51 protein-coding genes and 3 tRNA genes (1 of these 54 running past the window's edge) are annotated in these 57671 nt (G+C 43.3%); 24 read left to right on the top strand and 30 right to left on the bottom strand.

The features are described from left to right. From INT03_RS09250 to INT03_RS09235, 4 genes are all read left to right on the top strand, one after another. Positions 1-194 carry the end of an AAA family ATPase gene (locus INT03_RS09250; RefSeq protein ID WP_193008722.1) on the top strand. 1732 nt of this gene lie to the left of the window's left edge, so the window shows 194 of its 1926 coding nt (coding positions 1733-1926); its start codon lies beyond the left edge, outside the window; its stop codon occupies positions 192-194. Positions 195-369: 175 nt separating this feature from the next. Then, entirely contained in the window at positions 370-1560 is a 1191-nt protein-coding gene (locus INT03_RS09245; RefSeq protein WP_226950219.1) for a type I glyceraldehyde-3-phosphate dehydrogenase, read from the top strand. Between the two features lie 162 nt (positions 1561-1722). Continuing rightward, positions 1723-1813, top strand: a tRNA-Ser gene (locus INT03_RS09240). Positions 1814-1897: 84 nt separating this feature from the next. Continuing rightward, positions 1898-1988, top strand: a tRNA-Ser gene (locus tag INT03_RS09235). 91 nt (positions 1989-2079) lie between these two features. Here INT03_RS09235 and INT03_RS09230 read toward each other — a convergent pair. The 3 genes from INT03_RS09230 to INT03_RS09220 form a co-directional block, all read right to left on the bottom strand. After that, positions 2080-2814, bottom strand: a complete 735-nt coding sequence (locus tag INT03_RS09230; RefSeq protein WP_193008721.1) for a hypothetical protein — start codon at positions 2812-2814, stop codon at positions 2080-2082. A gap of 326 nt (positions 2815-3140) precedes the next feature. Then, entirely contained in the window at positions 3141-3482 is a 342-nt protein-coding gene (locus tag INT03_RS09225; RefSeq protein WP_045447190.1) for a hypothetical protein, read from the bottom strand. 374 nt (positions 3483-3856) lie between these two features. Beyond that, positions 3857-3932 (bottom strand) — tRNA-Asn (locus tag INT03_RS09220). 496 nt (positions 3933-4428) lie between these two features. On the opposite strand from INT03_RS09220, the gene INT03_RS09215 reads away from it, so the two are divergent. From INT03_RS09215 to INT03_RS09150, 14 genes are all read left to right on the top strand, one after another. Beyond that, complete coding sequence (locus INT03_RS09215; RefSeq protein WP_055125113.1) at positions 4429-4773, top strand: DMT family transporter; 345 nt, start codon at positions 4429-4431, stop codon at positions 4771-4773. A 1-nt stretch (position 4774) separates the two neighbouring features. Further along, positions 4775-5347: a TetR/AcrR family transcriptional regulator gene (locus INT03_RS09210; RefSeq protein ID WP_055125112.1), complete on the top strand. Its 573-nt coding sequence runs from the start codon at positions 4775-4777 to the stop codon at positions 5345-5347. 171 nt (positions 5348-5518) lie between these two features. Then, positions 5519-7033 (top strand): betaine-aldehyde dehydrogenase, encoded by a 1515-nt coding sequence (gene betB, locus INT03_RS09205; protein ID WP_193008720.1) that lies wholly within the window; start codon positions 5519-5521, stop codon positions 7031-7033. Positions 7034-7150: 117 nt separating this feature from the next. Further along, positions 7151-8851 carry a choline dehydrogenase gene (gene betA, locus INT03_RS09200; protein WP_193008719.1) on the top strand — a complete coding sequence of 567 codons (1701 nt, stop codon included), beginning with the start codon at positions 7151-7153 and terminating at the stop codon, positions 8849-8851. A 257-nt stretch (positions 8852-9108) separates the two neighbouring features. Next, the gene (gene betT, locus INT03_RS09195) at positions 9109-11154 is read left to right on the top strand and encodes a choline BCCT transporter BetT (protein WP_193008718.1); all 2046 of its coding nucleotides are present in this window, start codon (positions 9109-9111) and stop codon (positions 11152-11154) included. Between the two features lie 190 nt (positions 11155-11344). Beyond that, positions 11345-11836, top strand: coding sequence for a M48 family metallopeptidase (locus tag INT03_RS09190; RefSeq protein WP_045447188.1), 492 nt, complete (start codon positions 11345-11347; stop codon positions 11834-11836). Positions 11837-11999: 163 nt separating this feature from the next. Further along, positions 12000-12485, top strand: a complete 486-nt coding sequence (locus tag INT03_RS09185) for a hypothetical protein (RefSeq protein WP_193008717.1) — start codon at positions 12000-12002, stop codon at positions 12483-12485. A 200-nt stretch (positions 12486-12685) separates the two neighbouring features. Then, complete coding sequence (locus INT03_RS09180; RefSeq protein ID WP_055125108.1) at positions 12686-13108, top strand: hypothetical protein; 423 nt, start codon at positions 12686-12688, stop codon at positions 13106-13108. Positions 13109-13150: 42 nt separating this feature from the next. After that, positions 13151-14347, top strand: a complete 1197-nt coding sequence (locus INT03_RS09175; RefSeq protein WP_193008716.1) for a flavin monoamine oxidase family protein — start codon at positions 13151-13153, stop codon at positions 14345-14347. After that, positions 14340-15281: a DMT family transporter gene (locus INT03_RS09170; RefSeq protein WP_193008715.1), complete on the top strand. Its 942-nt coding sequence runs from the start codon at positions 14340-14342 to the stop codon at positions 15279-15281. The genes INT03_RS09175 and INT03_RS09170 overlap by 8 nt, the downstream gene beginning before the upstream one ends. Positions 15282-15638: 357 nt before the next feature. Beyond that, complete coding sequence (locus INT03_RS09165; RefSeq protein ID WP_193008714.1) at positions 15639-17399, top strand: TrkH family potassium uptake protein; 1761 nt, start codon at positions 15639-15641, stop codon at positions 17397-17399. 57 nt (positions 17400-17456) lie between these two features. Continuing rightward, positions 17457-18158, top strand: coding sequence for a potassium channel family protein (locus INT03_RS09160; protein ID WP_045447178.1), 702 nt, complete (start codon positions 17457-17459; stop codon positions 18156-18158). A 43-nt stretch (positions 18159-18201) separates the two neighbouring features. Further along, positions 18202-18744: a DUF3124 domain-containing protein gene (locus tag INT03_RS09155; RefSeq protein WP_193008713.1), complete on the top strand. Its 543-nt coding sequence runs from the start codon at positions 18202-18204 to the stop codon at positions 18742-18744. A 29-nt stretch (positions 18745-18773) separates the two neighbouring features. Further along, complete coding sequence (locus INT03_RS09150; protein WP_193008712.1) at positions 18774-19187, top strand: PaaI family thioesterase; 414 nt, start codon at positions 18774-18776, stop codon at positions 19185-19187. Positions 19188-19278: 91 nt separating this feature from the next. On the opposite strand, the gene INT03_RS09145 is transcribed toward INT03_RS09150, so the two are convergent. From INT03_RS09145 to INT03_RS09115, 7 genes are all read right to left on the bottom strand, one after another. Next, positions 19279-19923 (bottom strand): YceI family protein, encoded by a 645-nt coding sequence (locus tag INT03_RS09145; protein ID WP_193008711.1) that lies wholly within the window; start codon positions 19921-19923, stop codon positions 19279-19281. 174 nt (positions 19924-20097) lie between these two features. Further along, positions 20098-20889, bottom strand: coding sequence for a PAP2 family lipid A phosphatase (locus INT03_RS09140; protein WP_226950220.1), 792 nt, complete (start codon positions 20887-20889; stop codon positions 20098-20100). Then, positions 20886-21359, bottom strand: coding sequence for a diacylglycerol kinase (locus INT03_RS09135; protein WP_193008710.1), 474 nt, complete (start codon positions 21357-21359; stop codon positions 20886-20888). The genes INT03_RS09140 and INT03_RS09135 overlap by 4 nt, the downstream gene beginning before the upstream one ends. Positions 21360-21500: 141 nt before the next feature. After that, entirely contained in the window at positions 21501-22847 is a 1347-nt protein-coding gene (locus INT03_RS09130) for a sensor histidine kinase (protein ID WP_193008709.1), read from the bottom strand. Positions 22848-22919: 72 nt separating this feature from the next. After that, a complete protein-coding gene (locus tag INT03_RS09125) occupies positions 22920-23606 on the bottom strand; it encodes a response regulator transcription factor (protein WP_193008708.1) in 687 nt (228 codons plus the stop codon). Positions 23607-23646: 40 nt separating this feature from the next. Next, positions 23647-25386: a phosphoethanolamine transferase gene (locus INT03_RS09120; RefSeq protein ID WP_193008707.1), complete on the bottom strand. Its 1740-nt coding sequence runs from the start codon at positions 25384-25386 to the stop codon at positions 23647-23649. Positions 25387-25517: 131 nt separating this feature from the next. Then, complete coding sequence (locus INT03_RS09115) at positions 25518-25958, bottom strand: CopD family protein (RefSeq protein ID WP_045455109.1); 441 nt, start codon at positions 25956-25958, stop codon at positions 25518-25520. Between the two features lie 63 nt (positions 25959-26021). Here INT03_RS09115 and INT03_RS09110 point away from each other — a divergent pair, with 63 nt between their 5' ends. Further along, on the top strand, positions 26022-26501 hold the full coding sequence (locus INT03_RS09110) for a hemerythrin domain-containing protein (RefSeq protein WP_193008706.1): 480 nt from the start codon (positions 26022-26024) through the stop codon (positions 26499-26501). A gap of 23 nt (positions 26502-26524) precedes the next feature. Here the strand turns inward: INT03_RS09110 and modA are convergent, their stop codons facing one another. From modA to INT03_RS09040, 14 genes are all read right to left on the bottom strand, one after another. After that, on the bottom strand, positions 26525-27370 hold the full coding sequence (gene modA / locus INT03_RS09105; protein ID WP_193008705.1) for a molybdate ABC transporter substrate-binding protein: 846 nt from the start codon (positions 27368-27370) through the stop codon (positions 26525-26527). Positions 27371-27464: 94 nt separating this feature from the next. Next, positions 27465-27956, bottom strand: coding sequence for a molybdenum cofactor biosynthesis protein MoaE (locus tag INT03_RS09100; RefSeq protein WP_193008704.1), 492 nt, complete (start codon positions 27954-27956; stop codon positions 27465-27467). 59 nt (positions 27957-28015) lie between these two features. After that, on the bottom strand, positions 28016-28306 hold the full coding sequence (locus tag INT03_RS09095; RefSeq protein WP_193008703.1) for a MoaD/ThiS family protein: 291 nt from the start codon (positions 28304-28306) through the stop codon (positions 28016-28018). Between the two features lie 52 nt (positions 28307-28358). Continuing rightward, a complete protein-coding gene (moaC, locus tag INT03_RS09090) occupies positions 28359-28877 on the bottom strand; it encodes a cyclic pyranopterin monophosphate synthase MoaC (protein WP_193008702.1) in 519 nt (172 codons plus the stop codon). 59 nt (positions 28878-28936) lie between these two features. Continuing rightward, positions 28937-29722, bottom strand: coding sequence for a molybdenum cofactor guanylyltransferase (locus INT03_RS09085; protein ID WP_193008701.1), 786 nt, complete (start codon positions 29720-29722; stop codon positions 28937-28939). A gap of 3 nt (positions 29723-29725) precedes the next feature. Next, positions 29726-30256 (bottom strand): molybdenum cofactor biosynthesis protein B, encoded by a 531-nt coding sequence (gene moaB, locus INT03_RS09080; RefSeq protein ID WP_045447155.1) that lies wholly within the window; start codon positions 30254-30256, stop codon positions 29726-29728. A gap of 67 nt (positions 30257-30323) precedes the next feature. Continuing rightward, entirely contained in the window at positions 30324-31439 is a 1116-nt protein-coding gene (gene moaA / locus INT03_RS09075; RefSeq protein ID WP_193008700.1) for a GTP 3',8-cyclase MoaA, read from the bottom strand. A 334-nt stretch (positions 31440-31773) separates the two neighbouring features. Beyond that, entirely contained in the window at positions 31774-33069 is a 1296-nt protein-coding gene (gene glp, locus INT03_RS09070; RefSeq protein WP_193008699.1) for a gephyrin-like molybdotransferase Glp, read from the bottom strand. A gap of 144 nt (positions 33070-33213) precedes the next feature. Beyond that, positions 33214-34113 (bottom strand): peptidylprolyl isomerase, encoded by a 900-nt coding sequence (locus INT03_RS09065; protein WP_413469113.1) that lies wholly within the window; start codon positions 34111-34113, stop codon positions 33214-33216. A gap of 302 nt (positions 34114-34415) precedes the next feature. Next, the gene (narI, locus tag INT03_RS09060) at positions 34416-35141 is read right to left on the bottom strand and encodes a respiratory nitrate reductase subunit gamma (RefSeq protein WP_193008697.1); all 726 of its coding nucleotides are present in this window, start codon (positions 35139-35141) and stop codon (positions 34416-34418) included. Between the two features lie 14 nt (positions 35142-35155). Beyond that, positions 35156-36010, bottom strand: a complete 855-nt coding sequence (gene narJ, locus INT03_RS09055; protein WP_193008696.1) for a nitrate reductase molybdenum cofactor assembly chaperone — start codon at positions 36008-36010, stop codon at positions 35156-35158. 1 nt (position 36011) lies between these two features. After that, entirely contained in the window at positions 36012-37550 is a 1539-nt protein-coding gene (gene narH, locus INT03_RS09050) for a nitrate reductase subunit beta (RefSeq protein ID WP_055125087.1), read from the bottom strand. Between the two features lie 92 nt (positions 37551-37642). Continuing rightward, entirely contained in the window at positions 37643-41401 is a 3759-nt protein-coding gene (locus INT03_RS09045) for a nitrate reductase subunit alpha (protein WP_193008695.1), read from the bottom strand. A gap of 409 nt (positions 41402-41810) precedes the next feature. Continuing rightward, positions 41811-43190, bottom strand: a complete 1380-nt coding sequence (locus INT03_RS09040; protein ID WP_193008694.1) for a NarK family nitrate/nitrite MFS transporter — start codon at positions 43188-43190, stop codon at positions 41811-41813. 437 nt (positions 43191-43627) lie between these two features. On the opposite strand from INT03_RS09040, the gene INT03_RS09035 reads away from it, so the two are divergent. Both INT03_RS09035 and INT03_RS09030 read left to right on the top strand, forming a co-directional pair. After that, positions 43628-45661 (top strand): histidine kinase, encoded by a 2034-nt coding sequence (locus INT03_RS09035; protein WP_226950221.1) that lies wholly within the window; start codon positions 43628-43630, stop codon positions 45659-45661. Positions 45662-45735: 74 nt separating this feature from the next. Beyond that, on the top strand, positions 45736-46395 hold the full coding sequence (locus INT03_RS09030) for a response regulator (RefSeq protein ID WP_193008692.1): 660 nt from the start codon (positions 45736-45738) through the stop codon (positions 46393-46395). A 212-nt stretch (positions 46396-46607) separates the two neighbouring features. Here INT03_RS09030 and INT03_RS09025 read toward each other — a convergent pair whose 3' ends face one another. Beyond that, positions 46608-48086: an MFS transporter gene (locus tag INT03_RS09025; protein WP_045455078.1), complete on the bottom strand. Its 1479-nt coding sequence runs from the start codon at positions 48084-48086 to the stop codon at positions 46608-46610. A 325-nt stretch (positions 48087-48411) separates the two neighbouring features. On the opposite strand from INT03_RS09025, the gene INT03_RS09020 reads away from it, so the two are divergent. Beyond that, positions 48412-48813, top strand: a complete 402-nt coding sequence (locus tag INT03_RS09020; protein WP_193008691.1) for a DUF1971 domain-containing protein — start codon at positions 48412-48414, stop codon at positions 48811-48813. Between the two features lie 78 nt (positions 48814-48891). Here the strand turns inward: INT03_RS09020 and INT03_RS09015 are convergent, their stop codons facing one another. Further along, on the bottom strand, positions 48892-50019 hold the full coding sequence (locus INT03_RS09015; protein ID WP_265089718.1) for an alkene reductase: 1128 nt from the start codon (positions 50017-50019) through the stop codon (positions 48892-48894). Positions 50020-50197: 178 nt separating this feature from the next. Here INT03_RS09015 and INT03_RS09010 point away from each other — a divergent pair, with 178 nt between their 5' ends. Then, on the top strand, positions 50198-51094 hold the full coding sequence (locus tag INT03_RS09010; RefSeq protein WP_193008689.1) for a LysR family transcriptional regulator: 897 nt from the start codon (positions 50198-50200) through the stop codon (positions 51092-51094). A gap of 139 nt (positions 51095-51233) precedes the next feature. On the opposite strand, the gene INT03_RS09005 is transcribed toward INT03_RS09010, so the two are convergent. After that, positions 51234-53168 (bottom strand): oleate hydratase, encoded by a 1935-nt coding sequence (locus tag INT03_RS09005; RefSeq protein WP_193008688.1) that lies wholly within the window; start codon positions 53166-53168, stop codon positions 51234-51236. 205 nt (positions 53169-53373) lie between these two features. After that, on the bottom strand, positions 53374-53850 hold the full coding sequence (locus INT03_RS09000) for a hypothetical protein (RefSeq protein ID WP_087814501.1): 477 nt from the start codon (positions 53848-53850) through the stop codon (positions 53374-53376). 629 nt (positions 53851-54479) lie between these two features. On the opposite strand from INT03_RS09000, the gene INT03_RS08995 reads away from it, so the two are divergent. Further along, positions 54480-55340, top strand: a complete 861-nt coding sequence (locus INT03_RS08995; RefSeq protein WP_226951676.1) for a cache domain-containing protein — start codon at positions 54480-54482, stop codon at positions 55338-55340. A gap of 111 nt (positions 55341-55451) precedes the next feature. On the opposite strand, the gene INT03_RS08990 is transcribed toward INT03_RS08995, so the two are convergent. Further along, positions 55452-56504, bottom strand: coding sequence for a pyridoxal phosphate-dependent aminotransferase (locus INT03_RS08990; protein WP_193008687.1), 1053 nt, complete (start codon positions 56502-56504; stop codon positions 55452-55454). Between the two features lie 247 nt (positions 56505-56751). Further along, on the bottom strand, positions 56752-57561 hold the full coding sequence (locus tag INT03_RS08985) for an AbiH family protein (protein WP_193008686.1): 810 nt from the start codon (positions 57559-57561) through the stop codon (positions 56752-56754). Positions 57562-57671: the final 110 nt, after the last annotated feature.

Genomic DNA, 57671 nt, shown 5'->3' with positions numbered 1-57671 from the left:
CTTGTGATCATTTGCGGCCAGAGGATGAGGTGATGACGGCGGTTGGCAATGCCTACGTCGCGATTAAAGTTGCCAATAATCCAAATGATTTCAATGATGATGGCAGTATTAAATTGCGTCCAATATTCGATCATCTTAAGCAAAGTATTGATTACAATACCATTCGTTTGGCACTGATTTTTATAACGCCCTAATACTGAATGGCGTTTTGATACTGAGTATGGCAACTCAGGGTTCAAGCATTCACCAAAGCTATTTAGCTTTTATATAACAATCCTTAGAGCCGATTGACAACTTGTTGGTTTTGTCTCATTGTAGCGCTGACTTTATAGCGCTCAATTTTTTATCCCTTTATAGCGATATCCTTTTATGCCTGATTTTTCGAGCGCCACTTATCAATTAACGTCTGACCCATTAGCAGCAGCGGCGTTTCATGCATCTAGTGAGCACACACAGCCACTGAGGATTGCTATCAATGGTTTTGGACGTATAGGGCGCAATGTGTTGCGGGCATTGCTAGAGCGCTTTGAGGTATTAGGCCGTGCGATCCATGTCGTGGCAATCAATGATTTAGCACCAGCGGATATTTTGCTGCATTTATTAAAGTTTGACAGCACGCATGGTCGCCTAAGTCGCCTTGGGGTTAGTGCTGATATTGTGGCAAGTAGCAACGATGAAGCGAGCGATGACGGTAACAATAATAGCGCCACACAGCTTTGTCTGACAAAAAACAATTATACCTATTGTATCAATTTATTTTCAGAACCTAACCCTGCGCAGTTGCCTTGGCAGGCGCTGGGTGTCGATGTGGTACTAGAATGTACCGGACATTTTCGCTCTTATGAGCAAGCACAACTGCACATAGAGGCTGGCGCGCAGCAGGTGATTATCGGTGCTGCACCATTCGATGATGTCGATGCTTGTATCGTTATGGGCGTTAATACTGATGAGCTAACACGGGAGCTGCCGATTATATCGAGCGTTTCTTGTACCACGCAGGCATTGGTTCCTTTGATTGCGACGCTTGATACCGCATTTGGGGTAAAGTCAGCGATGATGACGGAGATTCATGCGGTTACCGCTGATCAGACAGTGCTCGATCAAGCGCACCGTGACCCAAGACGCGCACGAGCTTCTGGTTATAATATTATCCCAACCACCTCTAGCAGTATCGCGGCGACAGAGCGTGTGCTACCTGCTATGGTAGGCAAGATAAATGGGCATTCGATACGCGTACCTACCATTGATGTCGCAGCGATTGATGTGACTTTTGTTTTTGATACGCCCGATGTGTCTGTCGAGGCAGTCCGCGAGGCACTCAAATCTGCCAGTCAGGCACATTTGCGTGACATCATGGCTTATACGGATGAGCCACTGGTCTCTAGCGATTTTATCCATCAGACTGAGTCTTTGATCATTGATGGTCAGCAGCTCATGCAAGTGGGTAGCCAGTACAAGGTTTTTGCATGGTATGACAACGAATGGGGTTATGCCAATAGACTGCTAGATATGTGTCTACATCTGGCTTCTCATAAAAAACCTATCGTCAATCCTCTATAATAGAGTGACCGCGCTAACCTCGCTGCAAGTATCATATATACATCTGCACGCAGTTGCTTTGACTCTCTTTTAAACTGAATCAACGATAGCATCAAAATAATTTAAATTCGTGCAATTAATTGCTTGCATTCTCATGTTATATCGCTATAATAACGCACAAATGGAGACGTGGCAGAGTGGTTGAATGCACCGGTCTTGAAAACCGACAAGGGTTTGTAGCCCTTCGAGAGTTCGAATCTCTCCGTCTCCTCCAAACTCGAAAGCCGCAATCATTATTAATGATTGCGGCTTTTTTTTGTTGCATTTTTATTTTATATCGTTATAATAATGCACAAATGGAGACGTGGCAGAGTGGTTGAATGCACCGGTCTTGAAAACCGACAAGGGTTTGTAGCCCTTCGAGAGTTCGAATCTCTCCGTCTCCTCCAAATTCGAAAAAAGCCCTAATCAGTGATGATTGGGGCTTTTTTTATGCTGGATATTTATCCTATAGTTTTATAAATACTCTGCAGCACTTTTTTATTTCATTAGCGACTCATCAAACTTAATTTCCTGCCCATTCTCCAATATCAATGTGCCTTTACTGATCATGATGGTCAAGTCTTTGGTGTTTTTAATAGCACGCATAACGTTGATGTCTTCAATACTGCTCTCGATGATGATCTTGCCAGACTGCTCTGGTTTAATAGGCGGGTCAAACTGTGTTAGTGGTACGTTAAAGCTTTTGCCCTGCGCCAAGTTAGCATCTTGCATGGTCAGTGTGCCCTCAAAGCTTTGCATGGCGACCTTGCCATGATTAGAGAGCATAAACTGCAGTTTTACTTGATTTAAGCTGTCACTATCGCTGGTTTTGACTGGTAGTAGAGCGACAGGGTAGTTCTGCGCATTGGCACTATAAGCTGGCTGGCTGCTGACGATGGGGCTTTTTTTACCTGTTGGATTGTTTGGATGTAGTCGTTCGTATTCACGCTGTTGCACAAGGGCTTGCTTGATAGTGGTACGCGGCATCGCCCCCGACTCATAGGCACCGCTGAGTTTCATTCGCAACATGTAGCGGCTGAGTAATTGCTGCTCAGATTCAGGTAACTGCTCAAAAGTGGTGCCGAGTTTTTTCTGCCACTGGTCAGAGTTGGTCGGTATGGTTTTTTTGGTTGGGTCAGCGGCTGGCTGTGAGCAACCAGAAACGATTGGTAGTATCGCTAAGGCAATCGTCAATAACAAAGCTTTATTCAAGCGTTGATGTAAACTCGCCATGGTACACCTCCTTAGAACTCTTTATGGATAATAAAGAATGACAACAAAATAATGAGCGTTTTCTTAATATACCTCGTTTGATGAGAGGTTGTGTTTAATTATCGCTAAATGCTGTATCGCAAGCAAAATAGGCATATTTTTGTTATATGACAGCAAAAAGGGGTAGGAGACGTACTATTTATAATAAGTTTTGACAAGCAATCATGATCGTTATTTTTAGTCACAATAGCTATTTTTATTACGCCCACAAAAAAAGACTGAGTGCCGTTAAGCAAACTCAGTCTTTTTTTATTAACAGCAGTAACACCTAATGACTGTTTGAATGGTTAGTCATGAGTCTGGTCATTTTCTTGCAGCTCAGATAGTGAGTGAGTAATATTATTATTGTGGGTCACAACAATAGCCTCATCAATAATACGCTGGCTGACCCCGCGTTTACGCAGGCTTTCGATGAACACCTCATCATGGGCTAGGGTGTAGTCTTGATGATCGCGGTCAAGCCCTTGGCGAATATATAAACGAATAAGCCCTTGGATGCGTTTAAACCCCAACTCTTTTGAAGTGGCTTCTAATAGCGAAATCATCTCTTCAGACAAACGAATACTGATCGGGCGCATGATTTTTTGCGGATGATCAGAAAACTTATTTTTCACACGTACAGGTATCATAATAAACCATTATTTTTAGTGAGTAAGAGTGAAGCACTCAGACAAAAACTAACCCAATCAAAACTATCCTTACCATACAACAAAAACGCCTAAAAGAACACCGTAGCCATGCCAATCGCACTAGGTCATGTCCTCAATTCAATCTATTAACCTCTAAATGGACTAAAAATGGCTAAATTTTGCCAAACATCGTCAAATAGCTTATTAATATCTCGACATTATTTGTGCTACTGTCCTTGTTTGACGGCAATTTATCTCATTTTTGTCACCACTTTTAAAATGAGGACACGCCCTAAGATTGCGACTATCTTCTTAATTGAAAACGGCAACCATAAAAAAACCTTCATCAAATAATGATGAAGGTTTTTAGTATATGGCTCTCCAACCTGGGCTCGAACCAGGGACACACGGATTAACAGTCCGTTGCTCTACCAACTGAGCTATTGGAGAATAAGTTGGTATAACGATAAGTTAGATAAGCGCTATTGCTTGTCTTGTTTGCGTTATGTGGGGCACATTTTAGCCAAGTTGTTATAGGCTGTCAACCTTATTATGCCATTAATTATAAATATTGTTGTTATCTGTCAAAAATAACCAGTAATCCCTTATAAAGCGGGCTGTTTTGGCAAATTTTGACCGTTAAAATATTATTTTTTGACTAGGGCGTGTCTTCAATTCAATCGATAAATCTCTAAATGGGCTAAAAATGGCTAAAAGTGGTCAAAACCCTTATTTATGTAGGTTGGATATAAAACCTAGCGGTAATTTGATTCGACAAGGCGCCTATCTTTTTGAATAGTAAAACAATCTGTACCTCCCTCGAAACAAAAAAATCAGAAACAGCCCTTCACATTGCTAGAATATTTCTATAGAATACCGACCGTATGGTTTCTTTAATGTATATACATTATTAATATGTGATCAATCTGAGACAGGTAACCTAATTATGAGTCCCACCACTATTGCTTACGGTTATCTAGCCATCGCCATCATTTGCGAAGTGGTTGGCACGACCTTTTTAGTCAAGTCAGAGCAGTTTACGCGTTTGGTACCGACCCTGATTATGGGTGTGCTTTATGCCATCTCATTTTACTTATTAACTCAAACCATCAAAACCATACCGCTTGGTATTGCTTATGCACTGTGGGGCGGGTTGGGGATTGTGCTGACATCGCTCGTTGGCTTGATGTTTTTTAAGCAAAGTCTTGATACGGCAGCTGTGGTTGGTATCGCTATGATTGTGGGCGGTGTCGTGGTGATGAACTTATTCTCTAATTCTGTGGTGCACTAATATGGAAATGGAAAACGCTTACAAACGTAAAAAACAGCCCGAAGTTGTCCGTCGTGCGCTACTAGATCAGGCAGCGCGAATCACGTTAGAGCAGGGCTTATCAAAAGTGACCTTTCAGGCGGTCGCTGATGCGGTCGGGGTGACCAAAGGCGGGGTGATGCATCATTTCACCACTAAAAATGCACTCATCCTTGAAGTGTTTCATGATGCGATGGCTAGGTTTGAGGCAGAAGTTAATCAAGCCATGGCAGAAGACCCTGTGCGTTATGGCTCTTTTACTCGTGCCTATATCAATGCCACGATTAGCTTAGGCGAAAAAGGGCAGGAAGAGCTCGATAGTCAAGCAACCTTATATGCATTGATGCTAGGCGATAGCGAGTTACGTGAGTTGTGGGCCAAGTGGGCAAATGCACAATTAAAGAAACATCAAGCAACCGACAATACCGAAACATTATGTATGGTGCGTCTGGTGGCTGATGGTATTTGGCTCTCTGATTTTTCAGGGATTAGTATCTCAGATAAGACCTCTATTCATAAGCGTTTGATAAAAATGACGCAACCTGAGAATGAATAAAACACTGTTCTTAAATGATTGATCAAAGCAGCTTTTTTATTAAAAAAGCATTGAAAGACAGGCTTGTAGCAATAGGCTATATAAATTTATTTTAAACATTTAACCCATGACGACATCATTTAGCATTAGCTTGTTTATAGGGCTTTTGCCAGTCGTTAATAGGAGCACCGCATGACAGATTCAAAAACAGACCTCAACAACTTAACAGACATCATTGATTTAGAGAAGGTTCAAACCGCTTATATTAATGGCTGTTATTTGGCTGTCGATGACTCATTAACCACCTTTGAAGACATCAATCCAGCCACGGGTGAAGTGTTAACTACCGTTCAGCAAACGACCAGTGAACAGATTAACGAAGCCATAAAAGCGGCACAAAAAGGTCAAAAGGTTTGGGCGGCAATGACGGCGGTTGAGCGCAGTCGTATTTTGCTAAAGGCGGTTGCGATATTACGTGAGCGCAACGATGTACTCGCGTTACTTGAAACCAAAGACACGGGTAAAGCACTTTCTGAAACCAAATATGTCGATATCGTGACTGGTGCTGATGTCGTTGAGTATTATGCAGGGCTTGCGCCGATGATAGAAGGTCGTCAGATTCCATTGCGTGATACTAGCTTTGTCTATACTCGCCGCGAGCCACTTGGCGTCGTCGCAGGTATCGGTGCGTGGAACTATCCTATTCAAATCGCGATGTGGAAAGCAGCACCAGCGTTAGCCGCTGGCAATGCGATGATTTTTAAACCTTCTGAAGTCACGCCTTTAACGGCGCTAAAACTGGCAGAAATATTGACAGAAGCGGGCTTACCATACGGCGTGTTCAACGTCGTGCAAGGGGATTATAAAGTCGGCGAAGCATTAACCCAGCATCCTGATATCGCCAAAGTATCGTTTACTGGTGGCGTACCGACGGGTAAAAAAGTCATGTCGAGTGCGGCATCATCGTCGCTGAAAGACGTGACATTAGAGCTTGGTGGTAAATCGCCATTGATCATCTTTGATGATGCGGACATCGACACGGCTGCGGACATCGCGATGATGGCGAACTTCTATAGCAGTGGTCAAGTCTGTACCAATGGCACGCGCGTGTTCATCCCTAAAGCCTTACAAGCCAAGTTTGAAGAAGCCATATTATTGCGTGTCGAGCGTATTAAATTGGGCGATCCGATGGACGAAAATATTAATATGGGTCCATTGGTCAGCTTCCCACATATGGAAAGAGTGCTTAGTTATATTAAGCAAGGAAAAGCGAGTGGTGCGCGTCTGCTAACAGGTGGTGAACGTGTTACGACTAAAGGGCTTGCTAACGGTGCATTCGTCGCACCGACGGTATTCACTGATTGCAGCGACGATATGACCATCGTGCGCGAAGAAATCTTTGGCCCAGTGATGTCAATATTGACTTATGAGACTGAAGAAGAAGTGATTCGCCGTGCCAATGATACCGAGTATGGTTTGGCAGCTGGGGTCGTGACTGCTGACTTGACCCGCGCTCATCGCGTGATTGCACAGATTGAAGCGGGTATTTGCTGGTTAAATACGTGGGGCGAGTCGGCTGCACAAATGCCAGTGGGTGGTTATAAGCACTCAGGTATCGGCCGCGAAAACGGCATTGAAGCCCTTGAGCATTATACGCAGACCAAATCTATCCAAGTAGAATTGGGTAAGTTTGAATCGGTATTTTAATCACTTGTGCTGTGAAATTTTTAAAACGGTAAGGCTGAATTATTAGGACTAATTTGTCCTTTTGGCACCGCCTTACTGATATGAAATGATGGATTTTTTAATATTATGGAGCGTTTTATGACATCAACCACACCTGAATATGACTACATCATCGTCGGCGCAGGCTCAGCAGGCAATGTGCTGGCCACCCGTTTGACCGAAGATGCCAACATTAAGGTGTTGCTGTTAGAAGCGGGTCGTCCAGACCATCGCTTAGACTTTCGCACGCAGATGCCAGCAGCGCTCGCGATGCCGTTGCAAGGTACTACTTATAACTGGGGTTATAAGACCGATCCTGAGCCTTATATGAATAACCGCGTCATGGATTGCGGTCGCGGTAAAGGACTGGGCGGCTCGTCTCTGATTAATGGGATGTGTTATATCCGTGGTAATGCCTTGGATTTTGACGATTGGTCTCAAATTAAAGGTTTAGAAGATTGGACCTATTTGGACTGCTTGCCGTATTTCAAAAAATTAGAGAATCGCGATGCTGGCGAGAACGACTATCATGGCGTCGATGGTCCCGTCGAGATGACCACTTCAAAGCCAGGGGTCAATCCGCTGTTCCAAGCGATGATCGAAGCAGGCGTGCAAGCAGGCTATCCAAGCACGGATGATTTAAACGGCTATCAACAAGAAGGCTTTGGGCCGATGGATCGCTTTGTGACGCCTAATGGTCGCCGCGCATCAACAGCTCGCGGTTATCTTGACCGCGCCAAACCGCGTAGCAATATCACCATTTTGACGGGTGCATTGACTGACGTGATTTTGTTCGATGGCAAACGTGCTGTCGGCGTTAAAGTCGCCCATCAAGGTCAAACCAAGAATTTTTACGCGTCTCGTGAGGTGATTGTTTCATCAGGTGCGATTGCCTCGCCGCAATTATTGCAGCGCTCTGGTATTGGTCCTGGTCAATGGCTTAAAGATTTGGGTGTCAATGAGATTTTAGATTTACCGGGTGTTGGTAATAATCTACAAGACCATTTAGAGCTGTATATGCAGTACGAATGTAAGTTGCCAGTGTCGATTGCTCCTGCCAATAAATGGTGGAATAAGCCAGCCATTGGTGCCGAATGGTTGTTCAATGGCACAGGGCTGGGCGCCTCAAATCAGTTTGAAGGTGGCGGCTTTATTCGTACCGACGAGAAGTTTACCCATCCTAATATTCAGTACCACTTCTTGCCATTAGCAGTGCGCTACGATGGTCGTAGTGCAGTGAAGTCGCACAGTTTCCAAGCGCATGTGGGCTCATTGCGTTCGCCAAGTCGTGGTCGCGTCAAGCTGACCTCAAAAGACCCAAGCGCGCATCCGAGCATCTTGTTTAACTATATGTCTCACGACCAAGACTGGCACGAGTTCCGTGCGGCAATGCGTATCACCCGTGAGATTATGAATCAGCCAGCACTTGATCCTTATCGTGGTCGCGCCATTGCACCAACCGATGACTTGGTGACTGATGCGCAGCTAGACGAATATGTCCGTAATCATAGCGAAACGGCTTACCATCCGTCGTGTACCTGTGCGATGGGTGAAGGTAATGATTCGGTGGTCAATGGCGAAGGACTCGTACACGGCATCGATGGCTTGCGCGTCGTTGATGCGTCGATTATGCCAAATATCATCAGTGGTAATCTAAACGCCACTACCATTATGCTGGCAGAAAAAATCGTCGATAAGATGCGCGGTAAGCAGCTACCACGTTCGACGGTAGATTATTACGTTGCCAATGGTGCACCGCTTAGAACTGAGCCGATGCGCGCTTACCGCTCTACTGTATAAAGAACTATATGAGCTAATAGGCAATGAAATATATAAGCAATTCCAATAAGAAGACCTTTCCACGCAAAGGTCTTTTTCATCAGCGCTAACGTATTAAGTATTTTTAATACTGTTGTGGCTGCCTTTAATTGTCATTTAAATTTTTATTTACATCGCAATTTTCATTTATTGGTACTGCTTTGTGCGTCATACAGTCATCAAGTTATGACGGACAAATCAATATCAGACCCTGTTTAATTTACCTATTGAGGTCTTTTATGTACAGCTCGCCATCAAAAGATGCGACGAAACCCCTGACTCTAAACAAGACGGTTTTTTTAGGTTCAGCTATTATTTCTATTTTATTAATTATCTGGACGATTGCGTTTCCAGATTATAGTGAGACATTGTTAAGCTCAAGCATGTCATGGGTATCAGAGAGTTTTGGCTGGTATTACATGCTGGTGGTTGCCGCTTATAGTATATTTGCACTATTTGTTGGTTTTTCTAAATACGGCGATATCAAGCTTGGGCAAGATCACGAAAAAGCCCAGTTTCCTTTCCTAGCATGGGCCGCGATGCTGTTCTCTGCGGGTATTGGTATTGATTTATTGTTTTTTGGTGCCTCTGAGCCATTGATGCATTATTTAACGCCACATACGGGGCTGGAGCCTGCCAGTGCAGAAGCGATGCGCGAAGCACTTGCGCAAACCTTTTTACATTGGGGGCTACATGGTTGGGGTATTTATGCACTAATCGGTATGGCATTGGCATATTTTGCGTATCGTAAAAACATGCCATTGGCACTGCGTTCACCACTGACGCCTATCTTTGGCGAGCGCTTGATCAAAGGCTGGCTTGGCGATGGCATTGATACCTTTGGCGTCGTTTGTACCTTGATGGGTATTGCGACCAGCTTAGGTATTGGAGTATTGCAGGCCAATGCTGGATTGACCCATGTTTTTGGTATTGAATCTAGTAAAACAGTGCAGACGCTTATTATTGTAGGTGTCGTTGCTGCTGCGGCTATTTCGGCGATGACAGGTGTGGAAAAGGGCGTCCGCCGTTTATCTGAATTTAATATGCTATCGTCGATATTATTATTAATCGCCATATTGGTGATGGGTAATACGGTGTATTTGCTGAATACTTTTACCCAAAATATTGGTCAATACTTTCAAACCATTCTCTTTAAAACTTTTGATGTATATGCCTATGACGGTACTGCTGGTGCTGATTGGAAATCAGGCTGGACGATATTTTTCTGGGCATGGTGGGTCGCTTGGGCACCATTTGTTGGTCTATTTATCGCGCGTATTAGCCGTGGTCGTACCTTACGTGAGTTTGTCTTTGGCGTGATGTTTATTCCGCTGGGTTTCATTTTTGCCTGGTTCTCTATCTTTGGTAATTCAGCGATAGACTTGGTTGCTAATGGAGCAACTGAGCTTGGTGAAATCGCTGTTAATGACGCCGCCATGGGTATGTTTGCCTTGTTTGAGTATTTTCCTTACAGTGACGTTTTATCATTTGCTGGTGTGGTCATTGGTTTAGTATTCTTTGTGACTTCAGCTGACTCAGGTGCGTTAGTATTAGCGAATTTGAGCTCGCGCGGCATGACCAATGACACCGATGCCCCGGTTTGGTTGCGTCTGTTTTGGGCAGCAGCAACAGGTCTTATCACTTTAGGATTATTGTTTGCTGGCGGCTTTGCGTCATTGCAGTCAGTATCTGTCATTGCAGGTTTGCCATTCTCGCTCATTCTTGTACTTTATATGATGTCAATGTGGAAGTCGCTAAAAGAGGAAGGTAATAAACGTAAGGCAAGTACGATTGGTACGGCTAATGTGCTGGATAGTGGTAAGAGCTGGAAAGCACGCTTGCAACGTATCGTCAGTTTCCCTAGACATGCTCAAGTTGAACGCTTTTTACAAAATGTGGTTAGACCTGCCATGACGGAAGTTGAAAAAGAATTTGCGGCAGGCGGTCTAAAAACCTCTTTGGACATCCGTAACCCTGAACATATCGGACAAGATATAGATGAAGGCATGGATGAGAGTAGCGGTCAAATAGATGGTCTAAAATTACGGGTTGGACATGGCGATGAAGATGACTTTATTTATGAAGTAAATTTGATTAAAGCTGAGCGTCCTAACTTTACATTGAGCACCTCAACTAAGAATGCAGAGTACTATTACCGTGCGGAAGTGTTCTTAAGTGAAGGCTCACAAGAGTATGACTTGGTTGGTTACTCCAAAGAGCAAGTATTGGTCGATATATTAAATCAGTACGAGCGCCATTTGCAGTATCTACATTTAGAGCGTTAATTGATTTATCAACACGCCCTGAATATTTAAGTAAAAACACTTAAGTAAAAACATCGTAACAAACAACCCCATAAGTTGAATACAGCTTATGGGGTTGTTTTATGAAAAATAAAATAGGTAGATATAGGGTAAAATATATAAAGATACGTTTCGAGTTATCAGTTTCGAAATATTAGCAAAGGATAAGTTTGTGACCACATTAAAGTATATCGCTCATTATTCTGAGCAAGTTCAGACCCAAGCGGCATTGCTGATTAGCGATGGTAAATTGGGCGCATATCTAGAAAAAAAGTATCCCACTCAGCACCAAATAAAAAGTGATAAGGCGCTTTATCAGTATATCAATGAGATAAAGAACCAATATATGCGCAAAGTGGGACAGCTATCGAATGTTAGCTATAGCAGTAAATTAACGGTCCTCAAACATGCGCTAGGTATTCATACCACCCAGTCTCGCATACAGGGCAGTAAGCTAAAATCTCATAACAGCATCACCGTGGCGAGCTTGTTTCAAGAAGCGCCGCCTGAGTTTTTGCGCATGATTGTCGTGCATGAGCTGGCGCATTTTAAAGAGCATGAGCACAACAAAGCGTTTTATCAATTATGCTGTCATATGGAGCCTGAGTATCATCAGTTTGAGCTTGATACGCGGTTATGGTTGCACTGGCGCGAACTGAGTTGATCGCAGTGCTGTATTCTTTTCTTCTCAAAATGAGGACACGCCACAGATTGTATTTCTTATCATAATTTTCTTATCATAAATAATATTATACCTTTTATTAATATATTTTAGTGTATAGTTTAATAACGATGATTTTAATGATTGTTGATAAATGGAGAAGATGATGAAACAGATAGTTGCTACTGCAATTGCTATAAGCGCCGCCTCACTGATGGTTGGCTGTACAGCGACCAATGCTATGTCACAAAAGAGTGACGTCATTCCAGAGAATAAAAAACCGACGCCATCGATGTTGATTAATGTGACATCAGAGGATGCTCAAGTGCAGCTCATGTCGATGGTGCTAACTATGCAATCAGCGCAGCAAGGTGCCAATACTCGAGTATTGCTCTGCGGTCCAGCCGGTGATATGGCACTCCGTGACGCACCCAAAAGTGTGACCACAGCACAACCGCCTAAAAATATGAGCCCACAGGGTTTGATGCAAATGGTTATGAAGAATACCAATATCAAGGTTGAGGTTTGTGCGCTTTATCTACCGGGTAAGGGTATTGACCAGTCGGCACTGATTGACGGCGTGAGTGCTGCTGATCCTGCTGATATCGGAGCGTTAATGGTCGATCAAACCACCAAGATAATGAGCTTTTAAGCAGATAAAAAATGATTAGTAGTTTGATGAATAAAAAGGGTGTGATATCGACTATCGCATCCTTTTTTTGTGCCAATCCTCTTAGCTGGTGGAATTGCGTTATAATCCCAGCTAAGCACTGTTTACCAAGTAATATTCGCCAAGTACTCTTGGCTGAAAAACAAGTACCATAGATCCTAATTCATAAAAGGTTATGAGCAATGATTAATACCAAAATTTATAAAGCAATTTATACCTTAGCTGAAGAGTTATTGGAAGCTGATCGTATAGGTAATCAAGCAGCATTTGATGGGTTTTATGCTGAATTAGAAGCCATTTGTAACGATAATGAAAATACCGATAAAGACCATCCAGAACAGTGGGAAACATTGGCTGACTTTACTGAAGATTTAGACGAAGCCTTAGTTATTTATGACAAGGCCTTAGCGAAAGCGACTGCGATCAATTCAAAAGATCATCTGTCGTCGATTGCTTTTTCTATGGCAGTGTTACAGCTTGAGACAGGTAACAAAGAAGCGGCTATTCAAAGTCTACAGAATGCCAAAATTACGGCTAATAAGATTGAAGATAAAGAATTTAAGGTTGAGATAGACGAGCTGCTTACCAAGTTGTTGGCTGAATAATCTCAATACTGAATAGCTTCAACTAAGCAGGAATAATATGTTATGCAAAACCTACCTATTGCAATTATCGGTGGTGGTTTGAGTGGCTTATATGCAGCGTTTTTGTTAGAGCAACGAGGTATCGATTATATATTGCTTGAGGCGCGTGATAGATTGGGCGGGCGCATCACTGTTGCGAAATCATCAGTAGATCAGAATGCTAGTAATCAAAGTGTCGATCATGAAGAATCAAACGATGGCTTTGATTTAGGGTCATCGTGGTTTTGGCCAGAGTATCAGCCGCAGTTGAGCAGTCTTATTGAAATGTTGAATTTACCACGTTTTGCGCAATGCGAGGACGGCGATATGATGGTTGAACGTGCTGCCAATCAGTTACCTATCCGTACCCAAGGCTATCAAAGTTCGCCACCGTCTATGCGTCTCGTCGGTGGTATGGCATCCTTGACTGACGCTTTATATGCGCGCTTAAATCCTATGCGCATTATCACGGGGCAAATCGTAAAGCGTGTAATCAAGACTGATCACTATATCGACATAGAGAGCGAATGCAGCTCTGAACAGATGACAGCTGGTCAAATAACTACTTATCACGCGCAGCATGTGCTCCTTGCGCTACCGCCTCGTTTGGCGGCGAGTAACATCAAGTTTGAACCTGATTTACCACAGCCGTTGATAACAGAATGGCAAGAAACCGCGACATGGATGGCGCCACATGCCAAATATGTGGCGGTTTATGAGTCGCCCTTTTGGCGCAATCAAGAACTATCGGGTTCAGCGCGAAGTGCAGTAGGACCGCTTACTGAGATTCATGATGCGTCCTTGGTAGAGGGCGAAGGTGCATTGTTTGGCTTCTTTGGGGTTCCTGCTCACGTCCGTCAAAGCGTCTCAGAAACAGAGCTAAAAGTCCATTGTCGCGCGCAGTTGGTACGTTTATTTGGCGCACAGGCAGAGACGCCAACGGCTGAATATCTGAAAGACTGGGCGCAAGATTCATTGACCGCGACGCCTGCTGATGCCAGTGGCGCAGGTCAACATGCTGGCGCACCTATCGCTAAGCCAAATACAGGGGTATGGCAAGACTGCCTAACGGGCAGCGCAAGTGAATGGTCAGAGTCATTCTCTGGTTATATTGCTGGTGCTATCGACGCGGCAAATAAGGCAGTACAAGGTTTAGATTTAGGTTTGTCTGATGAGCTATCGTCATCAGCGTCACCATCCAATAGGATAGTTGATGAGTGAGTCTTTAGAACAGCAAGCTTCTCGCAACACCAGCACATGGCTCATCCCTTCTGCTTGCTTGTTAGGCGGAGGAGGTCTGATTGGTATTTCTACCAATTTGGCAAAATATGCTGGTGAGATAGGTGTTACACCACTGGCATTTCTCTTTTGGTCCATCACGGGCGCTGCTGCTATTTTATTGATCGTTGCATTAATACGGCACGAATTACCTCCCTTAAATGCGCGTAGCTTTGAATACTATTTTGTGGCCGCGCTCATCAGTGTTGCAGGTTCTAATTTACTACTGTTTTCGGCTATTCCACATGTGGGTGCAGGTTTCGTCGCGCTCATTATCTCGCTTCCACCATTGTTGACTTATCTTGGTGCATTGGCACTGAGGATGGAGCGATTTAATATCGTCCGCGCTTTGGGTGTCGCCGCGGCGCTTCTTGGCGCAGGAGTATTGGCAGCGCGTAAGTTTTCGACGCCAGACGCCAGTACTTTTTGGATTTTGATCGCGCTTTGCGGGCCAGTATTACTGGCTATTGGTAATATATATCGCACCTTACGCTGGCCTGATAAAGCGTCGCCTAGTGCACTCGCGCCAGGTATGCTAATCGCGGCGTCGCTGTTACTGCTGTCATTTAGTGTATTGCCTAATTTTTCAGTCAATATGCCGATAGATTGGCTGCCGCTAGGTCTGATTGGCATACAAGCCGCCGTATTTGCGGGTCAATTCTTATTGTTGTTTTTATTACAAAAAACCGGCGGTCCTGTTTTATTAAGTTTATTAGGCTCGGTCGGCGCAGTTGTCGGTGTGCCAGTGGCTATTTTTCTGCAGGGTGAGATGCCGCCAGAAGGGTTGTTTCTGGGTGCTTCATTGATCGCACTGGGCGTTGGTTTGGTAACATGGGGCGGGGTGAAAATGGTGACCACATCGATAGAAGACATGTAAAGATGACCATTGGGATATAGCGCTCATAAATACGCCAACCTATAAACTAATGAACTTACTAGGGCATATGTTTGCACTGCAACTATCCAAAAATGTAGCCATGTAAAAATGTCGCTATGCGACCCTCACAGTGATCATTTTTTATCTAATCCAACCTCACAAAACCTCGTTAAAACATAAATATTACCGTCACTGCCAATCTATGATTTATCTACAGCCATTTTAGCAATCAGCATGGCTAGGTATGAGTGTTCAACAGGGCATCATAATTGGTTACGATTATCTCAAATCAGTTTTTGTGAGTAACACAAAAAAGGAGTATAAATATCGTGGTTATTCCTATCATGGATTAGGGCGATGCATGCAGCCAAGCGTTATCGATTGTTAAATAATGTCACGATTGTCATTAGTATTATCGGCGTAGCCATTGCTTTATTAGACAGTGGTTTCACGCTGCCGATGTGGTTACAACAGGTTTTCCATATTTTTTATCTGGCGATTATTTTTTTAGGATTTGTTGTGACGGCAGGTCGTTACATCTATAGCAAAAAGCCGCTGACCCTAAATAAAGTCGCGGTCTTTGACTTACTGACCAGTATCGCGATTGTTATCCTATTGGCAGCACATTTCACTGATTTGGTGCGTTCTGGGATGTCGGTCGCTGTTGATGGTTTCGTTGCCATCAAAATTGCTGTCTTTGTGACCTTTATTCGTGAAATATCTGACCACGATTTTAATCTCAATCGTACCTTTCTAAACCCTGCACAGTTTTTTATCTTAAGCTTCCTGTCATTGGTATTGGTCGGTGCATTGCTACTGATGATGCCCAATGCAACGACGCAGCCGCTGTCTTTCATTGATGCGCTCTTTACCGCGACCAGTGCTGTCTGTGTGACTGGTCTCATCGTGGTAGATACGGCGACTTATTTCACAACTTTTGGGCAAGTCATTATCATGGGGCTGATACAGATCGGCGGCTTGGGTATTTTGACCTTTGTGACGTATTTTAGTTATTTCTTTAAGGGCGGTGTCAGTTATGAGACGCAGGCGAGCATCAGTGAGATGTCTTACATGCGCGGCATGGGTGATGTGGTATCGACCCTCAAATCTATCTTATATGTGACGTTTGCTGTTGAGGCAGTGGCTGCGGCACTCATTTATATCAGTATTTATGACATACCAGATATGGATTGGTCTGAGCAGTTATTCTTCTCTGTTTTCCATGCAATTTCTGCGTTCTGTAATGCTGGATTTTCTACATTTAGCGCTGGCATGTATGATGACGCGCTACGTTTTAATTATCCATTACAACTGATTATCGCTACGACCTTTATCTTTGGTGGCATGGGTTTTGTCATTGTGGTCAATGTGCTGCGTTATTTACGTGATCGTGCCGAGCGCCTGATCTATCGCCATGATCAGCGTTATATTTATCGACCATGGTTGCTCAATATTAATAGCCGCATAACCTTGATTACGACGGGCGCTTTATTGTTGGTAGGTCTCATCGGTGTGATGATATTTGAATATAACAATGTGCTGGCAGACCATCGCAGTTTTTTCGGTAAGCTTGTCACAGGGCTGTTTACTGCTGCCACGCCGCGAACCGCAGGATTTAATACCATCGACATGGGTGAACTCGCGTTTCCCACGATTATGTTGACGATATTTTTGATGTGGATTGGTGCCTCGCCAAACTCGACGGGCGGTGGTATCAAAACCAGTACGTTTGCGATTGCCCTGTTAAACACTTTGAGTTTGGCACGTGGTCAGACCAATGTTGAGGTATTTAAGCGCCAGATTGCCGACATCTCGATTCGTCGTGCATTTTCTATTATGTGGCTGTCTTTATTGGTCATCGGTATGGGCGTGACGCTCATCAGCTATGATCAACCAGAGCTTGATTTAATCAAGGTGGTTTTTGAGTGTTTTTCAGCTTACAGCACGGTGGGATTAAGTTTGAATTTGACGACAGAGTTATCAGATTTTAGCAAAATGGTGGTATCTGTCATTATGTTTGTTGGGCGCGTCAGCATGTTGACCATCTTTATTGCCCTACTCAAAAATAGACGCCAGCGCAATTATCGCTACCCAACTGAAGAAATCACGATCAATTAAATGGTCGTAAATAAGCCATTTCATCATTAAAAAATACTGAAAAAGGTTAATAAGGTTATGAAATATATCATCGTAGGGCTAGGGAACTTTGGCTCATCGCTAGGCATGGCGTTGACCCGTCAGGGGCACGAAGTGATTGCCATTGACAGCAGCATGCAAAAGGTTGAGGCGTATAAGGAAGTCATCTCTCATACCATCTGTATGGATGCCACGGATGAATATACCGTCAATGGCTTACCGATTGTCGACACCGATATCGTTATTGTCGCAATCGGTGAAGACCAAGGCGCAAACGTCATGGCGACTGCATTATTTAAAACCCTAAAAGCGAAACGTTTGATCAGCCGTAGTATTAATCCACTGCACGAAAAAGTGTTGCAAGCTATCGGCGTTGATGATTTGATTCATCCTGAAAAAGAGGCGGCCAATCGCTGGGCCAAACGGCTGTCGCTACGTTATTTCGTCGACTCGTTTGAGCTGAGTGATCATTTCAGTATGGTAGAGATTAGCATTCCCAAGTCGTTGATTGGTCAGACCGTTGACGACTTGCAATTGGAGCAAAAGTTTAATATTCGATTGCTTAGTACCCTGCGCTATGAGTATTATGAAGACAGCTTTGGTCGTACGCAAAGTAAGCCTAGTATTAAAGGTTTGGCTGCGCCTGAGCAAGTATTGCAAGATAAAGACGTATTGGTCATCTACGGTGCTAACAAGCATATCAATGAGTTTCTGCGTAGTGTCGGTGTAAAAATCAAATAAACATTTGCAACAGCCGTGACATGAAAAGGCAAAGGGGAAACTTATGAGTAAGTGCACTATATCCGTCTTGTTGCTTGCGACGATGGCATTGTTGTCAGGCTGTGATCAGACGCCGCAAGACCCGAACGTGTTGTATTCAGAAAAACATCAAGACCCTATTCAAGAGCTGGAGATGACAACAGCGGTTGATCGTAGCCAGTTTGCCTATAAACAAACCTTTTATGTGCCCATTTATTCTGACATCTACACCGATAGAGACAATCGTAAAGTATTGCTATCAGCGACTTTGAGTGTACGCAATACCACGCTAAAAAAATCACTGTATATCAATAAAATTGACTACTATGGCACTGATGGAACCTTTATAAAATCCTATTTAACCAAACCGATTGAGCTTCCAGCAATGGCCACGCTCAATTATATCGTCGAAAAAGAAGAGGATAAAGGCGGATCGGGTGCCAACTTTATCATCGAAGTCGAAGGGATAGATGAGACGGTCAAGCCAGTCATTGAAGCGGTGATGATCGGTAATTTTAGCAATAAAGGCTTTGCATTTAGTACAGAAGGTACGCCAGTGGTGCATTGATTAAGGATAACGAAATCCAAGGATGGGATATGTCTGCAACCAAAGAAGAAATTGTCGCCTTTATGGCGTTGGAATTTCCACAAACCAAATGTGTCATCGAGGCAGTCGGTGACAATCGCTCGACCTTATCACACGATATTGGTATCAATGAATTGCGTCCCGGTGGTACGGTCTCTGGACCAGTATTGATGAGCATCGCTGATGTGGCTCTCTATGTGGCGATACTTGGTAAAATAGGTATTGTGCCATTAACGGTGACGACGAGCTTGACCATTAACTTCTTGCGCAAACCCTCAGCAGAAGCACGTATTATCGCTGAGTGTACGTTGATGAAAGTTGGGCGCACGCTAATCGTTGGCGAGGTTGCGCTTTATTCTGAAGGCTCTCGCGACATGGTGGCTCATGTGGTTGGCACGTATTCCGTACCGCCTCAGGACGTTTAGCTATTTTTAGCCCATTTGTAAAATGAGGACAGACCCTAAAAAAGCAGTGCTATAAAAATCAATGTCATAAAATTAATGCTGATATGGACTGCTACTGTTTGGTTGCCTCGACCTGAATGTTTAAGTGAAGGTTTTTAGTGACGCCAAACCACGTATATTTATCGATATTCCATTTGGTGCGATCAATCATCGCCGTAAAATCCCCACCACAAATATCTTTTTTGAGCGTGGGATGTAGATAACAGTCAAACTTAGTCGCTGTTAAGCTAATAGGGTGGGTTTCGCCATGCAGCGTTAGATGACCGTCTACTTTTGTGACCATTGGGCGTGATTTGCCTTGGCTAAAATACCATTTGTTAGAATCAAAACGTGCCAACGGAAAGCGTTGCATATCAAAGAATCTAGGGCCTGTCAAAGTCTGCTTAAATGCTTTATTTCCCGTATTTAGAGAGCTGATCGGAATGACCAAGGAGATATTGCCAGTTTTTAAACTTGAGTCATATTGCAGTTGACCTTGGACATTATAAAAGCCGCCCGCAGTGGCAGGGGATTGGAAGCGTTCAATGGCAAAGCGCACATGGGTGCCAGCAGGATTGATGGTATAACTGGCGGCATGGCTGCTATGTGCAGCGCTTATTATTAATAATGGCAGTGTCAATGGCAGTGGCAGTGGCAGTGCCAATGTCAGTAAAGGGTAGATATTTGATTTTTTTAGAATAAAAGATAGGATGCTCATAGCTACATTCCTTTGCGGGCTATTGATAAATAAAGAACGTCGTCGATGAGCGCAATCCATGCTGTTACTCAATATTAAGTCAGTCAGCAATAACTATTTATACATTACTTATCAAATGCTTAGTAACTTTATTTTTATAAGACTATCATTGTTAATTTGGCTATTATTTAACAGCTAAGATTGGGTTTTCGACGATTTTTGAAAGCTTGCTGCATCAGGTTTTTTGCTATTAGCATTGATACTGTTGGCTTTATTCGCTACTGGGTATTTAAAAAATAGCGTTGCAAGTGCGCAGGTTATGGTCAATGACAGAAGCATCGATACTAATGTATGACTAAAAAAGTGATCACCAAACAGCATTTTATACAGTCCCATCGTCCATCCTATGACCGTGACTATTTCAAGTATCCTATAGCGATACTGATGTAGAGTGGGTAAAAAGACCAAGCCATATAGAGAAAATCCGGCACTGGCATGAGCCGCTGGGAAGCACTTGGCAGGCGTGTTAGCGACTATATTTTGCCAAATATTTAGATAAGGCAGGTCGCCACCAAACAGTATTAAATGATTGGGGCAACTGACATGAGTGACACCTTTGAGTAGCGCAATCATACTGGGAACGGCAATTAAAACAAGCAGTAGATAACCTATTTCACGCGTGGATAAAGGCGTGAGCCGTTTATCGTACTTAGCATTTTTTATTACCAGATTGATGTCTGAATCCTGTTTATGTCTCAGAATTAGAACGCCTATGAGATAAATGCCAAGCAAGATGAGTAGCAATTTAGGCAAGTCATAAAAAATAAAGGCAAAAGGTTGTGTGCCTTTTTCTAGTAGCCAGTGTCCATTAGTGTAAAAAAGCTCACTAATATGAATGTCTAATTGGCTGTGCTCAAACAGCAGTGTCGCTATGATGGTCAAACATAGGAGTTTAAGCCAGACTCCATTGGCTGAATATGTTTTCAAAATACAACACTCAATAATGCCATCATCCACAAGATAAATAGCAGCAGTAATGCCAAAAATTGCGCCGCAGAGCCAACATCTTTGGCTATCTTTGCCAGTGGATGCTTGGCGGTCGATGTGTGATCGACACTGGCTTCGATTCCAGTGTTAATGAGTTCGACGATTAATGATACGAAAGAAGCGACGACCAGCAGCATTTTGATGCTGATAGTGAAAGGGCACAATATAATAGCCATGAATAATATGAGATTGAGCCAAAATACTTGTCGAAAAGCCGCCTCAAATTTGTAAGCTGCTTTAAAGCCGTCCAGAGAGTAACCAGCGGCTTTTATAATACGGTAAAATCCTGTTTTACCCTTGGCCTCACTGGCATAGCTATGAGGTAGCAGTTGTTTTTTGCCTGCTATTGGGCTTAAACCCCCACCACTCGTCGACTGGTTTTCAAGATTAATAGGATTTGCTTTATTCATATCCAATGCTTCACAGTCTATTAATATCAAGGTATGCGATAAATATTAATCATTTAACCATGGTCGAATGTTCAATATGCCCTAAGTATAAGCGGGTAGGCATTAAGAAAACGTTAAGCTTTTTTAAAATAGAGATCTGCTCTAATGATAATTGATGATAAAGGTACTGCCACCTAACGGATTGACTTGATGGGTAAGCTGCCAGCCCATATGTGTCATGATGCGCTGTACGATACTGAGCCCCAAGCCTGTGCCTTCTACTGGATAATGGGCGTGAGCTGCCGATGACGATTCTGCATCCAATGAGATGTCTTTATACTGCTGCTCTAGACGCTCAAATCTCTCATATAGCAGCGGCATCATCACCTCAGGAATACCTAGACCAGTATCAGTGACGGTGATTTTTTCAGCATCGATAGTGATGATGACCTCACCCTCATCGGTGTACTGAAACGCATTTTTTATCAAATTACCCAGTGCCATTTTTAGCAGTTCAGGTCGTACGTGTGCGACATACAGCTGTTCTGCGACTATTTTACAAGTGACTGACTTATGGCGAAGCAAGTAATTTAAGCGCTGTACTTCATTTAACGCGATGTCATTGATAGACGTTGGCGGTGCATCCAGTTTTTCAGGCGCACGAGATAGCAATAATAAGGCGCTGATAATCTCCGAGGTTTCTTTGGCGGTCGTACTGATACGAGTGGCAAATGCGCTCAAGTGAGGGTCGTTTTCTAGTTGCGAGGACAATACTTCTGATGCCCCCATGATAATCGTCAAAGGCGTGCGCAGCTCGTGACTGACATCACCAGTAAATAGCTGCTCGCGTCTGAGGTACTGCTCAAGTTTGTGGTTTTTTGCATCGATTGCGCGTGCTAACACGCCAACCTCGGAGGGCAGATTCGTCAATTCCGTCAAGTTGCGATGATCTGTTTCTACAGCTTGCTTTAAGTCTAATAAAGGTTTAATGATTTGCTTGGAGGACAGCGATGAAAATATCGCTGCAATCAATAAGCTCAAAATGACCGCTATTTTTAGGGCGTTGGCAAATATGTCTTCTAAATGCTCAAATATGGCCAAAACAGGGTAATTCCCCATCACCATTTCAGTGTTTTCTAAGTAGGTTAAAATGTAGTTTTCTTTGTCTTTTTTATAATTAAAGAAATGTAACTCTGTTGTCGATTGACCATTTTTAGTGGTGACAGTGACGGGCATCTCTTGTACGGTTTGGGTGGCCAGTTTTTGCAGATTGCTCGGTGCGTTATCGAAGCGATAAATCTTAATACCCGGTTCAGCGGTATAAATAGGCTGATCGCCTTCTTTTTCTTGGCTAAGCTCTAACTGTTGCAATAAGCGAGCTTTGACCAGCTGTTGCTCCATTCTGACTTCGGCATACATGAAAATACTGACGAAAGTGGCACACAGTAATAGGGCAAATAACAAGTAGGAGAGTCGAAACTTATTGGCGATGGAGTCGATATTAAACATGGTATTTACTTCGTTGTGAAAGGCGATATGAAAGACAGTGAGAGTCAAATAAGGACATCAGACGATGATTTTTTAGGCTTTATCAGGATCAATAATCTGATAACCGACACCGGGCAACGTGACTATCATGATTTTATCGAACGGCTTATCGACCTGCGCACGGACCCCGTGCATGTGAGTGCGCAGTGCATCACTGCTTGGTACATCTTCGCCCCATACCTTTTCTTCCAGCTCGGTTTTGCTAACCACGCGCGGCGCCGCACTCATCAAGGTATGTAGTATTTTGAAGCCTGTTGGTGTGAGTTTTAGCGACTTACCTTCACGTGTAATCGTATGCTCACTATGATTTAAAGACAATGTGCCAACAGTTAAACCATGCTCAAAATGATCATCTTTATGTCGGCGTATGAGAGCCTTAATACGAGATTCTAATTCCACCAATGAGAAAGGCTTAACCAGATAATCGTCAGCGCCACTATCGAATCCTGCCACTTTATCTAAAATCGTATCGCGAGCGGTCAGCATCAATACTGGCGTTTTGTCATGCAGCTCTTCCCTAAGCTTTTTGCACAGTTTAGTGCCGTCCATACCCGGCAGCATGACATCTAACAAGATGACGTCATATCGATTATTCGATGCGAGCGTTAAGCCACTAATGCCATTATGGGCATTGTCTAGCTCAAAGCCTTTCGGCTCAAAAAAAGCATAAATATTGGCGACGATATCGGGATTGTCTTCAATGATGAGTATCTTGTACATGAGTATTATTACCTAAAAAGGCGGAGCGATGATAAAGAATTCAATTAGTCACTTTAAAAAAGGTGGGTGCTGCTTTGGTTTCGTCAGTGGTGATACCAAAAAACTGAAGCAAGGTTGGCGTAATAAAATCATGTGATACGGGCTGATCAATCATGTTAGCTAGGCTACTGTTAGCAATAGTGCTGCTATCAATGCCGTTGCCATTCGGTGACCAAATAATCACTGGCACGTGCTTTTGAGCATTTGGCGCAATAGCGTATGGCAGACCATGCAAGTAAATATTGTTTTCGCCCAAACTTTCTCCATGATCACTAATATATACCATCACCACCTCATAATCTTGCTCATAAGGTTTTAAGGTGTCGATCACGCTATTTAAAAAATAATCTGTATAACGAATGGCATTGTCATAGCCATTGATAACCGACTGGTTGTCGCATTTTGATAGCTCATTGGTCATACAGACGGGCTGATATTCTGCAAAATCTTTAGGGTAACGCTTAAAATAGGCGGGTCCATGATTGCCCATTTGATGCAACAAAATAAGTGTGGCTTTAGGTGTCTCTTTCTGTGAGCTGCCTGACTTAACCAGTTTATCAAAACCATCAAGCATGCCTATGTCTCGACACTCAATATCACAGTCTGGATTGAGCGCGGCTGTTTTATAGTCCTCAAAAGTTACGCGGTCAGCCACCCCTTTGGCGCTAGAGTTATTGTCTCGCCAAACGACATTGACGCCTTGCTTGTGTAGCGTATCGAGCACGTTTTCATTATAGCTAGCGCTATCAGGATCATAATTTTTTCTATTGGCGTAGCTAAACATGCAGGGTACTGAATAGGCGGTGGATGTGCCGCATGACGAGGCGTCTTTAAAGCTGTAGATGTCTGATTGTTTTGAAAGCAAAGGCGTGGTGTTGCGCTCATAACCGTTTAAGCCAATATGGTCAGCGCGAACGGTTTCTCCTACTACAAATACCATCAACTTAGGTTTTACAGCGCTGTTGCTAGTGTTGCTAGTGTTGCTAGTGTTGCTAGTGTTAAAAGAAATGCTACGCTTTGCATCTGTGGCATGAGGAATTAGTGTATCGGGACGACGGCGCTCAGCGATATAATCTGTACCCAGTCTGATGACAGAATAAACAGGGGTAATAGGATTGACATAACTACGGACTATTTTGTGCTGGCGAAAAAAGCTGGCGTATTGGTCACCAAATGGTACCAGACACATCGCTATCAGTACGATAGATAATAATAGGGTGACTGATTTTTGAAGGGTTGCTTGTTGCCAATACAATCGCTTTAGACGAATGTTACCAATCATAAAAACAGGCACTATACCTAGTAAAAACAGGCGAATAAATAGACTGGGTGCCATCAATCCCATGGCTTCTGCTTGATCGGTTTGTAAGCCGTTAATGAGCATATCACGATTAAATATCGTCCCGTAGGCGTCGGTAAAGTAACCGCAGATAGCTGCAATCAGCACCATTATGATAAGCACTACTTTTGCCGTTGAGCGATAACACAGCAGTGACAACACCAACCACATCAGCCCAAATAATAAGCCTGTGATGGAAAAAATAAAGCCCGTGTTTGTGCTCAATGGATAAACGCTGAGTACCTGCTCAAAAAAGCCAATATTCGCCGTCGCTACTAAATACAGAGCCACGACTATGATCAGATGATTGAGATTAATCTCGCGATTATAAAGCTTACTTAGGGAGCGGCTTTTTTTATTAGCTTTAGGCGCATCGATTTTGGCGGCTTGAGATATTGACATACAAGTACTTCTCAACAGGATGGTAAGGAGTGTAATGCCTTACAGTAACAAGTACGCTGTTAAGAAGATGTTAAGGTGGTTGAATTCAATAAGATATTAGGACATATCAACAACCTAAACGATGACACGTCCTAATTTAAACCTGTGCGAAAGAGCGTGCCAACGACAACAAAGGCGACAGAAAACAAAGTGACCAATATGATATTGATTGAAAACCCTTTCAAGGTCTGAACAGACAGTCTGGGTATTCGATAAAAACGAGCGTGCAGGGCAACCAGAACAGTCATTAGCAATAATAGTAATTTGAGACTAATAAGAATACTAAAATCATTATCAAGTTTAAACCATGCAGCAATGTTGGGTAATAGCTGGTAGGCCATCCAAAGTCCAGTGATTATTTGCAGCACCAAAGCCGGCATCCCAACCCTCTCAAATAGCTGCTCAAATTGCATCAGACCATCAATATTTCGGGATGATAGCGCTTTTGGTAAGACCACCAAGATCAAAATCAGATGACCACCTGTCCAGACAGTAGCGCCTAACAAGTGTAGTATGAGTATATAGTTAAGCATAGATAACAATCCTTAAATGCCACTGACATAGGGCTTTATGTCGATTAACTGAGGTACTTAATCATGAAACGCGCCGCACAATTACAACCATTATCTCGTCAACATCATCTAGGTCTAAATCTATCTCGCCATGCTAAAGAGTGTGCTGATGGACCTAACGCAATTGCCGAGCATTGGCTAAATATCACGTCTTATATTAACGAGATGCAACAGCATTTTCAGATTGAAGACAATCTAATGGCTCATGCCTTACAGCCTCATAGCAGCTCCAAACCTGAGGTGGCATCGATACTAAATACACTTGATACGCAGCACAAGTCCCTGCATGCACTCATGGCAGAGGTTCAAGATTTGCCGCACTCTCAAAGCAATCACGTCACCGTTGGACAAGTCAAAGAACTCGCCACCTTGCTATACGATCATATTCGTTTTGAAGAACGAGAATTGTTTCCTATCGTTGAGCGCTATCTGACAACAGAAGAATTAGAGGCTATTTATGATGCCAGTCCAGACAGTATCAAACGCTCCGATGAGAACCGCTAGAGCACGTTTTTATCAAAATTTTTTTAATCTATAGCGAGATATCCTGCGTCAGAAAAATACTGTTGTCCAGCAGGCGAGCGCAGATAGTTTGAAAAATCTGTCGCGGCAGTAGTCTCACTAATCACCAACCCTTCTTGCAAAATAGGGGGATAAGTGTCTGGCGCTAACGTATAGAACTGCTCAGGCGTGGCTTTAATCGCTGTCAGTTGTGATTGAGCGACAAAGCCATAATCGACATTACCAGTGTGCGCATATTGAAACGCTTGCCCGATATTCTCAGCTTGAATAATGCGACTTTGCTCAGTGAGCGTGTCAAAGATTTTTTGTGTTTGTAGATAGGCTTGTGCCGACTTGCCATAAGGGGCAAGTTCTGGATTGGCAATGGTGATTTTGCTATCAGATTCAGACATCAATAATGCATTTAAAGTAGTATTATTGAGTCCTTTAAGGGATTTGTTAACACTATAAAGTGCCAGCTGACCTTGGGTATAAGTAAAGGGCTCGTGGGTTGCTTCGTCAGCAGATTTTGCGTTATCTAGTTTTTCTTTGGCAAGTTTGGCAGGGAATTCTTGATTGGCGGATAAAAATATATCGTAAGGTGCGCCAGAGGTAATCTGCGCATATAACTTACCTGAAGAGGCATAAGTCACGTCAATCGCTTGTGCAGGCAAATTCTTATCCATTTTATAACCCGCAATAATCTCAGGCAATACATCTGATAAGTTGGCAGCCGCTGCGATGCGCAGTGTTTGACTTTGCTCAGTGGCATTGTTGGCGTCCGATTGAACAAGCTCAGCGGTTTGCTCTTTGCTACAAGCGGTGAGCGTTAACGCTAAGCAAGCTGATGATATTGTTATTAGTTTAATCATTATTATAAAACCTTCTTATTATTGCTCTCCAGTGTCGCTCACTGTTATTGCTAAAGGTTAGCTATCGCTTTGAGTAGTCATTTGAAGCGCATTATTACCCATTATTACTAAGCCATTTAGAGGAATCATCTTGGTAATATTCTTGCTTCCAAACTGGAATGTCGGCTTTAATCGTATCCAATATCCAGCGACAAGCATCAAAGGCAGGATAGCGATGGGCAGAAACCACGCCAACCCAAATAGCGACATCACCAATTTCTAATGCACCGATACGATGAATGGCAATGGCATGGGTAATCTCAAAGCGCTTTTTGGCCTCTTTAATAATGGCGCGACCTTGATTGATGGCAAGGTCTTCATAACCATAATAGGTCAAACGGTTGATGCTACTGGCATTATTGTGATTGCGTACCCGTCCTTCAAAGCAGACAAACGCGCCGCAACTGTCATTATCAAGGGTGCTTTTAAGACGACTTTCATCAATATCGGTATCTAACAGCGCAAAACCATCACGTTCAGCGATGAGGTATGCCTCATCAATGGTACGTTTAATGCTCATCGATTGACCGTGTACATTGTCCGTCATAACCATTTTCTCTTATTGTTTTTAATATTCTTAGTGATACAAATGATATTTAAATGGTTTTAACCACCAGCCACTGGGGTGATAAAAACCACACTATCACCCTCACAAATCTCATCTGTCCACTTGGCAAAATAGTCATTGACCGCCACGCGTAGCTCCGACTGTGGACGACTGAAGCGATGTTTTTGGCGTAGTTGTTCGTACAATTCGGTCAATGAAGTCGACTGTGGCACAGTGACTGTTTCTTCGTGACAATCGGCTTCGTCAGCTAAGCTGGCAAAATATAAAATATTAATATTCATCGTGGCATCTATCTCTGAATTTGTATTGCTTTCTATTAAAGTGCTCATAGCAATCTCCCTTATTTATGAACTGCTTAACTTTATAGTTTTCAAATTACTTTCAGGTATGTTGATAGTCGGATTTACCGCCCGTTTTTTTCATGAGATGAATATTATCAATCACAATGTCATGCGAGATAGCTTTGGTCATGTCATAAATGGTCAAGCAAGCGACGCTAACGGCGGTTAATGCTTCCATTTCTACCCCAGTTTTATGGGTGACTTTCACGGTAGCGGTCACAGTGATACTGTTTTGGGCATCGTTATATTCAAAGCTTAAGCTGATTTTATCTAAGGGCAGCGGATGACAAAGTGGAATCAAATCGTGGGTGCGTTTGGCTGCCATGATACCGGCAATATGAGCAGTCTGGGTGATGCTGCCTTTTTTGGTCATGCCGTCAGCGGCTTTGATTTTCGTATAAATGTCTGCAGGAAAAACCACTTGTCCGAGAGCACAAGCTTCTCTGGTGCTAGCCGTTTTGCCACTCACATCGACCATGGTGATATCACCGTCGCTGTCTAAATGGGATAAGCCAGATTGATTGTCTTTATTATTGTTGTTTACTTGGTCGCTATTCATTCTTTATTTCTCTTAAATGGTCAGTTTTTCTGAAAGCTAGTTTCTCTCAATAAACCTTTTTATAAGTCGTTTAAAGCTAAACAGGCATGCTCAAAATCTTTAGGCGTATTAAAATTGGTTAGATACTGCCAGTTTTTTGCGAAAGGGACGGGCTGCACAATCGGCTGAATAAACTTCATCACTTGCCGCTGCTCATCGTCAATATAATGCTTCAAATCAGGCTCCATATCCAAGCGGTATAGACCTAACAATGGATATAAATGACTGTCATCGGTCAGGCAAATAACAGTTTTATCAGGATTTTCCGTCATATAAGGTTGCAGTTTTTGCCATAAATCGGTGACAGGAATTAAACTGTCACAGCTGATAACCATCAACCAAGAGTGCTGCCAGTTTGCATCTTTCGTTAATTGGTTTGAACTTGCCAAACTCTTTAATGATTGCAGCGCTGCTTCAATCGCTGCCAACGCGCCACCTGTTTCAATCGGTTTATTATGGCTACTAGAAAGTTCATTGCTAGAGATATTGTTAACCGAAACATTATTAACCGAAAGATAGTCAGAAATATGAAAGACTGGCGATTGTGGGTTTTTCTTAAGAAAATCTGGAGTGATAGTAAAACCACGCCCATTATCCGCAATCATAATAGGTAAGTTGCTTATCATCGCAGCACTTAATTCAAGTGCCTGTCTGACATGATAATCAACTAAACGCTCACCTGTCGGTAGTATCAACTCAGCTTTTGGCGTTCCCATACGTTTGGATGCGCCGCCCGCCAAAATTACGATACCTGCTAAATGATTGAATCTATCTACTTCGATTAAGCTATCCGTAACTTCAAGCATCAATTAATCATGACCTGGATTGGTACGCATAAAGTGCGGCACAAAATTACAGGGGCGTGTGCGACTATCGAGCTGCTCTTGTAAGATACCTTCCCAAGCGGTGCGGCAAGCACCTGATGAGCCAGGTAAGCAAAAAATACCCGTACCATTTGCCATGCCAGCCACAGCGCGAGATTGAATCGTCGACATGCCGATATCATCTTTTGAGATTAAGCGGAACATCTCACCAAAACCATCAACCGATTTATCAAATAATACGCCGACCGCTTCTGGCATACTGTCGCGGATATAAAAGCCAGTACCGCCAGTGGTGATAATAGCGTGCACATTTGGGTCGGCAATCCAACCGCTGATGACGGCTCTGATTTTGTAAATATCATCGATAATCAGCTGACGATCGGCCAGCTGATGACCTGCTGCTGTTAATTGATCGACCAAATACTGCCCTGAGGTGTCTTCTGCAAGAGTACGGCTGTCAGAAACCGTCAAGATGGCGATATTAAGCGGGGTAAAAGGGGCTTGCAGCTTACTCATGAATAATCCTTAATAAATAGGCTTGTTATAAAAAATGAGAAATTTAATTATTGGTATATTTTTGATTCTAACCACCAATCATCGACAAGTTATTCATCATGCCGCTGTTTGATTCGTGAAGATGATGATGCTCAGGTTTAATCGGCATAAAGCTGTGCAAGGTATTCACAAGCCCTGCCACATCGTCTTGTTCGAGATGCTGACGAATATCGTAGTTACCTTGATCAAATAGACACAGATGCACCTTGCCTTGACTGCTGACCCGCAGACGATTACAACTGTCACAAAAATGGGCAGCATAAGGAGCAATCATGCCGATACGGCCTTTATAATCTGGATGGCTATATTCTATCGCTGGACCGTCATTGCTGCCACGGACATGGGTTTGCCAGCCGTTTTTTAATAAGTAATTGGTAATAATATCGGACTGTGCGTGCTGCGCAAAAAATAAGTCGCTGTTGTCACTGGTTTGCATAAATTCAATAAACCGATAAGTAACAGCTCTATCTTTGACATAGTCGATGCCATTCATCAGATTTTCAAAGGCAGTTTCAGCCATTAAAATACTGTTTATTTTTAGTTTGATATCCGTGGTCGCTAGTAATTTATCCATATCAGTCAACAGCTGCGGCAACATATCAAAACCGGTCATCTTATGAAAAGTAACAGCATCAAAGCTGTCCATACTGATATTAAGCTGATTCAGTCCAGCCGCTTGCCAGCTGGCTAAGTGCTTACCAAGCTTATAACCATTACTGGTCATGGCAACGGTTTCAATGCCTTCGGTGTTTTTGATTGTTTTAATAATATCGACCACATCACGGCGTATAGAGGGTTCACCGCCCGTAATCCTGACTTTTTTAGTACCAACTTCCGCAAATCCACGGATTAAAGTAGCAATTTCAGTGACGCTAAGCTCATTTTGTGGTGGTTTGCCTTGATAGCCATTGGGCAGGCAATATTCACAGCGAAAATTACAGAAATCAGTAATCGATAGACGTAAGTAGGTGAGACGTCGTGCGAAACCATCGGTTAATGGTTGAGAGAGCGTGACCGGAAAATACGTCGACGTGCTAGCAGTTTTCGATGCAACGTTCGATGATGAGTCACCATCAAAAATAACGGGTGCAGCGGCAGGCGCATACAATTGCGCATTACCTAGGGTAGGGGCAAGATGGTTCATAGATGATTACCATTAATATTAAGTATAGTGTGTACTTTTAGGCGTTGCCTCAGGTTGTGAGTGGGAAGTTCTATTTAAACACGATTATGACAGCTTGCTAGCAAATAACCATTCACCGTAAGTGACCCAAAAACTACCACTAAAGTAGTAGATGCTACTTGGTTATGATTTTTAAAATCAACATACGCCCCAAGCAGTTTCTCATGATTCATGGCTAATCAACAGTATAAAGAATGATTAACTGTGTAACTCGTTATACAATTGATTAGCCATGCAACTTTTTAACTATACCGTTATTAATGATTCAATTGTTTAGCTGTTGTTTAGCTATTATTCAGCGATGCAACCAAGGGAAAGGTTGCACTTTTACGGTTTCACCAGCGGCTACATTGCCAGAATCTTGTGCTAGTACAATGAAGCAGTTGGCATGGCTTAGTTGTTTGATACGGTGCGATTGTTGCTTGGTAAAGCTTTCAACTTGGAAATCGCCAAGTTCGTTTTGGGACAATATGCCTCTTTGAAAATCCATCCGTCCCGCTGATTTTTTGATATCATTTTTAAGCGTTGCAGTGAGACTTAACTGCATCGGTCGCTCTTGTGGCGCAGCGCCTGCCATTTGCCACAAGGCTGGGATCACAAATTGTAGGCTACCAACGATGGTCGATAGCGGATTGCCGGGTAAGCCAAAATATAGCACGGGCTTGGCAAGATCTTTAGTCAGCTCGCCAAAGACAAATGGCTTACCGGGTTTCATCGCGACTTTATAGTGGTTAATCTGCCCAAGCTGCTCAATGACGGTGGTTAAAAAATCATAGTCGCCGACCGATACGCCAGCGGTAGAGATAAGGACGTCGCACTCTTGCATGGCTTGGGTTACGGCGGTGGTGGTTTTATTTAGGTCATCTGGGATAATGCCATAATCACGAATAGTGATGGGCAAATCAGCGAGTAAGCTTTTTAGGGTAGGCGTGTTCGAGTTATAGATTTGCGCCAAACTCGTCAGCTCATTGCCAATGGCCACTAGCTCATCACCTGTTGCCAGTACCCCAACGATTAAAGGCTGATATACCGTCACTTGACCAAAGCCCAAATTAGCCAATAAGCTAATATCAGCAGGATTTAGGCGTTTACCCTTTAATAAAACCGCTTCGCCAGCTTTAATTTCTTCGCCTTGTTTACGGATATTGTCATCATGCTTAGCGTCTTGACTGAGGGTAATAGCATAAGGCTGTGATTTATCAATGCGGTCTTTTATGGCGGCAAAGTTGGTATTTTCTTGCATGATGACCGTATCACAGCTGTCAGGAACGACCGCACCGGTAAAAATACGCACCCCTTGTCCTGCTGAAATGTCGCTACTATAAGGACTGCCTGCTTGTGATTCACCCACGATATCAATCGTGCTGTCTGCTGAGAGTATGCTGTCTTTAGCGATCGCATAACCATCCATCGCCGATAGATTTTGTCTTGGTATGGCAAAAGGCGAGACAATATCTTCTGCCAATATATGATGACGGCTGTCTAATAAGTCGTAGCTTTCGACCACTCTTTTGTGTAGCGGATAGTCGTTAGTATTATAAGCTTCTATACGCTGCTGTATTTCAGAGATAAGTCCTGCAACCGTAATCATAAACGTCTACTCATTTTATTAATATTGAACTGTGTTATTGATATTGAACGACACATAGCATAAAAAGGGTGTTGTATCACAAGAACCTTTATACCATAGCAGCTACTTTATAACATAAGAATTAAGTGACCGACAGCGGACTGCTTAGCCGCGGAATATATTCTCTTGCTCAAGCGTCATCTCGATACCTTGGATATCAGCCTCATGCGCTAAGGTAAACAAGTAGTCGCATAATGATTGGTGAAAGGCTTGTTGGCTCAATTTATTATGGATTGCAGGGCTGACTTGCTCATAAGTCATCTGTATCCCAGGTTCTTTATTGAGCACCTCAACGATGTGAAAACCGTAACGGCTTTCGATAGGGCTTGGTGCAAGTCCTTTATCGAGCTTAAACAATACACCTTCAAATTCTGGTACGGTTTGACCTTTGCTAATTACACCCAATTCGCCGCCTTGCTCTTTTGAAGGGCAAGCCGAATGCTGGCGTGCTAACTGGATAAACTCGGCATCAGGATTGGCGTTATTTTTGATTTGTTCGATAAACTCGTACGCGGTCTTTTTGAGCTTTAAGCGCTCATCACCATCTTCAGGCGGGCATGCCAATAAAATATGGCGTACGGTCATAATGGGGTCAGTCTTAAAGTCAGTCATATTCTGCTTATAATAGCGCTCACAAGTTGCCATATCTGGCATCGTTGCTTGAACGTTTTTGTCTATTAAAGTAGAGATAGCTTGCTCTTCGTCGTTTTCCCACGCCGCTTCACCAAGACTTGGCTCATCTAAAACCGCCAGTCTGAGTAATTCGCGCACAACCAGCGCTTGTGTCGCTAAAAAGACGGCACCTTCTTTGTTTTCTGCTGGATGATATTGCAGCTCTTGGGCGATATTGGTTCTATCTATCATCACCCCATTGACCGTCACTGAAGGCAGCTCATCACGGCTAGAGGCAATCAGGTTTTTATGGTTGCTGCGCTCTTCTGCCATTGCTTTTTCGATGAACTCTTGGTCAGAATGCGGTTTTTGCAAATCAGATAAGGTTGGCATTACTCTAAGAATATCATCACCGCGACCAGTAGGGGTGTGATCGGCATGACTGTGACTGTGACTGTGATTGTCATTATCATGGCTGTGATGATTGCCACTATGCACATGAGCGTTTTGGTTGGTCGCATGGTCGGCTGGATTGTAGGTACTGACAGTCATGGCTTTGCTCCACTAAGGATTCTGGTAATAGAAATTCTAAAATATAGGGCGTGTTGATTCATCGTTAAAGGTAGGGTAAAGAGCAGTATCTAGGTGAGGATAGGGTCAAAAACGCCGTTCCATTTAGATACTGCTCTATAGCCTTACTGAGAGTTCTTTTGTCTGACAATTTGATAGCGACGCCCGAAATACCAAATTGGTGCGCTAATGATATGAATAAGCCGTGTAAACGGAAATATCGCAATCAGGGTGATGCCGAGCGCCATATGCAGCTGATAAATTAAGTCAGTTTGCTCAATGCGCGCCGCTGCCTGCAAAGGTCTTAAAATTGTGATGTCCTGTGCCCAGCCTGCCAAATTCATCATGGTATAGCCATCTAAATGCTTCACTGACGTAAAGATGGAAAGCAGACCCAAGTTTAGCTGGATAAATAACAGCACCAGTACCAGCTTGTCTGAGAACGATGAGGTGTTTGAGATACGGTCATCGATAAAGCGTCGCCACATGAGCATGACTAAGCCAAACCAACAAAACACCCCTGCGATACCCCCAACGACCACCGCTAAAATCTGCTTATGTCCGGCGCTGATAAAGCGATCATAAAGAAAATGCGGCGTCAACATGCCAAATAAATGACCGAGGAGCACCACGATAATGCCAACGTGGAATAAGTTGCTGGCAAGGCGCATGTTTTTGCTTCTGAGCATCTGCGTCGAGCCCGTCTTCCATGAATACTGAGATAAATCAAAACGTACCCAAGTACCAATAATAGCGATGGTCAATGCCACATACGGATAAACGCCAAAAAGGAAAATTTGTAGCCAGTTTAGGTTGGCTAAAGACTGCACACTAGGATCTGCGATATTCATGTCCTTTCTCCTTATTATGATTTAACCGGTTGGTTGGTTTTAAAATCTACCCAGTGCACTGGAGCATCGACCGCATTTGTAGCAGAGGCATTTTTTATACCAGCTTTTGCTGCAAGATTTTGGGTACTTGTTTTTGACGAGCAACGCTCTTCTTGTTGCGCATCTAAAAACGTCACCACTTCTTCTTCCCATTCTTTGTCTAATGCCTCAAAGCTGTCATCACGCTTCTCTTTGCTGATTTTTTCTTGATACTCTTCAACGATATCGAGCGGTTTACCAGCGATTTGTAATAGCGCATTGAAGCAGCCTTTATACAAGCTACCGCGACCCTCTAATCTGGCGGCAAGCAAAGCGAGGATATGGCTCACATCAGCGATATCCATACGAATTTGAATGTCGTCTTCAATAATGGTTGCTTGATACGCTAAAAATTCGAGATATAAAGGCAGATAATCAGGCAGCTCTTTGACGCTAATCTCAAAGCCCGCTTCTTGATATTGACCCATCAAATCAACCATCGCTTGACCACGGTCGCGCGATTCGCCATGTACATGCTCAAACAACCACAATGATAAAGAACGACCACGCTCAAACAGACCGTCATAACGCGCTTGCGCCTCAAGAGAGCCGGTATCGATTAAATCTTCAATCAAGTCGATGATTTGCGCACGTACTTCTGGGCTAATCAGTGTTGATTTGGCGACAATCTCTGTGCAATCGGCAAGCGTATCGCCGAGAAACAGCTCATTACTTGGATAATCGATAAGTAGACTGAGTACCTTGAGTAGTTTTAAGTCTGAATGGCCGATGGTTGGTTGGGTAATTGGCTCATGCACTGAAGTGCTGTTATTAAGTTGAGTAGTTTGCATCTTATGACTCCCACTTTTGGACAGTATCGATAAAATCGCGGCGATTGGTTTTGCGTTGTCCAAACATGCTATTGTCCGAATGTCCTGAACAGCCTTCGCCAAAGGTGAATCCGCAACCATTACGCTCAGCGAATGCGTCACTCAATGCTTCTTCACGATGCGCCGTTGGAATCACAAAGCGATCTTCGTAGTTGGCGATAGCCAAGTAGCGGTACATCTCTTCCACTTGCAGCTTGGTCAAACCCACATCATCCAAGATACTTTGGACTTCTTGTTTTTCAACCAATTGCATACGCTTGTAGCTACGCATAGCAAGTAGGCGCTTCAATGCTAGACGAACTGGCTCTTCATCGCCTGCGGTAAGCATGTTTGCTAAATAGCGCAGTGGAATACGTAAACTGTCGACATCTGGAATCAAGCCATCCATACCGACTTTGCCTGCTTCAGCAGCATTTTGAATCGGTGATAATGGCGGTACATACCAAACCATCGGTAGCGTGCGGTATTCAGGGTGTAGCGGTAGCGCAAGTTTCCAATCCATCGCTAGTTTATAAACTGGTGAGCGCTGGGCTGAATCAATGACCGATTGCGGTACACCGTCTTTTAATGCTTGAGCGATAACAGCAGGGTCGTTTGGATCTAAAAATACGTCTAGCTGTGCTTGATAAAGGTCTTGCTCGTTAGGTGTGCTTGCTGCTTCAGCGATTTTGTCCGCGTCATAAAGCAGTACGCCCAAGTAGCGGATACGACCAACACAGGTTTCTGAACAAACGGTTGGCAAGCCGGCTTCAATACGGGGATAACAGAAGATGCATTTTTCAGATTTCCCCGACTTCCAGTTGTAGTAAATCTTTTTATACGGGCAGCCTGAGATACACATGCGCCAGCCGCGACATTTTTCTTGGTCAATCAAGACAATGCCGTCTTCTTCACGCTTATAAATCGCGCCACTTGGGCATGACGCCACACAAGTAGGGTTCAAGCAATGCTCGCACAGACGTGGCAAATACATCATAAAGGTGTTTTCGTACTCGCCATAAATCTCCGCTTGAATGTTGTCAAAGTTCTTATCTTTGCGACGTTTTTCAAACTCTGAGCCGAGGATTTCTTCCCAGTTAGGACCCCATTCAATCTTTTGCATACGCTTGCCAGTGATGGCTGAGCGCGGGCGGGCGATAGGTTGATGGTTGCTGATAGGGGCGGTATGTAGATGCTGATAATCGAAATCAAACGGCTCGTAATAGTCATCAATCTCTGGCAGGTCAGGGTTAGCAAAGATATTGGCGAGTACTCTGAACTTACCGCCGATACGCGGATTGATAGTGCCATTGGCATTGCGTATCCAACCGCCTTTCCATTTGGTTTGGTTTTCCCACTCTTTGGGGTAGCCGATACCGGGTTTTGATTCAACGTTGTTAAACCACGCATACTCCATACCTTCACGGCTGGTCCAGACGTTTTTACAGGTGACTGAGCAGGTGTGACAACCGATACATTTATCAAGGTTAAGCACCATGCCGACTTGCGAACGAATTTTCATGGATCTGTGCTCCAAATAATAGTAAAAAAGCAACTTTATGTTCTTCCTAGATATCCTGAAATCAGGATATTTTTTCGATAGAAGAAACAGCTTTACCCTTCAATGCTGGTTGGTAACGGACGTGGCAATTCGTTATCGGGTTTGTCTTCTAGCCAGTCGATTTTTGACATTTTACGAATCACGACAAATTCATCACGGTTACAACCGACGGTGCCATAATAGTTAAAGCCATAAGACTGCTGGGCATAGCTGCCAATCATATGCGTCGGTTTCAAAATCGTCCGAGTGACCGAATTATGGATACCGCCGCGCGTGCCTGTTTGCTCAGAACCGGGAATATTGACCAGTTTTTCTTGGGCGTGATACATCATGGTCATGCCTTCTTTGACCCGCTGGCTAACGATAGCACGGGCAGTGATTGCCCCATTGGCATTGAACAGCTCAATCCAATCGTTATCGACGATGCCGGCTTTTTGCGCATCGACTTCTGACATCCAGACACAAGGTCCACCGCGACTTAGGGTCAGCATCAGCAAGTTTTCAGAGTAGGTACTGTGGATGCCCCATTTTTGGTGCGGTGTTAAGAAGTTCAGTACAATCTCTTTATTGCCATTTGGTTTAGCGTCTTTGAGCAGCTCAGTGGTCTTGGTATCGATAGGTGGACGATACTGCTGCATTTGCTCACCAAACGCCTGCATCCAAGGATGGTCTTGATAAAACTGCTGACGACCAGTAATCGTACGCCATGGAATCAGCTCATGGACGTTGGTATAACCCGCGTTATAACTGACCTGATCTGACTCAATACCTGACCATGTCGGGCTTGAGATGATTTTACGCGGCTGTGCGACGATGTCTTTAAAGCGGATTTTTTCGTGTTCGCTAGACTTGGCCAGGTGGGTATGGTCGCGACCGGTGAACTCAGAGAGTGCAGCCCAGCCTTTTACCGCCACATGACCATTGGTTTCAGGCGCGAGCATCAAAATCATCTCAGAAGCGTTAATCGCCGTATTAAGACGCGGTCTGCCTTCAGAGATACCCGTTTCAGTCACACGGTGGTTTAAATCGCCGAGCTGCTTGACCTCGGTTTTCATATCCCAATTCAGACCTTTGGAGCCATTGCCTAATTTTTCTAGGGCAGGGCCAAGCGAGGTAAATTTGGCATAAGTATTCGGATAGTCACGCTCAACCACTTTAATCATTGGGCAATTTTTACCCGGTACAGGTTTTTCGCCAGCCGTTTTCCAGTCAGTGCCACCAAATGGTTGTGCCAACTCACCTGGGGTGTCATGTTGCATCGGCAAGGTGACGACGTCGGTTTCAACGCCTAAGTGACCTTTTGATACTTCAGAGAAGCTCTTGGCAATGCCTTTATAAATTTCCCAATCGGTTTTAGATTCCCACGCAGGGTCGGTTGCCGCAGTTAATGGATGAATAAAGGGGTGCATGTCGGAGGTATTCATGTCATCTTTTTCGTACCACGTTGCTGTTGGTAGTACGATGTCAGAATACAAACAGGTAGATGACATACGGAAGTCTAGGGTGACAACCAAATCTAATTTACCAGTAGGGCCTTTGTCTACCCAATCAACTTCTTTTGGTTGCAGGTGACCTTTGGCATTTTCTTTATTGAGCAAGCCATTTTTGGTGCCCAAGAAATAATGCAGCATATATTCATGGCCTTTACCTGATGAGCCCAATAGGTTTGAGCGCCAGATAAACATATTGCGCGGGAAGTTGTCAGGATTATCAGGGGATTCACAAGCAAAGCGTAAGCTGCCATCTTGTAGAGAATCGACCACATACTCTTCCACATCTTTACCGCAATCGGCGGCTTTGGCCGCGATGGTCAGTGGGTTACGATTGAGTTGTGGTGCTGAAGGTAACCAGCCTGCGCGTTCTGCTTGAATGTTGTAATCAAGCATATGCTCAGGGAAAAACTTTTTATCGACGAGAGGCGAGAGGATTTCATGGGCAGAGATGGTCTCATGACGCCACTGTGAGCTGTGATTGTAAAAGAAGCTCGTGCCATTCATATGACGCGGTGGACGATGCCAATCAAGCGCAAATGCCAATGGCAACCAGCCGGTTTGAGGGCGTAGTTTTTCTTGCCCAACATAATGCGCCCAGCCGCCGCCCGATTTACCGATACAACCGCACAGCATGAGCATGTTAATCACGCCGCGATAGTTCATATCGAGGTGATACCAGTGGTTCATACCCGCGCCGATGATAATCATCGATTTACCATGAGTCTTATGGGCGTTTTCAGCGAATTCACGCGCGACTTGAATGACGCGCTCACGGCTCAGACCGGTGATGACTTCTTGCCAAGCAGGCGTGCCCGGTACGGTGGCATCGTTATAGTCGTCGGTGACATGCTCGCCGCCAACGCCATTATCAACCCCAAGGTTGGCCACGGTTAAATCAAATACAGTGGCGACGATAGCGGTGCTGCCATCGGCTAAAGTAATGGTTTTACAGGGGACGGTTTTTTGCTGTATTGCTTCGCCCGGTACTGAGGTGAAATGCGGATGATCTACATGACCAAAGTAATCAAAGCCGACTACGCAGGTCTCATTACTGTCGTTTAAAGTCAATGTTAGATCAATCTCTGCGCCTGTGGTGCCATTTTTTTGTTCAAGATTCCATTTGCCTTTTTCGCCCCAACGGTAGCCGATAGAGCCAAGCGGAGAAACCAGCTCGCCATCACTGTTTAGACCGATGGTTTTCCATTCTGGGTTGTTTTCTTGACCTAAATTATCGATTAAGTCAGAAGCGCGTAGATAGCGACCCGCATGGCGTGCGCCTTCTTCACCTTCTAGCATGACGAGCACAGGTAAGTCGGTATAACGCTTGGCATAATCTAAGAAATAATCACTTGGCTGCTTAAGATAAAACTCTTTGATAATCACATGACAAAATGCCTGCGCGACTGCCGCATCAGTACCCTGTTTTGGGTTTAACCATAAATCGGTTAATTTCGATACTTCCGCATAGTCGGGCGTAATAGAGACGGTTTTGGTACCTTTATAACGTACTTCGGTAAAAAAATGCGCATCTGGTGTACGCGTTTGCGGAACGTTTGAACCCCAAGCGATAATATAATCAGAGTTGTACCAATCGGCTGATTCTGGCACGTCAGTTTGCTCGCCCCAAACCATCGGCGATGCTGGTGGCAGGTCACAATACCAGTCATAAAATGATAAGCAAACACCACCAATTAATGATAAATAACGACTACCAGCGGCATAACTGACCATCGACATGGCAGGAATTGGAGAGAAACCGACGATACGGTCAGGACCAAAGGTTTTGGCGGTATACACATTACTGGCAGCGATGATTTCATTGACTTCTGCCCACGTCGAGCGGATAAAGCCACCCAAACCGCGCTTAGATTTATACTGTTCTGCTTTGATAGGGTCTTGGACAATACTGCCCCACGCATCAACTGGATCAGGATACTGCGCTTTGGCTTCACGCCATAATTTTAGTAGCGGTTTACGCACTTTAGGGTATTTCACACGGTTCGCTGAATACATATACCAGCTGTAGCTTGCGCCACGAGGACAGCCGCGCGGTTCGTGGTTTGGTAAGTCAGGACGGGTTTCTGGATAGTCGGTTTGCTGCGTCTCCCACGTCACCAAGCCGTTTTTGACGTAGATTTTCCACGAGCAAGAACCGGTACAGTTGACGCCATGCGTTGAGCGCACAACTTTGTCATACTGCCAACGGCTACGATACACATTTTCCCAATCACGAGACTCATCGCGCGTCTCGCCATGCCCATCGGAGAATTCGCCCTGTTTACGTTTAAAAAAACGGAATTGGTCGAGTAAATGGCTCATTTCGCTATCCTCTATTTTATTGCCTAAGGTGTATCTAGAGCTGAGTGCAGAATGCTTCTATCTTGATAGTGCTTGATATCGGTATGCAGCTAAGCCGTAAATATTATTTCGATAGCGTCATTTTAAGTAAGCCGTCACCCTCTTACTATCAGCTAACATGAGCAGGCCACTACCACCTTAGTAGTAGCGGCAAGTTATCAAATTTGCTTAAAAAAACTGTTAAGTGTCTAATTATTGAGCGTCTAACTGTTAAACGTCTAATCGTTAAACGTCCATGAGCCCTGCTTATTTAGCAGCTGGAAATTACTTAGCAAAAATTTAAAACAAAAAAAGTGCTACTCACATCAGCAAGTAGCACTTCATAGGTTGGTCATTGCTCATTCAAAAGACGGTTGTTATAAAAGGCGCTTTAACAAGGAATCTCAGCATTAGCACGGCTGTAATACCACCAAGTCAATACGATACAGAGAATATAAAAGACAATTAAGGCGATAAAGGTGCCATCAATACCCAGTCCTGAACCGAACATTTTTGGTACAAAGAACGCGCCATAAGCGGCGATTGCTGAAGTGAATCCAACCACCGCCGCTGACTCTTTACGTATTTCAATAAATAGCGGCTCTGTCCCTGCTTTCTCAGGCTCAAGGCGTTCGTGAAAGGTTCTAAAAATAACTGGAATCATGGTAAAGGTAGAGCCGTTACCGATACCCGTGGTGATAAATAGCACCATAAAGGAGATAAAGTAGCCGACAAAGCTGCCCTCATTGGTTTCGCTAGGTAGGAAGTACATCACCGCCAATACCGCCAATACCATCACAATATAGTTCCAAAAAGTGACTTTTGCGCCGCTGGTTTTATCAGATATCCAGCCACCTAGTGGACGAAATAGTGCGCCGACTAGAGGACCTAAAAAGGCAAATTTAAGCGCATCAATAGCAGGAAATGAGTTTTTAATCAGCATCGGAAATGCGGCGGAAAAACCAATAAAGGAGCCAAAGGTTGCCATATAAAGAATACACATAATCCAGTTATGTTTGCGTTTAAAGATAACGGATTGGTCTTTAAACGAGGCTTTGGCGGTGGCAATATCGTTCATGCCAAACCATGCCAATGCTGAGAACAGCAGGATAAAGGGTACCCAAATAAAGCCCGCGTTTTGTAGATAAAACAGCTGACCACTTGCAGAGACTTGTGGGTCGCCGCCTAAGCTACCAAAGGCCGCTACCAATATAATCATCGGGACGACGAACTGCATGACCGACACGCCCAAATTACCCAAACCAGCGTTTAGCCCAAGCGCTGTGCCTTGTTCCGCTTTTGGATAAAAGAACGAGATATTGGACATAGACGAGGCAAAGTTACCACCGCCAAAGCCGCAAAGCAGCGCAATAATGGCAAATATCATAAACGGCGTATCAGGATTCTGAACTGCAAAGCCCATCCATAATGCCGGAATTAATAAAGACAAAGTCGATATCGCGGTCCAACGCCGACCACCAAAAATCGGCACCATAAAAGAATAAAAAATCCGTAGCGTCGCCCCTGATAGTCCGGGTAGCGCGGCGAGCCAAAATAGCTGCCCGCCATCAAAATCAAAACCAATCTCAGGTAAGCGCACGATGACCGCGCTCCATACCATCCATACCGCAAACGCCAGTAGCAAGGATGGAATGGATATCCATAAATTTCGAGTGGCGACTTTTTTGCCGCCCCCTTTCCAGAACTCATCTATCTCAGGTCGCCAGTCAGTGATGAGCTTACCACCTTTGAAGTTGTAATCATTGCCCATACTATTCCTCACTTAATATCATTTATGCTTAGTTATAATGGATAGTTTTATAACCTTCAGCCGTTATAAAAATTACCGTATGCAGTCGCTTTGATTGTTGTTAATGACTGCTTATATTTGGGTTGGATTGATGCGGTAGATTGATGTCTGTGACCAATGCGCCCTTGATAACAGCAAATCATCACAATCAATGGTTTTATAGAAACGATAACTCACGGTACTGCGTTATCCCGATGATGAGTATTCATACATAGTGGTATACTGATGGCTAAAAGAGGTATGTTGCGGGCAGAATGATTACTAAAATTTTGCTTGTCGATGGACTGCTAAGTGCGCTGTAGTATTTTTTATGCTGTGTATTTTTTGCCTTTGCGACGTTCAATTTTAAGATCTCAAATCTTTTGTGCAGAAAGTATCTGATGGGAGCGCTATTAATCATGTCTAATCTACGACGGCAGTCTTTGTTCCTTCATACTTGGATTGCTATTACGATCATCGCTACTTTGTTTTTGATGTCAGCGATAGGCAGCGGTGCGCTCGCTTGGGTCGCAAAGTCTGATGCTGAGGCGATTAATACCGCAGGATCGATACGCATGGCAACGTATCGCATTAGCTTTCAGTTAGCGACTGACTTTGCGGATAACCATCCCTTTAGCTCAAGCCTAAATATCAAACAAGATGGCTTAGATAGTGACAATGCGCCGCAGGTAGAAAAGCAAGACAGACTGGATTTCTCCAATAAAAGCGAGTCTGAAAAAATAGACATACTGGTTGAAGACATGGAGAGTCGTCTCAACAAATTACAAGCGTATCAACTGACCAGTGCCAACAGAGATAAGGCGATCAGTGAGCAATGGAGCCAGATAAAATCACAATGGTTTCGTGATTTAAAACCATCATTATTGGCACAAGACAAGCAAGGTTTTTATAGTGATTCAACCAAGTATATTGACGATGTTAATCGTTTTGTTGGCGCGTTACAGGATAGAAATGAGCAGCGTCAGACATGGCAGCAAAACCTACAAATACTATCACTGATACTGAGCATGATTATTATGCTGATAGGCGTACAAAGGTTACAGAACTCAGTGCTAACGCCTATTCAACAACTCATTAAAGCCAATCGGGCGTTTAAAGAAGGCAAATATGATACGAGAGTGTCTATCAGCGGTTATAGAGAATTTGAAGCGCTTGGCAATTCTTTTAACGGTATGGCCAGTACCATTGAGAGGTATCAGCGTTCACTTGAGAGTGAGGTACAGACAAAGACTCAGCATCTGGTAAAAGCCAACCAAGCCTTATCATTGTTTTATGATTTCTCAAAGCAGTTGACCAGTAGCCCTGTGAGCTTACACCGGCTTGATGAATTGATTACTGGCTTTGGGTGTATATTCCCATATTTAGATTTTACGCTGTGTATCCAAAGCAATATTCTAACCAATAAAAACTCTATAGCCCTGCACGATGATAGGATGAAGGAGCTATGTACCAAACTCACTTGTGACAGCTGCTCTATTAAAGAAGACGTTTATACCAAAACGTTTCCGATTATTCATCAAGATATAGAATTTGGTGAGTTAAAGGTAAGACCAAAATCTGTCTTAATGACCAATAAAGCTTATGCAGAAGATAAGAAAAAAAGCGAGGAAGATTCAACACGCATCAAAGTAGTAGAGGTGGATAGTAGTTACTTAATTGCTAAAAACAATGAATTGATTGTTGTGCTGACCAATCTCGTCAGCACCGCCTTATCCCTACGCAGACAAAGACAGCAAGACCATCAGCTTATTCTACTTGAAGAGCGCTCGACCATTGCTAGGGAGTTGCATGACTCTTTAGCACAGTCATTGTCTTATCTAAAAATACAAGTCAGCGTGCTCGAAAAACATCTGCAACTGTCTACTGATAAAGACAGTGGGCTGGTGGTATTTGATGAGCAAAGTCAAATCAAAGTTGGGCAGCATATCAGTCAAATAAAAATGGGTCTGAACTCTGCTTATCATGAGCTGCGAGACTTATTGACGACTTTTCGCTTGACGATTGATAGCGGCAATTTTGATGAAGCTTTGTATGAGGCGGCTGATGAGTTTGCTGTAAAAGGACAGTTTGACATAAAGGTCAACAATCAAATCCTATCCTTGAATCTAACGGCAACCGAACAAGTGCATCTCATTCAAGTTATAAGGGAGGCGCTGTCGAATATCAGTCGCCATGCCCACGCTAACAGCGTCACTATCGATTTGGTTTATGATGATGAAAGTAATTATGTAGCGATGATGGTCAATGATGACGGCATCGGCATATCAGGGACTGTCAATCAGACCCAGCATCATGGTCTAATGATTATGAAAGAGCGTGCCTATAAATTAGGCGGTGATTTGATCATCTCTAATAATGTACCCGCAGGTACCAGTGTCATCGTCAGGTTTGTACCCAGTTTCTTTACGGATTATATGGCTGAGCAAAACTAAGTGAATAGGCTTAGTAAACGCTCTTAACCACTGTATTGTGTTTTTTGTAGCATTTTTCAATTTGTGAGTATTTTATGACTACTAAAGTTTATACGTCTGCTTCTCCGGCTCGGCTACTATTGGTCGATGACCATCCCATGCTGCGCCGCGGTGTCGCAGAACTGCTCAGTCTCGAAAGTGATGTAACGGTCGTTGGTGAGGTGAATAACGGACAAGAAGCGTTGGATTTTTTGGCAAACAATCCGGTCGATCTGGTCATTCTAGATCATAAAATGCCAGTGTTGACTGGTATCGAAACCTTAAGAGAAATCAAAGCCAGAAATATTGACGTGGCTACCTTGCTATTTACAGTTTCTGACAGCGGAGAAGACGTACAAGAAGCGTTGAAATTAGGGGTGGATGGTTATTTGCTAAAAGATATGGAGCCTGAGTTAATCATCGTCGATATTAGAAAAGTGTTGCGCGGTGAGCTGGTTATCAGTCCCAATTTGGCTTCAATATTGGCGCAAACATTACGTGCACCAAGCATTGAAGATATCGCTGGCAATCTCACCACTAGAGAGTTGCAAGTGATTCAAATGATTGCTGAAGGCTTAAGTAATAAAATGATCGCCAACAAACTGGATATCGCAGAATCCACAGTAAAAGTGCATGTTAAGCATATTTTGAACAAAACTGGACTACGTACACGGGTAGAGGCAGCAGTATGGACCGTGAATCATTTGTCAAAGTAGTCGTTTGTCAAAATGGTTATTTATCGAAGTGGTTGTTGTTTTAAAATGCTACTTTTTGAAAGTGCTACTTTTTGAAATCGCTACTTTTTATAAAAAAATCATGGGTCATCTGAATAACGCCTATTACATGTCTGGATCGCTCTCTATATCAGTCAAAAAAAGCCACCGAACATTGATGCTGGGTGGCTTTTTTATTTTATAAGCTAATAAAACTAGCCTTCTTCAGCGGCAATTTGACGATCGACCGAGGACATTTTGTATTCGTCACCAAAGGCATCTTCAGGCTCTTTTAACCAGAAGAAACAAAGTACCCAAGCGATAAATGCACCTATCGCAATGATAAAAAAGAACTGATTTGGTTCGACCAAGGTAAATATAAATAGATAGAACACAGCGCCCACGTTGCCATAAGCCCCCGCCATACCAGAAATTTGACCTGTTAAGCGCCGCTTAATTGAGGGGATAATACCAAAAGTTGCACCTTCTGCCCCTTGCACAAAGACTGAACATAGAATCGTAAAGACGACCGCGATAAACAATGGCCACTCTGCATTCAGCAATCCCATCAATCCAAAGCCGATACCGATACCGAACATGTATACCAACATCACCAAGCGACGATTGCCAACCTTATCAGAGATATAGCCGCCAAGTGGTCGTGCCCATAAGTTAACAAAAGCAAAGGTCGATGCGACTAACCCTGCGACGGTAGGGTCGAGCTTCCACGTTGCGGCAAAGAACATCGGTAGCATAGAGACGACCGCCAGCTCTGCGCCAAAGTTAGCAAAGTAGGTGACATTTAGGGCGGCAACAGAGGTAAATGGGTATTTGTCATCCTCAGGGATACCCGCTTTGAGCATGGGTACATTGACACTGATGGCTTTATAAATTTGATAAATAACCACCACAGCGATGAGAGTATAAAACCCCCAAGCGCCTGTTTCGCTCAGGAATCCCATGTTTTTAGTGCGATAAACCAATACACCCAATACGCCATATAAAGGAATAATAAATAGGCAGTATAATAATAAATCTCTCCAACTTGATACCTCTAAAGCACCCGCCTTACGTGCTTTTTTATGGGTATCTTGTGTAGGACCATCGGTGATTAAAAACCAATAGGCTACCCCGTAAGCGGCCATCAGTAAGCCAGATAATGCAATTGCCCAGCGCCAACCGTCATCACCACCAAAGAACTGTAGCGCAACCGTGGGAATGGTAATCGCTGCGGCAGCTGAACCAAAATTACCCCAGCCGGCATAAAATCCTTCGGCAAAGCCAATGTCTTTTGGCTTAAACCAAAGGGCAGTCATGTGAATGCCAACGACGAACCCTGCGCCCACGATAGACATAAATAGGCGAGCGACGAACAGCTGCATCGCGGAATCACCAAAAGCGAAGAACCATGTCGGTATCGCCATGACGACCATCAGTATGGAAAACACGCGACGCGGACCGAAGCGATCCAATGCCATGCCGACTACCACTCGTCCTGGAATGGTCAAAGCAACGTTGGCAATGAGAAATAATTTGATGTGTTCAGAAGTTAAGTAGCTTTCGGCCTCTAGCATAGAAGTGGCTAGTGGCGCCATATTGAACCAGACATAAAAGGTCAGAAAAAAAGCAATCCACGTATAGTGAAGCGCTCTTATATCACGGCGTTCAACCTCAAGTAGCTCTTTTGCATGCATGACAAGTATTCTCCACCGTCGAACTGGATAGTTTAGATGGAGTTAATGTAGCAATAAGTAAGCTCGCTAACCATTAGGCGAAAGCAGTATGAATGTCATTTCACATACTACTTAATGGGGATTAAAAAGTGGCTTTAATATCCTATATATTGATGGTTAACTAAGATGATATGAGGATAGCAATACATTTAAAAATATGATGCGCTATAGTAATAATAACCATTACTGTGCGTGCTTTTCTTGTTTATTAATAGAATTTTATTCACAAGTACGCTGTTAATAAAAAGGATTGGGATACACCCATCAAATTAGCCAAGGAGTTACCATGAGTGATACTGTCGCCTCAAACCCCGTCATACCCAGCCATTGGAAAATAAAGCGTTCGACCCACTTTTTTACTAAAGATAAAGTCCCAAAAGCCTTGCTGACTCATCACAATACAGCAGAGGGCGTATACGGCCAAATTTGTGTCATGCAAGGCACGGTTACCTTTTACGGCTTTGCTGATGAAGCCGCCACTGAACCTGAAAAAACAATTGTTATTAAAGCAGGGCAGTTCGCGGTCAGTCCGCCTCAATATTGGCACCGCGTAGAATTAAGTGATGATGCCCAATTCAATATTAATTTTTGGACAGAAGCGGATACTGGTAATAAGTCGCTGTTCAATAGCTCAAAGATACATAGCAAGCCTATCGAAAAGTTATTTGATCAGTCGGATGAATCATAAGGGCTATATATATGAATCAGCTATTAAAAACATCCTATTCATAAGCAAAAAAATAAGGCCACGAATGGCCTTATTGTATTAAGAGTTTTGATAGTAAGGATAGTTATTATAGCCAATTTCGGTGCCACCATACATCGTGGTAGGATCTGCCTCGTTGAGTGGCCAATGATTGGCGATGCGCTCAGGTAAATCGGGATTAGCAATAAAGGGACGACCAAAAGCAAATAAGTCGCCATAACCTTTAGCTAGCATATGAACCGATTTTTCCGTCGTGTATTTACCCGCATAGATAATACGTCCTGAAAACTCCGCTCTGACCGCTTGATAAAAAGTCTCTGGTAAATCAGGGGCATTGTCCCAGTCAGCTTCTGCAATAGATAAATAAGCGATACCCGCTTGTTCAAGTACTTTAATCGCTTCAATATACGTATGATGTGGATCTGATTCCACTAGCCCTAAATACACGCGAGTTTCATCTGTGCTAGCAAACAGCGGTGCAAAACGTACGCCTAAGCGATCAGCGCCAACCACCTCACTGACGGCAGCCACGATTTCTTTTAAGAAACGCAAGCGATTGGTCAATGAACCGCCATATTGATCATCACGTGTGTTGCTATGCTCAGAGATGAACTGATTCACCAAATAGCCATTGGCACAATGCAGCTCGACGCCATCAAAACCTGCCTCCAATGCATTGCGCGCGGCTGCCGCATACATAGCGACCAGTTCACTAACTTCATCAGTACTGAGTGCGCGTGGCTCACTAGGATCGGCTAACGCGCCTGCACCTGGTGCTGTTTCGATAAATACTTTTACATTGTCAGCAGTGATAGCTGATGGTGCAATTGGCTGAGCGCCTTGTGGTTGTAAGCTGGTATGAGACACGCGACCCACATGCCAAAGCTGAGCGAAAATGATACCACCTGCTGCGTGTACCGATTCAGTGACCTTTTTCCAGCCTTCGATTTGGGCATGCGAATGTATGCCTGGCGTCCACGCATAACCTTGACCCCTTGGCTCAATTTGCGTGCCTTCAGTGACCATAAAACCTGCAGAGGCGCGCTGTGTATAGTAGCTTGCCATTAATTCATTAGGAATATTGTCCGGTTGCGTGCTGCGAGAGCGTGTCAACGGTGGCATGACAATACGGTTTTTTAACGTATATGGTCCAAGTGTGACAGATGCAAATAATGGGCTGGTATCGATATTAGATGGTTCCATAAAACTCTCTTTTAAAACAAATAGATTGGGTTATTGTTTAAACCATTGAGCTTGTTTTGATGCTTTATTACTGCGTAAGTAAGGTTGGCAAGCATAGAGTTTTATGGATACAATCGGAAACAGGATTTTGTTGTTTAAGATACAATTATAAATGGTACATATTATGAATGGAATTAACCGACTTGATATCAAGCAGTTGCGAGTGCTACATGCGTTGCTTGATCTAAAAAATCTCTCACAAGTCGCGCGCAAAATGGGGCTGACACAGCAGGCAATCAGCGAACAATTACGTAAGCTGCGTGATTTGTTTGATGATCGTTTGTTTATTCGTCAAGGCAATAGCATGGTGGCAACTCCCAAAGCGCTATCGATGCAGCAACCCATTAGTCGTATATTAGAGCAGTTAGAAGCACTGTTAGAGCCAGATATGTTTTCGCCGCAGACTTATAAAGGCGTATTTACGATTAGCGCGACCGACTATGCGACGCAGGCATTATTACCGCAGTTGTTTCATATAACACGCCGCGACGCGCCTGATTTGAAGTTAATCGTACGTGATTTTGCCTCAGACAATATCAATCAGCTTATTGCGGCAGGCGAGCTTGATCTGCTGATTACTTTCCCAGAATTTATCCCTGATAACTTGGCTTATGTGACGCTGCTTGAAGAACAACATTTTTGCATTACTGGTTGCGATAATAGTTTTACAACAGAGCCGCTGTCACTGGCGCAAATTGCTGCACACTCGCAGCTGGTGGTGTCACCTTCACGCGCTAACTTACGTGGTTCTCATGATCAGTGGTTTGCAGAAAAAGGTCTTAAACGAAACATTGTTATGTCCGTTCCTAGCTTTTCTGCAGTGCCAGATATCCTCTATACAACCGATATGATTGCATTTTATCCCTCGCGTTTATTGCCAAACAGTCGGGTTAAAGAGCTCAAAGTGGAAGCCCTGCCACCCACATTTAAGGTGATAGCAGCATGGCATCCACGTACCAGTCACAGTGGTATACACCGTTGGCTGATTGAGCAATTACAGCAGTTATCCAAGTCTGACTAGGGCATGACCTCATTTCTATCTGCATTTTAAAATGAGGGCAGGCCCTAGAGCGTTATCGTTTTATTCTTCGTCATTAGTTTTACTAAAGCCATTTTTATCAAAGCTGCTTTTATCAAAACTAACATTACTGATGCCAGAGCTACTTATGCCAAAGTCCTTTGATTGCCTCCCACTGCTGAGTAAATATTGAGTCATTGCCGTTGGTGGATTGATTGGCTTTTGGCAATATGTGCTCGTAATAAGTACCTTTAAGAAGCTTAGTTAATAGACCTTCGCCGATGAAACCTTTACCATCATTGAGTGTATTCGCGGCTTTTAGTAATTGACGGATATCGTATTGTAATGGGTTTATATCGGGGACTTGTTTTTGCACGTTTAATAGCTCATAAACTGCGACACGAGCAGTACGAACAGAGCTCTCCATGGTAAATACCACATCATTATGTGTCTCGACGAACTGACCGACTAGACCCATATTGACACAACCATCAGGGACTATCTCAGGGCGATCGCCTTTAGCACGAGGCATAAACATCGAGGTGATGTAGGGCATATAAGCCGTTCTGACGATGGTATTGGCCATGATATTCTCTATATCATCGAGGATACCAAGGTGATGACAGAGTTCGCTCAAGATCTCTTTGCCTGTACATTCTGGGATGGGTTTTTTGACATAATTGCCTTCTTTATCCATAAACAAGGCATATAGCCATACGACTAGCGTGTCTTTTGGCTGATCAGGGAAATGCGGTTGACGGTTACAAGTAAAGCTCATCAACCAGTTTGAATCCGTAATCGTAATGATGCCACCGGTCACTGTTTTACCCTTATAAGGGTCGTTGACAGACAGCGTTTTGAGCTTATCAATAAAGGCAGACGGCTGGCAGGTCAACGTCGCCGACATCCAAGCAGATTTATCCACATGCTGATTAAATTTTTCTGGATGACCAAAGACGGCAGATTGCTTAGCCAGATTATTCCATACTTTCCAACCAGACGATTGCCCCATAGTGTCTTTTGTGAAGTCCAGCGTCGGCGCAGTATGATCATCCCCATAGCGGGTATCTTCGGTCATGGAGCCAGTCGTCACGATGACGTAATCATTGCTACCCATAGGAATGGTGGTTTGCTCACTCGCTTTCTCCGTGATGATGGCTTTGACCTTTTTGGTGCCTGTTACCTTGTCAGCATGCTCAAACTCAATGTCTAAATCGGTAACGAGCGTGTCATACTGAAACTGCACACCTTTATCTTTTAAATAGTTTTGTAGTGGCATAACAAAGCTATCATACTGATTGTATCTTGGGAATACCAGTGCAGACATGTCGTTTAGACCGTCCAATGCGTGTAAAAATCGATGCGTATAAAGCTTAAACTCAAGTAAGCTGTGCCAGTTTTCAAAAGCAAACATGGTTCGCCAAAATGTCCAGAAGTTGCTACTCAAAAAGCTGTCATCAAAATACTCTTCAATAGTGATATCGTCTAGCTCTTCCTTGGGTTTTAATAGCAAACGAATTAAAGCGAGTTGGTTGGCTTTACTCAATCCCAGTTGACTGAAGTCTTTTATCTCGCCTTGCTTATGGATCAGGCGTGCAATAGAGTAATTAGGATCGGTGTCATTTGCTATGCGATACTCATCCAAGGTGCTATAAGGCGCAGGCATTTCAAGAGCGGGGATATCTTGAAATAAATCCCAAAAGTTTTCGTAAGTGAAATCCATTTCACGACCGCCGCGCACCATATAACCCGTCTCAGGATTGCCGCTACCATCTAAGGAGCCACCTGCCACGTCAAGATGCTCTAAAATGGTAATGTTTTCAGCGGATACTTTGCCATCTCGGATGCAGTAATAAGCACTGGCCAAACCTGCAATACCGCCCCCAACGATATAAACCTTACTGTCCTGATAAGCGTCAGTGGGCGTCCCAATATTGCGCTGATAATTACCAATTTGGTCAGGGAAGGGTAAGCGCTTGCCTGGTATGTTTGCTACACGGGTTTTACTGGCATCAGGCTGATGGATAAATGTGTCGTGGTCTACCGGATTATTGGTTTGAGTCTTCGTAATTTTCATAGGTTCATCCTTATTGAGTAAGACTGATATAAAAGGTTATTTGACTAAAATGAAGGGTTTATAGACAGACTATAGGGTATTTTTATTAAACAATAATGACATCGGTTGAAAGTAATATAAGTACTTATTTGCCAAGTTATGCGTTATCCACTGGCTAATGGCTGGCTATTTATGATGGTTGCTAACCACAATAAATTCTATGCAATTACGTAGGCGCTGTTTCATACGCTCCAGCAACGGCACAACCTTGATAGCTTTTATTATCATAAGTCAACGTCACCGTAAATTCATTTTGATAGCCATTATCATCGGTACAAATCTGGCTGTGTATATTCATAATAATAGGTTTGCCGCTAACGGTACTCACGTATTCCACACCTTCGGCATAGGTCGAACGAGAGACAACGATGGTCGTTGGTTTCAAAAAATCTGCTTCAATGCTGAGTTGGTTGCCATCAATTACTGTGCGCCAACTTTTTTCTGTATTACCAAAAGCGGTGAACGCTGATAACGGTTCTTCGGGGCTGGACGGCTCCATGCTTAGCTGTTCGTCAGCGTTCTCTTTTGCCGTGTTGTTAATGATAGCTGTTGATTCTTTTGCCGTGGTTGGTTGATGACTACTACAAGCCATTAGTGAAAGACTACTTGCTAAGCACAAAGTACTAAAAAACAAAGGACGCATCGCTTTTCCTTTAATATTTAAAAGAGAAAGACTTTGTGAGCGCCTTTCTTTAGGGTTAGTTGAATAGCTGTATGAGCGAGTGATATTAAGCTCTGAGTGTACAGCAGACAGGCTTTGCAATCAGTGATAAGTGACGGTGATCCGCGATATTATATAAAATACAAACACACCCTCTATATTAGTATTATTAATATAACATATGTATAAAATTTCACAGTACAGAACAAGATAAACTTGGCAGACTCTATAATCATAGAGATATTGATGACATAAATAAAAAAATTAGCGACTGACTTGAATATGAAGAAGCCACTTAAACAATAAGTGGCTTTTTTGTGCCTTGCAATGGCTGATAGTACAGCTATGCGCTCAATAAGCTGCATGATGTTATTGATGATAAAAAGAGAGCAGCGCTAAATGAGTACAAGGTTGTATCTATCAACGGCAAGCTAATTGTTGTTAATTAAAAGGTGCTGGTCAACAGATAAGAAAAAAAACTTTTGTCATCATATTGTCATGACGGCATCGTATCCTTGAGCCCACTATAAATGGTGGTTTCGTATCACTGATGTCTTTATTCATTAAGTGATGCATTGATGATGGTAGACGCATCAATATAAGGTTTATCTATGAGTGTTGCTGGTCGGCTTGGTAGTATTTCCACACGCATGCTGATTATTTTAGCATTGGCTTTTTTACTAATTATCCTGATGGTGTATTGGGTTATTGAGACTCAAGCTAAGCCTCGTATATTGGAGATGACTTCAGAGACAGTGGTTGAAACGGGTAACGAAGCTATTAATAGCATTATGGCGAATATCAGCCATGTCGACGGACTGGCAAAGGCAACCAGTGCGATGGCGGGCGGCTTGCCAAAAGAAGACGGTCTTTATAGAGAAACCTTTGGTAATCTCATGCAACAGACCGATCAACGGATTATGGGCGGCGGCGTGTGGTTTGATCCAAATATGTACGCTCAAAACCGAGAGCGTCAGTCGTTTGTGTGGGCGCGTGATGACGCAGGCAACATGCAGCCGTTAGAGCAGTATAATCAAGTGCGCCAAACGCCGAGTCCCTATTATAGAGAGTGGTGGTACATTCCTGCGATGTACGCACGCCATGACCACTGTGTCTGGAGCCGTGCGTATGTCGATCCGCAAAGCAATCAGCCGATGATGACGTGTGCCAAGGCATTGTATGACAGTCGCAATCAGGCTTTTGATGGGGTAGTGAGTTTTAATCTGCTATTAGATAACCTCGATGAAGCCATGAAAAAGTGGCAAGATAAGCTGGGTGGTTATGTCTTTTTGGTAGACTTGGACAATCGATTTTTGACCTTTCCTGATCAATCTATGGTCACGCAAGCGACTGAAGATAATCCCCAAGGCGAGATGGTAACCGCGCATCAATTGGCCGAGAAACATTCAAGCTTTGCCCCTATTGCGGACAGCCTAGATAGCATTAACCAAACTGAACTTAGCCATTTTTAGCCATTTTTAGCCATTTTTAGCCCATTTAGCAAGTAATCGATTGAATTGAGGACACGCCCTAGTCTTGTTAGTTTATCGATATTTCAAATTAGCAATTTTTTAATGCACTACTTAGACCCAGCCTTTTTCACGGAACAGCTTTAATACTTTAATAAATGCTGCCATCTCGTCAGGTGTGCCAAGTGTTAGACGGTTGAAACCTGTAATAGGTGGAAACTCGCGACCAACCTTGATGCCATGGTCACGCATTCTATCGATATAAGTTTTTAAATCACCTTTTATCTCATGAAAAATAAAATTGGTCTGTGAAGGTAAATAACGCAATCCAAGATCGTCTAATACTGTCTCAATCATTTGGCGCGACTGATTGGTATTGCGCAAGCTGAGCGCTAAAAACTTGGCATCATTTAACGTCGCAATAGCAGCAACCGCACCTGACAAGTTGGTGTTGTCCATAGACATAAACGCTTCGACAGCCTCGATTGCTTGCGGATTAGAAACTGCGTATCCCACTCGCATACCGGCTAAGGCACATAACTTTGAGAAAGTATGGATAACAATAAGATTGTCGGATAACCCTTGTTTCACCCACTCAATACCGCTCTCAAAGCTTGGATCTGATACGTACTCCAAGTAAGCTTGATCTAGCAAGAAGTAATGGTTATCTGGTGCATTACTTACCCAAGTTTTAAGCCTTGAAGTTGATGTAATGATGCCCGTTGGGTTGTTTGGATTGCAAATATAAAGTAGGCTGATGCCATCAAAATCGTCAGCTGCTTTTTGTAGTTCATCAAAATCATAATCATAGTTTTCAGCGGTTAATGGTATCTTGACCACAGGCACGCCAATGGAATTTGCATACATCTCTGCACAATCAAACGTTGGCACAGGAATCACCATTTGAAACTGCTTACCCTCTTTTAATGCTTTGTTTTGCAACATTTGTAAGGTAGCTCGAATATTTTCAGTCGAGCCATTGCCTAAGGAGATTTGGTTTTCTGCCACACCATGGATGGTGGCAATTTTGCTAATGAGCGCCGCGCGTGGATTATCTGGATAACGAAAGCCCTCACCTAAAGATTCTATAATGGCTTGTTTAGCAGAATCTGCCATGCCTAGTGAGTTTTCATTCGCATTTAATTCTAAGAATTTGTTATTTTGCATGATGGATTATATGCCTCAACGTCCGTTGTTATAAGTTCATATTGCTCATTGATATCATATTAAGGGGCATTTGGTATAAACACAAGTTTTGATATGACCAATTATTAGTTATTAATTTACACCTATGAAGCCCTTCCTTTTAATCCCAATATTAGGTCAATTCAACACAACAGACAGTCATTTGTCGTCACGCATACTGCTATGAGAAATAGGACAAAAATTACCAAAAAATACTTTTAAGTTATAATCATTCAGCCTTTTTATTCTCTGCATAAATATCGGGTGCGGCTTCAAATACTAGCCAGCCCTTCTTCATCCATTCTTGAATAATATCTTTACCCATAATATGCATAAGATTAGCGAGTTGCATGTGTTGTGAGCCATGATACCAAATTTTTATAGTGACTCTATTCAACAGATTATCACTGTTCAGATTAAACATTTCTCTAATATACTCTCCATCTGAAGAATCTAAAGAGTGTCCCCAGATAATAATCTCATAGTCATTTTGAAGCAGGTAGTTTATAGGTGGCTTACTTGTTAGCTTCACATCACTATTATCTAAAAACATATAATCAGTATTACTGACAAGTTTTTGAAAAGTCTTAACAAAGCCGTAAATTTTATATTTTTTTAATTTTCCTTCATCTAAGTCGCTTATTCCAAGCACAATATTTTTGCGTTCCGCACTGCCATGAATATACTGTACTTCTACTTGATTAAGTTGACTTTCAAGACTATTTGGATACAGTCTCTCGAAGGTGTCAGAATAATTAAACGTATAGACTGCATCAATTTCTTTTTTCAAATTACCAAAGGCATCAAGAGGTTTAGTTGGTTTAAGTTGGTTAATTACTAGGTTGATATAGATTGTAAATATTTTTGAGAAAAGCTCTAAATCTTTGAGTATTTTATTGTATATTTCTATTTCGTTAAATGATGTATATACAGTTGAGTTTCGACTCAAATATTTAGTTTCCACTATATTATTGAAAGATTTTTTTATATTTGTTTGAGTGGTATGTTCACTAATTCTCCTTTCCCTATACTCCTCCAAAACCTCATAATGAACCGCCCCGACTATATCGGAGAGTGATTTACTTGAGTCAGGCAGCCATGCCTGACAGGATTAAATTATCATAATACCGCTTTTCAAACTCAAAGGGT

Source organism: Psychrobacter sp. PG1 (genome assembly GCF_014897815.1).
Taxonomy (GTDB): Bacteria; Pseudomonadota; Gammaproteobacteria; order Pseudomonadales; family Moraxellaceae; genus Psychrobacter.
Note: the sequence above shows the minus strand (reverse complement) of the source record. Positions and strands in the feature narration are given on the sequence as shown.

Bases quoted from the DNA above. Each gene is read 5' to 3' on its own strand.
- INT03_RS09100 (WP_193008704.1), bottom strand. From the start codon at position 27,956: ATGACGGACAATGTACACGGTCAATCGATGAGCATTAAACGTACCATT.
- INT03_RS08995 (WP_226951676.1), top strand. From the start codon at position 54,480: ATGAGTGTTGCTGGTCGGCTTGGTAGTATTTCCACACGCATGCTGATT.
- narH (WP_055125087.1), bottom strand. From the start codon at position 37,550: ATGAAAATTCGTTCGCAAGTCGGCATGGTGCTTAACCTTGATAAATGT.
- moaC (WP_193008702.1), bottom strand. From the start codon at position 28,877: ATGAATAGCGACCAAGTAAACAACAATAATAAAGACAATCAATCTGGC.
- INT03_RS09170 (WP_193008715.1), top strand. From the start codon at position 14,340: ATGAGTGAGTCTTTAGAACAGCAAGCTTCTCGCAACACCAGCACATGG.
- INT03_RS09005 (WP_193008688.1), bottom strand. From the start codon at position 53,168: ATGAAAATTACGAAGACTCAAACCAATAATCCGGTAGACCACGACACA.
- INT03_RS09155 (WP_193008713.1), top strand. From the start codon at position 18,202: ATGAGTAAGTGCACTATATCCGTCTTGTTGCTTGCGACGATGGCATTG.
- betT (WP_193008718.1), top strand. From the start codon at position 9,109: ATGTACAGCTCGCCATCAAAAGATGCGACGAAACCCCTGACTCTAAAC.
- INT03_RS09025 (WP_045455078.1), bottom strand. From the start codon at position 48,086: ATGCATGCAAAAGAGCTACTTGAGGTTGAACGCCGTGATATAAGAGCG.
- INT03_RS09230 (WP_193008721.1), bottom strand. From the start codon at position 2,814: ATGGCGAGTTTACATCAACGCTTGAATAAAGCTTTGTTATTGACGATT.
- INT03_RS09085 (WP_193008701.1), bottom strand. From the start codon at position 29,722: ATGCTTGAAGTTACGGATAGCTTAATCGAAGTAGATAGATTCAATCAT.
- INT03_RS09000 (WP_087814501.1), bottom strand. From the start codon at position 53,850: ATGCGTCCTTTGTTTTTTAGTACTTTGTGCTTAGCAAGTAGTCTTTCA.
- INT03_RS09165 (WP_193008714.1), top strand. From the start codon at position 15,639: ATGCATGCAGCCAAGCGTTATCGATTGTTAAATAATGTCACGATTGTC.
- modA (WP_193008705.1), bottom strand. From the start codon at position 27,370: ATGATTAAACTAATAACAATATCATCAGCTTGCTTAGCGTTAACGCTC.
- glp (WP_193008699.1), bottom strand. From the start codon at position 33,069: ATGATTACGGTTGCAGGACTTATCTCTGAAATACAGCAGCGTATAGAA.
- INT03_RS09245 (WP_226950219.1), top strand. From the start codon at position 370: ATGCCTGATTTTTCGAGCGCCACTTATCAATTAACGTCTGACCCATTA.
- INT03_RS09160 (WP_045447178.1), top strand. From the start codon at position 17,457: ATGAAATATATCATCGTAGGGCTAGGGAACTTTGGCTCATCGCTAGGC.
- INT03_RS09035 (WP_226950221.1), top strand. From the start codon at position 43,628: ATGTCTAATCTACGACGGCAGTCTTTGTTCCTTCATACTTGGATTGCT.
- INT03_RS09215 (WP_055125113.1), top strand. From the start codon at position 4,429: ATGAGTCCCACCACTATTGCTTACGGTTATCTAGCCATCGCCATCATT.
- narJ (WP_193008696.1), bottom strand. From the start codon at position 36,010: ATGCAAACTACTCAACTTAATAACAGCACTTCAGTGCATGAGCCAATT.
- betA (WP_193008719.1), top strand. From the start codon at position 7,151: ATGACATCAACCACACCTGAATATGACTACATCATCGTCGGCGCAGGC.
- INT03_RS09110 (WP_193008706.1), top strand. From the start codon at position 26,022: ATGAAACGCGCCGCACAATTACAACCATTATCTCGTCAACATCATCTA.
- betB (WP_193008720.1), top strand. From the start codon at position 5,519: ATGACAGATTCAAAAACAGACCTCAACAACTTAACAGACATCATTGAT.
- INT03_RS09175 (WP_193008716.1), top strand. From the start codon at position 13,151: ATGCAAAACCTACCTATTGCAATTATCGGTGGTGGTTTGAGTGGCTTA.
- INT03_RS09030 (WP_193008692.1), top strand. From the start codon at position 45,736: ATGACTACTAAAGTTTATACGTCTGCTTCTCCGGCTCGGCTACTATTG.
- INT03_RS09180 (WP_055125108.1), top strand. From the start codon at position 12,686: ATGATTAATACCAAAATTTATAAAGCAATTTATACCTTAGCTGAAGAG.
- INT03_RS09115 (WP_045455109.1), bottom strand. From the start codon at position 25,958: ATGCTTAACTATATACTCATACTACACTTGTTAGGCGCTACTGTCTGG.
- INT03_RS09020 (WP_193008691.1), top strand. From the start codon at position 48,412: ATGAGTGATACTGTCGCCTCAAACCCCGTCATACCCAGCCATTGGAAA.
- INT03_RS09130 (WP_193008709.1), bottom strand. From the start codon at position 22,847: ATGTTTAATATCGACTCCATCGCCAATAAGTTTCGACTCTCCTACTTG.
- moaB (WP_045447155.1), bottom strand. From the start codon at position 30,256: ATGAGTAAGCTGCAAGCCCCTTTTACCCCGCTTAATATCGCCATCTTG.
- INT03_RS09040 (WP_193008694.1), bottom strand. From the start codon at position 43,190: ATGGGCAATGATTACAACTTCAAAGGTGGTAAGCTCATCACTGACTGG.
- INT03_RS09125 (WP_193008708.1), bottom strand. From the start codon at position 23,606: ATGTACAAGATACTCATCATTGAAGACAATCCCGATATCGTCGCCAAT.
- INT03_RS09065 (WP_413469113.1), bottom strand. From the start codon at position 34,113: ATGCCAACCTTATCTGATTTGCAAAAACCGCATTCTGACCAAGAGTTC.
- INT03_RS09150 (WP_193008712.1), top strand. From the start codon at position 18,774: ATGTCTGCAACCAAAGAAGAAATTGTCGCCTTTATGGCGTTGGAATTT.
- INT03_RS09135 (WP_193008710.1), bottom strand. From the start codon at position 21,359: ATGAATAAAGCAAATCCTATTAATCTTGAAAACCAGTCGACGAGTGGT.
- INT03_RS09095 (WP_193008703.1), bottom strand. From the start codon at position 28,306: ATGAGCACTTTAATAGAAAGCAATACAAATTCAGAGATAGATGCCACG.
- INT03_RS09185 (WP_193008717.1), top strand. From the start codon at position 12,000: ATGAAACAGATAGTTGCTACTGCAATTGCTATAAGCGCCGCCTCACTG.
- INT03_RS09120 (WP_193008707.1), bottom strand. From the start codon at position 25,386: ATGTCAATATCTCAAGCCGCCAAAATCGATGCGCCTAAAGCTAATAAA.
- INT03_RS08990 (WP_193008687.1), bottom strand. From the start codon at position 56,504: ATGCAAAATAACAAATTCTTAGAATTAAATGCGAATGAAAACTCACTA.
- INT03_RS09045 (WP_193008695.1), bottom strand. From the start codon at position 41,401: ATGAGCCATTTACTCGACCAATTCCGTTTTTTTAAACGTAAACAGGGC.
- INT03_RS09145 (WP_193008711.1), bottom strand. From the start codon at position 19,923: ATGAGCATCCTATCTTTTATTCTAAAAAAATCAAATATCTACCCTTTA.
- INT03_RS09210 (WP_055125112.1), top strand. From the start codon at position 4,775: ATGGAAATGGAAAACGCTTACAAACGTAAAAAACAGCCCGAAGTTGTC.
- INT03_RS09010 (WP_193008689.1), top strand. From the start codon at position 50,198: ATGAATGGAATTAACCGACTTGATATCAAGCAGTTGCGAGTGCTACAT.
- INT03_RS09225 (WP_045447190.1), bottom strand. From the start codon at position 3,482: ATGATACCTGTACGTGTGAAAAATAAGTTTTCTGATCATCCGCAAAAA.
- moaA (WP_193008700.1), bottom strand. From the start codon at position 31,439: ATGAACCATCTTGCCCCTACCCTAGGTAATGCGCAATTGTATGCGCCT.
- narI (WP_193008697.1), bottom strand. From the start codon at position 35,141: ATGAATATCGCAGATCCTAGTGTGCAGTCTTTAGCCAACCTAAACTGG.